Annotated in this window: 55 protein-coding genes and 7 pseudogenes (1 of these 62 running past the window's edge); 38 read left to right on the forward strand and 24 right to left on the reverse strand. The window is 62.2% G+C overall.

Annotation, left to right across the window (positions count from 1 at the left end; all coding sequences use genetic code 11):
* Positions 1 to 81 precede the first annotated feature (81 nt).
* The 5 genes and pseudogenes from ACZ1HK_RS20660 to ACZ1HK_RS20680 all read left to right on the forward strand — a co-directional run bounded on the left by ACZ1HK_RS20660 (position 82) and on the right by ACZ1HK_RS20680 (position 5664).
* Positions 82 to 1536, forward strand: a complete 1455-nt coding sequence (locus ACZ1HK_RS20660) for an FAD-dependent oxidoreductase (RefSeq protein WP_472630276.1) — start codon at positions 82 to 84, stop codon at positions 1534 to 1536.
* A 103-nt stretch (positions 1537 to 1639) separates the two neighbouring features.
* Positions 1640 to 2812: an FtsH protease activity modulator HflK gene (gene hflK, locus ACZ1HK_RS20665; RefSeq protein WP_472630277.1), complete on the forward strand. Its 1173-nt coding sequence runs from the start codon at positions 1640 to 1642 to the stop codon at positions 2810 to 2812.
* 1 nt (position 2813) lies between these two features.
* Positions 2814 to 3713: a protease modulator HflC gene (gene hflC / locus ACZ1HK_RS20670; RefSeq protein WP_472630279.1), complete on the forward strand. Its 900-nt coding sequence runs from the start codon at positions 2814 to 2816 to the stop codon at positions 3711 to 3713.
* Between the two features lie 7 nt (positions 3714 to 3720).
* Positions 3721 to 3915 carry a DUF2065 domain-containing protein gene (locus tag ACZ1HK_RS20675; protein WP_472630280.1) on the forward strand — a complete coding sequence of 65 codons (195 nt, stop codon included), beginning with the start codon at positions 3721 to 3723 and terminating at the stop codon, positions 3913 to 3915.
* Positions 3916 to 4204: 289 nt separating this feature from the next.
* Positions 4205 to 5664 (forward strand): annotated as a pseudogene (locus tag ACZ1HK_RS20680) (Do family serine endopeptidase).
* A 68-nt stretch (positions 5665 to 5732) separates the two neighbouring features.
* On the opposite strand, the gene ACZ1HK_RS20685 reads toward ACZ1HK_RS20680, so the two are convergent.
* Together ACZ1HK_RS20685 and ACZ1HK_RS20690 are read right to left on the reverse strand one after the other, a co-directional pair.
* Complete coding sequence (locus ACZ1HK_RS20685) at positions 5733 to 6308, reverse strand: peptidoglycan-binding domain-containing protein (RefSeq protein WP_472630281.1); 576 nt, start codon at positions 6306 to 6308, stop codon at positions 5733 to 5735.
* Positions 6309 to 6375: 67 nt separating this feature from the next.
* Positions 6376 to 6759 carry an OB-fold nucleic acid binding domain-containing protein gene (locus ACZ1HK_RS20690; RefSeq protein ID WP_472630282.1) on the reverse strand — a complete coding sequence of 128 codons (384 nt, stop codon included), beginning with the start codon at positions 6757 to 6759 and terminating at the stop codon, positions 6376 to 6378.
* A gap of 116 nt (positions 6760 to 6875) precedes the next feature.
* Here ACZ1HK_RS20690 and ACZ1HK_RS20695 point away from each other — a divergent pair, with 116 nt between their 5' ends.
* The 4 genes from ACZ1HK_RS20695 to aspS all read left to right on the forward strand — a co-directional run bounded on the left by ACZ1HK_RS20695 (position 6876) and on the right by aspS (position 11187).
* Complete coding sequence (locus tag ACZ1HK_RS20695; RefSeq protein WP_472630283.1) at positions 6876 to 7199, forward strand: 2Fe-2S iron-sulfur cluster-binding protein; 324 nt, start codon at positions 6876 to 6878, stop codon at positions 7197 to 7199.
* Positions 7196 to 8008 (forward strand): FG-GAP repeat domain-containing protein, encoded by an 813-nt coding sequence (locus tag ACZ1HK_RS20700; protein WP_472630284.1) that lies wholly within the window; start codon positions 7196 to 7198, stop codon positions 8006 to 8008. Before ACZ1HK_RS20695 ends, ACZ1HK_RS20700 begins: the two co-directional genes overlap by 4 nt.
* Before the next feature lie 175 nt (positions 8009 to 8183).
* Positions 8184 to 9350 (forward strand): DMP19 family protein, encoded by a 1167-nt coding sequence (locus ACZ1HK_RS20705; RefSeq protein ID WP_472630285.1) that lies wholly within the window; start codon positions 8184 to 8186, stop codon positions 9348 to 9350.
* 61 nt (positions 9351 to 9411) lie between these two features.
* Complete coding sequence (aspS, locus tag ACZ1HK_RS20710) at positions 9412 to 11187, forward strand: aspartate--tRNA ligase (RefSeq protein ID WP_472630286.1); 1776 nt, start codon at positions 9412 to 9414, stop codon at positions 11185 to 11187.
* Between the two features lie 10 nt (positions 11188 to 11197).
* On the opposite strand, the gene ACZ1HK_RS20715 is transcribed toward aspS, so the two are convergent.
* Entirely contained in the window at positions 11198 to 11905 is a 708-nt protein-coding gene (locus ACZ1HK_RS20715; protein ID WP_472630287.1) for a response regulator, read from the reverse strand.
* A 156-nt stretch (positions 11906 to 12061) separates the two neighbouring features.
* On the opposite strand from ACZ1HK_RS20715, the pseudogene mce reads away from it, so the two are divergent.
* Positions 12062 to 12463, forward strand: a pseudogene (mce, locus tag ACZ1HK_RS20720) (methylmalonyl-CoA epimerase); the annotation flags it as partial.
* Positions 12464 to 12466: 3 nt separating this feature from the next.
* Positions 12467 to 12754: a DUF1467 family protein gene (locus tag ACZ1HK_RS20725; RefSeq protein ID WP_472630901.1), complete on the forward strand. Its 288-nt coding sequence runs from the start codon at positions 12467 to 12469 to the stop codon at positions 12752 to 12754.
* On the opposite strand, the gene ACZ1HK_RS20730 is transcribed toward ACZ1HK_RS20725, so the two are convergent.
* The 7 genes and pseudogenes from ACZ1HK_RS20730 to tldD all read right to left on the reverse strand — a co-directional run bounded on the left by ACZ1HK_RS20730 (position 12717) and on the right by tldD (position 20637).
* A complete protein-coding gene (locus ACZ1HK_RS20730; protein WP_472630288.1) occupies positions 12717 to 13430 on the reverse strand; it encodes an EI24 domain-containing protein in 714 nt (237 codons plus the stop codon). The genes ACZ1HK_RS20725 and ACZ1HK_RS20730 overlap by 38 nt on opposite strands.
* Complete coding sequence (locus ACZ1HK_RS20735) at positions 13427 to 13972, reverse strand: nitroreductase family protein (RefSeq protein WP_472630289.1); 546 nt, start codon at positions 13970 to 13972, stop codon at positions 13427 to 13429. The genes ACZ1HK_RS20730 and ACZ1HK_RS20735 overlap by 4 nt, the downstream gene beginning before the upstream one ends.
* Before the next feature lie 106 nt (positions 13973 to 14078).
* Positions 14079 to 16776 (reverse strand): annotated as a pseudogene (gene topA, locus ACZ1HK_RS20740) (type I DNA topoisomerase).
* Between the two features lie 247 nt (positions 16777 to 17023).
* Positions 17024 to 18205 (reverse strand): DNA-processing protein DprA, encoded by a 1182-nt coding sequence (dprA, locus tag ACZ1HK_RS20745; protein WP_472630290.1) that lies wholly within the window; start codon positions 18203 to 18205, stop codon positions 17024 to 17026.
* A gap of 35 nt (positions 18206 to 18240) precedes the next feature.
* The gene (locus ACZ1HK_RS20750; RefSeq protein ID WP_472630291.1) at positions 18241 to 18459 is read right to left on the reverse strand and encodes a hypothetical protein; all 219 of its coding nucleotides are present in this window, start codon (positions 18457 to 18459) and stop codon (positions 18241 to 18243) included.
* A gap of 262 nt (positions 18460 to 18721) precedes the next feature.
* On the reverse strand, positions 18722 to 19216 hold the full coding sequence (locus ACZ1HK_RS20755; RefSeq protein ID WP_472630292.1) for a GNAT family N-acetyltransferase: 495 nt from the start codon (positions 19214 to 19216) through the stop codon (positions 18722 to 18724).
* Positions 19213 to 20637, reverse strand: coding sequence for a metalloprotease TldD (gene tldD, locus ACZ1HK_RS20760; protein ID WP_472630293.1), 1425 nt, complete (start codon positions 20635 to 20637; stop codon positions 19213 to 19215). Before tldD ends, ACZ1HK_RS20755 begins: the two co-directional genes overlap by 4 nt.
* 330 nt (positions 20638 to 20967) lie before the next feature.
* On the opposite strand from tldD, the gene coxB reads away from it, so the two are divergent.
* The 10 genes and pseudogenes from coxB to ACZ1HK_RS20810 all read left to right on the forward strand — a co-directional run bounded on the left by coxB (position 20968) and on the right by ACZ1HK_RS20810 (position 29907).
* A complete protein-coding gene (gene coxB, locus ACZ1HK_RS20765) occupies positions 20968 to 21858 on the forward strand; it encodes a cytochrome c oxidase subunit II (protein WP_472630294.1) in 891 nt (296 codons plus the stop codon).
* Positions 21859 to 21867: 9 nt separating this feature from the next.
* A complete protein-coding gene (gene cyoE, locus ACZ1HK_RS20770) occupies positions 21868 to 22803 on the forward strand; it encodes a heme o synthase (protein ID WP_472630295.1) in 936 nt (311 codons plus the stop codon).
* Positions 22803 to 23000 (forward strand): hypothetical protein, encoded by a 198-nt coding sequence (locus ACZ1HK_RS20775; RefSeq protein WP_472630296.1) that lies wholly within the window; start codon positions 22803 to 22805, stop codon positions 22998 to 23000. The genes cyoE and ACZ1HK_RS20775 overlap by 1 nt, the downstream gene beginning before the upstream one ends.
* Before the next feature lie 14 nt (positions 23001 to 23014).
* Positions 23015 to 23575, forward strand: a complete 561-nt coding sequence (locus tag ACZ1HK_RS20780; RefSeq protein WP_472630902.1) for a cytochrome c oxidase assembly protein — start codon at positions 23015 to 23017, stop codon at positions 23573 to 23575.
* A 22-nt stretch (positions 23576 to 23597) separates the two neighbouring features.
* On the forward strand, positions 23598 to 24407 hold the full coding sequence (locus tag ACZ1HK_RS20785) for a cytochrome c oxidase subunit 3 (protein ID WP_472630297.1): 810 nt from the start codon (positions 23598 to 23600) through the stop codon (positions 24405 to 24407).
* Between the two features lie 150 nt (positions 24408 to 24557).
* Positions 24558 to 25226, forward strand: a complete 669-nt coding sequence (locus ACZ1HK_RS20790; RefSeq protein WP_472630298.1) for an SURF1 family protein — start codon at positions 24558 to 24560, stop codon at positions 25224 to 25226.
* Positions 25227 to 25244: 18 nt separating this feature from the next.
* Positions 25245 to 26641: pseudogene (gene thrC / locus ACZ1HK_RS20795) on the forward strand (threonine synthase).
* On the forward strand, positions 26638 to 27900 hold the full coding sequence (locus ACZ1HK_RS20800; protein ID WP_472630299.1) for a M16 family metallopeptidase: 1263 nt from the start codon (positions 26638 to 26640) through the stop codon (positions 27898 to 27900). The pseudogene thrC and the gene ACZ1HK_RS20800 overlap by 4 nt, the downstream one beginning before the upstream one ends.
* The gene (locus ACZ1HK_RS20805; RefSeq protein WP_472630300.1) at positions 27900 to 28484 is read left to right on the forward strand and encodes a GNAT family N-acetyltransferase; all 585 of its coding nucleotides are present in this window, start codon (positions 27900 to 27902) and stop codon (positions 28482 to 28484) included. The genes ACZ1HK_RS20800 and ACZ1HK_RS20805 overlap by 1 nt, the downstream gene beginning before the upstream one ends.
* Positions 28485 to 28515: 31 nt before the next feature.
* On the forward strand, positions 28516 to 29907 hold the full coding sequence (locus tag ACZ1HK_RS20810; RefSeq protein ID WP_472630301.1) for an FAD-binding oxidoreductase: 1392 nt from the start codon (positions 28516 to 28518) through the stop codon (positions 29905 to 29907).
* Positions 29908 to 29988: 81 nt separating this feature from the next.
* Here ACZ1HK_RS20810 and metG read toward each other — a convergent pair whose 3' ends face one another.
* The 6 genes and pseudogenes from metG to ACZ1HK_RS20840 form a co-directional block, all read right to left on the reverse strand.
* A complete protein-coding gene (metG, locus tag ACZ1HK_RS20815; protein WP_472630302.1) occupies positions 29989 to 31692 on the reverse strand; it encodes a methionine--tRNA ligase in 1704 nt (567 codons plus the stop codon).
* A 67-nt stretch (positions 31693 to 31759) separates the two neighbouring features.
* Entirely contained in the window at positions 31760 to 32617 is an 858-nt protein-coding gene (locus ACZ1HK_RS20820; protein ID WP_472630903.1) for a serine hydrolase domain-containing protein, read from the reverse strand.
* Positions 32509 to 33033, reverse strand: coding sequence for a hypothetical protein (locus tag ACZ1HK_RS20825; protein ID WP_472630303.1), 525 nt, complete (start codon positions 33031 to 33033; stop codon positions 32509 to 32511). The genes ACZ1HK_RS20820 and ACZ1HK_RS20825 overlap by 109 nt, the downstream gene beginning before the upstream one ends.
* Before the next feature lie 75 nt (positions 33034 to 33108).
* A pseudogene (locus tag ACZ1HK_RS20830) lies at positions 33109 to 34339 on the reverse strand (MFS transporter).
* A 383-nt stretch (positions 34340 to 34722) separates the two neighbouring features.
* Positions 34723 to 34944 (reverse strand): hypothetical protein, encoded by a 222-nt coding sequence (locus tag ACZ1HK_RS20835; RefSeq protein ID WP_472630304.1) that lies wholly within the window; start codon positions 34942 to 34944, stop codon positions 34723 to 34725.
* Positions 34938 to 35366 carry a hypothetical protein gene (locus ACZ1HK_RS20840; protein ID WP_472630305.1) on the reverse strand — a complete coding sequence of 143 codons (429 nt, stop codon included), beginning with the start codon at positions 35364 to 35366 and terminating at the stop codon, positions 34938 to 34940. Before ACZ1HK_RS20840 ends, ACZ1HK_RS20835 begins: the two co-directional genes overlap by 7 nt.
* Before the next feature lie 97 nt (positions 35367 to 35463).
* Here ACZ1HK_RS20840 and ACZ1HK_RS20845 point away from each other — a divergent pair, with 97 nt between their 5' ends.
* From ACZ1HK_RS20845 to ACZ1HK_RS20855, 3 genes are read left to right on the forward strand one after another with little or no spacing between them, the layout of a single operon-like run.
* Entirely contained in the window at positions 35464 to 36507 is a 1044-nt protein-coding gene (locus ACZ1HK_RS20845) for an aldo/keto reductase (protein ID WP_472630306.1), read from the forward strand.
* Between the two features lie 9 nt (positions 36508 to 36516).
* The gene (locus ACZ1HK_RS20850) at positions 36517 to 37209 is read left to right on the forward strand and encodes an SGNH/GDSL hydrolase family protein (RefSeq protein ID WP_472630307.1); all 693 of its coding nucleotides are present in this window, start codon (positions 36517 to 36519) and stop codon (positions 37207 to 37209) included.
* A 41-nt stretch (positions 37210 to 37250) separates the two neighbouring features.
* A complete protein-coding gene (locus ACZ1HK_RS20855) occupies positions 37251 to 38504 on the forward strand; it encodes an SGNH/GDSL hydrolase family protein (RefSeq protein ID WP_472630308.1) in 1254 nt (417 codons plus the stop codon).
* Here ACZ1HK_RS20855 and ACZ1HK_RS20860 read toward each other — a convergent pair.
* Positions 38493 to 38933, reverse strand: a complete 441-nt coding sequence (locus ACZ1HK_RS20860; RefSeq protein WP_472630309.1) for a MaoC family dehydratase — start codon at positions 38931 to 38933, stop codon at positions 38493 to 38495. The two genes, ACZ1HK_RS20855 and ACZ1HK_RS20860, sit on opposite strands and share 12 nt — an antisense overlap.
* A complete protein-coding gene (locus tag ACZ1HK_RS20865) occupies positions 38930 to 39793 on the reverse strand; it encodes a helix-turn-helix domain-containing protein (RefSeq protein ID WP_472630310.1) in 864 nt (287 codons plus the stop codon). The genes ACZ1HK_RS20860 and ACZ1HK_RS20865 overlap by 4 nt, the downstream gene beginning before the upstream one ends.
* 128 nt (positions 39794 to 39921) lie before the next feature.
* Between ACZ1HK_RS20865 and ACZ1HK_RS20870 the strand changes: the two genes are divergently transcribed.
* The gene (locus ACZ1HK_RS20870; protein WP_472630311.1) at positions 39922 to 40791 is read left to right on the forward strand and encodes a fatty acid desaturase; all 870 of its coding nucleotides are present in this window, start codon (positions 39922 to 39924) and stop codon (positions 40789 to 40791) included.
* 37 nt (positions 40792 to 40828) lie between these two features.
* Positions 40829 to 41743, forward strand: coding sequence for an EamA family transporter (locus tag ACZ1HK_RS20875; RefSeq protein WP_472630312.1), 915 nt, complete (start codon positions 40829 to 40831; stop codon positions 41741 to 41743).
* 6 nt (positions 41744 to 41749) lie between these two features.
* On the opposite strand, the pseudogene ACZ1HK_RS20880 reads toward ACZ1HK_RS20875, so the two are convergent.
* Positions 41750 to 42432: pseudogene (locus tag ACZ1HK_RS20880) on the reverse strand (NUDIX hydrolase).
* Positions 42405 to 42797: a DUF983 domain-containing protein gene (locus ACZ1HK_RS20885; protein WP_472630313.1), complete on the reverse strand. Its 393-nt coding sequence runs from the start codon at positions 42795 to 42797 to the stop codon at positions 42405 to 42407. The pseudogene ACZ1HK_RS20880 and the gene ACZ1HK_RS20885 overlap by 28 nt, the downstream one beginning before the upstream one ends.
* Before the next feature lie 151 nt (positions 42798 to 42948).
* Between ACZ1HK_RS20885 and ACZ1HK_RS20890 the strand changes: the two genes are divergently transcribed.
* From ACZ1HK_RS20890 to ACZ1HK_RS20905, 4 genes and pseudogenes are all read left to right on the forward strand, one after another.
* Positions 42949 to 43440, forward strand: coding sequence for an EF-hand domain-containing protein (locus ACZ1HK_RS20890; RefSeq protein ID WP_472630314.1), 492 nt, complete (start codon positions 42949 to 42951; stop codon positions 43438 to 43440).
* 78 nt (positions 43441 to 43518) lie between these two features.
* Positions 43519 to 44106: an RNA polymerase sigma factor gene (locus ACZ1HK_RS20895; protein WP_472630315.1), complete on the forward strand. Its 588-nt coding sequence runs from the start codon at positions 43519 to 43521 to the stop codon at positions 44104 to 44106.
* A complete protein-coding gene (locus tag ACZ1HK_RS20900) occupies positions 44096 to 44464 on the forward strand; it encodes a hypothetical protein (protein WP_472630316.1) in 369 nt (122 codons plus the stop codon). The genes ACZ1HK_RS20895 and ACZ1HK_RS20900 overlap by 11 nt, the downstream gene beginning before the upstream one ends.
* 132 nt (positions 44465 to 44596) lie before the next feature.
* Positions 44597 to 44953: pseudogene (locus tag ACZ1HK_RS20905) on the forward strand (periplasmic heavy metal sensor); the annotation flags it as partial.
* A 9-nt stretch (positions 44954 to 44962) separates the two neighbouring features.
* On the opposite strand, the gene ACZ1HK_RS20910 reads toward ACZ1HK_RS20905, so the two are convergent.
* A complete protein-coding gene (locus ACZ1HK_RS20910) occupies positions 44963 to 46354 on the reverse strand; it encodes a diguanylate cyclase domain-containing protein (RefSeq protein ID WP_472630317.1) in 1392 nt (463 codons plus the stop codon).
* A gap of 116 nt (positions 46355 to 46470) precedes the next feature.
* Here ACZ1HK_RS20910 and ACZ1HK_RS20915 point away from each other — a divergent pair, with 116 nt between their 5' ends.
* The 8 genes from ACZ1HK_RS20915 to pcaG all read left to right on the forward strand — a co-directional run bounded on the left by ACZ1HK_RS20915 (position 46471) and on the right by pcaG (position 53690).
* Complete coding sequence (locus ACZ1HK_RS20915) at positions 46471 to 46749, forward strand: DUF3572 domain-containing protein (protein ID WP_472630318.1); 279 nt, start codon at positions 46471 to 46473, stop codon at positions 46747 to 46749.
* 3 nt (positions 46750 to 46752) lie between these two features.
* Positions 46753 to 47454 carry an HAD family hydrolase gene (locus ACZ1HK_RS20920; protein WP_472630319.1) on the forward strand — a complete coding sequence of 234 codons (702 nt, stop codon included), beginning with the start codon at positions 46753 to 46755 and terminating at the stop codon, positions 47452 to 47454.
* A gap of 90 nt (positions 47455 to 47544) precedes the next feature.
* Positions 47545 to 49107 (forward strand): trimethylamine methyltransferase family protein, encoded by a 1563-nt coding sequence (locus tag ACZ1HK_RS20925; RefSeq protein ID WP_472630904.1) that lies wholly within the window; start codon positions 47545 to 47547, stop codon positions 49105 to 49107.
* An 83-nt stretch (positions 49108 to 49190) separates the two neighbouring features.
* The gene (locus tag ACZ1HK_RS20930) at positions 49191 to 49778 is read left to right on the forward strand and encodes a heme NO-binding domain-containing protein (RefSeq protein ID WP_472630320.1); all 588 of its coding nucleotides are present in this window, start codon (positions 49191 to 49193) and stop codon (positions 49776 to 49778) included.
* Positions 49779 to 49813: 35 nt separating this feature from the next.
* Positions 49814 to 50815: a diguanylate cyclase domain-containing protein gene (locus ACZ1HK_RS20935; protein ID WP_472630321.1), complete on the forward strand. Its 1002-nt coding sequence runs from the start codon at positions 49814 to 49816 to the stop codon at positions 50813 to 50815.
* 119 nt (positions 50816 to 50934) lie between these two features.
* Positions 50935 to 52266, forward strand: a complete 1332-nt coding sequence (locus ACZ1HK_RS20940) for an ABC1 kinase family protein (protein WP_472630322.1) — start codon at positions 50935 to 50937, stop codon at positions 52264 to 52266.
* A gap of 75 nt (positions 52267 to 52341) precedes the next feature.
* Positions 52342 to 53079 (forward strand): protocatechuate 3,4-dioxygenase subunit beta, encoded by a 738-nt coding sequence (gene pcaH / locus ACZ1HK_RS20945; protein ID WP_472630323.1) that lies wholly within the window; start codon positions 52342 to 52344, stop codon positions 53077 to 53079.
* On the forward strand, positions 53079 to 53690 hold the full coding sequence (gene pcaG, locus ACZ1HK_RS20950; protein WP_472630324.1) for a protocatechuate 3,4-dioxygenase subunit alpha: 612 nt from the start codon (positions 53079 to 53081) through the stop codon (positions 53688 to 53690). Before pcaH ends, pcaG begins: the two co-directional genes overlap by 1 nt.
* A gap of 26 nt (positions 53691 to 53716) precedes the next feature.
* Here pcaG and ACZ1HK_RS20955 read toward each other — a convergent pair whose 3' ends face one another.
* The 3 genes in view from ACZ1HK_RS20955 to ACZ1HK_RS20965 are tightly spaced (each overlapping or abutting the next) and all read right to left on the reverse strand, a layout consistent with a single transcriptional unit that may run on beyond the window.
* Entirely contained in the window at positions 53717 to 54721 is a 1005-nt protein-coding gene (locus tag ACZ1HK_RS20955; protein ID WP_472630325.1) for a 5-oxoprolinase subunit C family protein, read from the reverse strand.
* On the reverse strand, positions 54718 to 55401 hold the full coding sequence (locus ACZ1HK_RS20960; protein ID WP_472630326.1) for a 5-oxoprolinase subunit B family protein: 684 nt from the start codon (positions 55399 to 55401) through the stop codon (positions 54718 to 54720). The genes ACZ1HK_RS20955 and ACZ1HK_RS20960 overlap by 4 nt, the downstream gene beginning before the upstream one ends.
* Positions 55398 to 55604, reverse strand: partial view of a LamB/YcsF family protein gene (locus ACZ1HK_RS20965; RefSeq protein WP_472630327.1) — the end only. The gene runs 561 nt beyond the window's last position; the window shows 207 of its 768 coding nt (coding positions 562-768); its start codon lies beyond the right edge, outside the window; it ends in the stop codon at positions 55398 to 55400. Before ACZ1HK_RS20965 ends, ACZ1HK_RS20960 begins: the two co-directional genes overlap by 4 nt.

Consider the following 55604-nt stretch of genomic DNA (forward strand, 5'->3'; position numbering starts at 1 on the left):
TGCGTGCGGTGGCCCCTCTGGCGTTAAGGCATTGTTCATGGAATAGACCGTTACGCCCCGTTACTGCGTAGGAGAAACGCGATGTCCGACTTCGATTATGACCTCTTCGTCATTGGTGGAGGCTCGGGCGGTGTGCGCGCCGCGCGTGTTGCGGCGGCGGGCGGCGCGAAGGTTGCGCTGGCGGAAGACAATCGGATGGGTGGCACGTGCGTGATCCGGGGCTGTGTGCCCAAAAAGCTGATGGTCTTCGCCTCTGGCTATCGTGAAGGCTTTTCCGAGGCGCGCGCCTATGGCTGGGATGTGAAGGATGGGGAATTTCAGTGGCCTGTCTTCCGCGATCATCTAAATAACGAATTGGATCGTCTGGAAGGTGTCTACCGCAAGCTGCTCGACGGCTCGGGCGTTGAAATTTTTGACGCGCGTGCCAAGCTGGCCGATGCGCATACGGTTGAGGTGGGCGGCGAGACCAAGACCGCCAAGCACATTCTTGTGGCCACCGGCGGGCATCCGGTGCGGCCCGACACGGCCAATGCGCATCTGGGTATTGTGTCGGACGATATCTTCAATCTCGACGCGTTGCCGAAGCGGCTGCTGATCGTTGGCGGCGGCTATATTGCCTGCGAGTTCGCGTGCATCATGGCCGGTCTCGGCGTTGAGGTGACGCAGTATTATCGCGGCGCTCAGATCCTGCGTGGCTTTGATGATGAGGCACGTGGGCTGATCGCCGAGATGATGCGCGAGCAGGGGATCAACCTGCATTTGGGCACCAACATCGTGGAGATGGGGGCGGCAGATGCGGATCACACAGCCTCTTGGACCGGCACCGATAGCGACGCGGCCATGGGGGCTTCAGCCCGGTCGGCTGGCGATCTTGTGCCGGAAGGCGGAAAAGGCCGCCCGATCTGGGTGAAGTCCACAAATGGGCAGGAAGGCGTCTTCGATCAGGTTCTGTTTGCCACGGGTCGCAGCCCGAACACGCGCGACATGGGGTTGGAGGAAATCGGCGTCGAAATCGGCCGCCGTGGCGAGATCGTCGTCGACGAATACAGCCAGACCGCCGTGCCGTCGGTCTATGCGATCGGGGATGTGACCAACCGTGTGAACCTGACGCCCGTGGCGATCCGCGAAGGCATGGCTTTCGTTGAAACGGTCTTCAACGGCAACCCGACGCCTGTGGATCACGATCTGATCCCCTCGGCCGTGTTCACCACGCCGGAATATGGAACAGTCGGTCTGACCGAAGAGGCCGCCCGCGAGCAAGAAGAGGTGGAGATCTACTGCACCTCGTTCCGGCCCATGCAAACCGCCTTTGCCGGCAAGCCCTGGCGCGTCTTGATGAAACTTGTCGTCTCAAAAGCCAGTCGCAAGGTGCTTGGCTGCCATATCGTGGCCCCCGGCGCGGGTGAGATGATCCAGCTGGCCGGAATCGCGGTGAAAATGGGTGCAACCAAGGAAGATTTCGACCGAACGGTTGCAGTCCACCCCACGATGTCGGAAGAGATTGTGACAATGCGTGAACCCATGAGGACCGCGTGAGGCCGCTTTTTCGCGGCGAAAGCGCACATCCACGGGTGCAAAGCGGATTTTCAGCCCCATATAGGGCATCAACAGATGACGCATCCAAGAGGTGAGACGACAGATGGCGGGTAACAGTGGCGGACCCTGGGGCGGCGGTGGCGGTGGCAATCGCGGAAACCAAGGCAGCAACGGCAGCGGCAATGATGGACGGCGCCCTTCGGGGCCCGGACGTGAGGGTGGCGGCCAGAACATCCCCGAAATCGACGACATCGTCCGCAAGGGCCAGGAACAGCTGCGCGTCCTGATGGGCGGTCGCGGCGGTGGCACCGGCGGCGGGCAGGGCGGTGGCGAAAGCCCGATCAGCCCGCGCGCCATGTGGATCATTGGCGCTTTTGCAGCAGGGGCGGCCTATCTTTTTGCGTCCGCCTATACGGTTCAGCCAGGCGAGCAAGGCGTTGAGTTGTTTCTAGGGTCTGAGTACGAGATCACTGACCAAGGCCTGAATTTCGCTTGGTGGCCCGTGTTTACTGCTGAGGTTCTCGCTACCGATCAGGAACGGACCGAAACCATCGGCAACAACCGCGCCGGGGCGTCGGACCGTGGCTTGATGCTGACGACGGACGAAAACATCGTCGATATCGATTTCGACGTGGTCTGGAATATCTCCAACCCCGCCGACTTCCTGTTCAACCTGCGCGATCCCGAGGCGACGATCCGTGCGGTGGCGGAATCGGCCATGCGGGAAATCATCGCGCAATCCGAGCTTGCCCCGATTCTGAACCGCGACCGTCAGCTGATTGCCGACCAGGCGGAATTGCTGATCCAACAGACGCTCGACGTCTATGAGAGCGGCATCAATGTGCTGCGTGTGAACCTCGACCGTGCAGATCCGCCGCAGGACGTGATCCAGGCCTTCCTCGACGTTCAGGCCGCCGAACAGGAGCGCGACCGACTGGAACGCACCGCAGACGCCTATTCTAACAGGGTGACTGCCGGGGCACGCGGTGAAGCGGCGCAGATCCTGGAAGAAGCAGAAGCTTACCGGGCTCGCGTGGTTAACGAAGCGCTTGGTGAAGCCAGCCGTTTCCTCGCCGTGCTTGAGGAATATGAGGCCGCACCGGACGTCACGCGTCGCCGCCTCTACCTTGAGACGCTGGAGCGTGTGCTGGGCGAGACCGATCTTGTCATCATCGATGGTGATACCGGCGGCGGTCAGGGCGTCGTGCCCTACTTGCCATTGAACGAACTTCGCCGACCCTCTGGCAACGCAACCACGACCGGGAGCTCGAACTAACATGTCTCGGATTACATATCTCATCCCCGTTGTCGTTCTGGCCATTTTGGTAATTTCGTCCTCGATTTTCGTGGTCGATGAACGCCAGCGCGCTCTTGTGCTGCAATTCGGTCAGATCCGTCAGGTGATCAATTCGCCGGGCCTGAACTTCAAAATCCCGTTCTTCCAGAATGTCGAATATTTCGAAGACCGCATCCTGTCGCTTGATACCGAGCCCACGCAGGTGACGCCGTCGGACGATCGCCGCCTCGTGGTCAGCGCCTTCGCGCGGTATCGGATCGACGATGTGGAAGAGTTCGTGCAGGCCGTGCCCGGTGGTGTCCGTCAGGCCGAAGATCTGCTGGACGGTATTCTGCGCGCACAGATCCGTTCGGTTCTGGGTGCGGATGGTGTGACGTCGAACACGATCCTGTCGGAAGATCGCGCAGGCCTGATGCGGCAGATCACGACCCAAGCGCGAGTCGATGCGGACGGCTTCGGGATCACGGTGCTGGATGTGCGTCTGCAACAGACGGACCTGCCTGAACAAAACCTCGACGCAACGTTCGCCCGGATGAGGGCCGAACGTGAACGCGAAGCCGCAGACGAGATCGCGCGCGGTGAAGAAGCGGCACAGCGGATCCGCGCCCAGGCTGACCGTACCGTGGTGGAGCTTGTGTCGGAAGCCAACCGCGAGGCCGAGATCACCCGAGGTGAGGCCGATGCCGAACGCACGCGCATCTTCGCCGAAGCCTTCGGGCAGGACGCGGAGTTCTACGATTTCACCCGTTCACTGGCGGCCTACGAGACGGCCCTGCGGGAGAATTCGACCTTCGTGATCAGCCCTGACAGCGAGTTCTTCGAGTATTTCGACGGCTCGGCACTGGGCGGCGGTAACTCGCTGGCGGCACCGTCCGAGTAATCCGCCCATGTGGATCGCCATTGTGATGGGCCTTGGTATGGTCCTTGTGATTGAGGGGCTGGTGTTCGCACTGGCCCCTTCGCGTATGGAAGACCTGCTCAAAGCGCTGACTGCGATCCCGCCCGAGACGCGCCGTCTGATCGGGTTTGGCGCCGTGGCCGTCGGCGCTGTGCTGACCTCTTGGGGGATCAGCCTGCTCTAGCGCGCATTCTACACGCCTGATGCGATTTGCAATTGGTTTGAAGCGTTCCCCGTGCCACTCTGAATGCAAGATGGGCGGTGCATTCTCACGCCTATGTGACGGATTGCGCGCAATGGGTTGGGTTTCCCGAACTTGATCTGCGCGGAATTCGCCCAAATATCCTTGCCAGGGACAGGTCTGCCTGTCCGACGGTATTTCAGGAGGCTTAGCAGTCGTGACGATCCCCCAAAGACCCCCTCAGTTCGAAAACAGGCAACCACGTGTGGTTGCACAATCCCAAAGCCGCAGCATGGACATGCGCCTTGTGCTTGGCGCGTTTTTGGCGGCGCTCACGGCCTTGGCGGTTGCGCTTTCGGCCATGCCTGCCCGCGCGCAGTCGGGCGCATTGCCGAACTTTGCCGATCTGGTGGATCAGGTGGGCGACTCGGTGGTCAACATCACGACCTCATCGGTTGTCGCAGGCCGTGCCGGTGGCGCGCAGCCACAGGTGCCCGATGGATCGCCGCTTGAGGATTTCTTCAACGACTTCCTCGATCGCCAGGGTCCAGATGGTGCGCCACGGCGCAGCCAGGCGCTGGGGTCGGGCTTTGTGATCTCCGAGGATGGCTATCTGGTCACGAACAACCACGTGATTGAAGGCGCCGACGAGATCATGATCGAATTCCGCAACGGCACGGAGCTTCCGGCGGAGCTGATCGGCACAGACCCCACCACCGACATTGCGCTACTGAAGGTCGAAAGCGACGTACCGCTGCCATTTGTCGAATTTGGCGTCTCGGCCGACCATCGTGTTGGCGAATGGGTGATGGTTATGGGCAACCCGCTGGGGCAGGGCTTTTCCGTCTCGGTTGGTGTGATCTCAGCATTCGGGCGCTCCTTCAAGGCAGCTACGATGATTTCATTCAGACCGACGCCGCCATCAACCAGGGCAATTCGGGCGGTCCGCTGTTCAACCTTGAAGGCGAAGTGATTGGTGTGAACACCGCGATCCTGTCGCCCACGGGCGGCTCCATCGGGATTGGTTTTGCGATGTCCTCGGATGTTGTCACGAACGTCGTCGCGCAGCTGCGTGAATTCGGCGAAACCCGCCGCGGCTGGCTGGGTGTGCGCATTCAGGATGTGGATGCCAGCATGGCAGAGGCCATGGGCCTGGAAGAGGCGCGCGGCGCCATGGTCACGGACGTTCCCACCGGCCCTGCGCTGGATGGCGGCGTTGAGGTTGGCGACGTGATCCTTTCCTTCGACGGGCAAGAGATCGAGGATACGCGGGAACTGGTCCGCATTGTCGGTGAATCAAACGTTGGCGAAACGGTCCGGGTTCTGGTGTTCCGCGATGGCGCAACAGAAACCCTGCGCGTGACCCTTGGCCGCCGCGAGACGGCCGAAGGCGTGAGCGGCGCGACCGCACCAAATGGCAATGAGCCGACACCTGATGTGGCCCCGACGAGTGAGATCCTCGGCATGACACTGGCCCCACTGACGGATGAGATGCGTCAGGAACTGGGCGCGCAGAACGTCACCGGCGGATTGGTGATCCAGCAGCTTGATCCAGTCTCGGACGCGGCAGAGATGGGCCTGCGTGTGGGTGACATCATCACGGAAGTCACACAGCAGCCGGTCACAACGGTCGAGGATTTCCAGACGCTTCTGCAATCGGCCCGCGATGCGGGGCAGCAGTCGATCCTTTTGCTGATCCGCCGTGATGGCAATCCGCGCTTCATGGCGCTTGCGATTGACGACGGTAACTGACGGCCTGCAATTGCTTGCCTGATCTCAACCCCCGGCGCGTGCGTCGGGGGTTTTTCGTTGTGCGTGCGTTAGCCCGCGTCGCCGCCAGCGGCGAGGCTCGGATCCCAAACCGACAAGCCAAGCTGACGGGCGGCGGCCAGGCTCAGAACCCCGGAATCGAGGCCCTGCGGAGCCTGGTAAGCCCGCACGGCGCGGACCGTCGCGCGATCCAACACGCCGGTGATGGGGCCAGAGTAATGGCCACGGGCCTCCAGCGCACGTTGCAGGGTTGCGATATAGTCGGGATCCGCGATCTGCATGGCGCAGGGCGTTTCAAACCAGGTCTCTGTGCGATCCTCGACAATGCGCTGCTCGGTCGAGGTCACGAAGACGGCGGGGCGGCGGACATTGCCGTTGCGGTCCAACTGCTCAGGCTCGACCATGATCTGCTCGGTCACGGTTTCGATCAACGCAGGTTCGATCTCGCGGCCATAGCAGCTTGACGGGTTTGCATCCGGTGGCCCGATCCCGCGCATCACCTGCACGCCGGCGGCCCCGTAATGGGTCGTGGGTTCGATCACCGACGTAAAGCCGGTGTCGTCGGGCGCGCTTGCAACGCACGCCGACAAGCCGCCAAAGGCGGCCAGTAGGATCAGTTTACGCATGGGCCTGCTCGGGTCCTGCCTTTTGTTATCCCGCCAGTATAGCGTAAATGCCGCGTCCTGGAAAGGATCACGGTTGATCGCCGGCCTTTGCGCCCTGATGCAGGCGCACCAGTTCATCGAGCATGGGCGAGATATCTTCGACATGCTCGGCGATGACATGTGTCACGCCGGACTCGCGCTGGATGCGCCCGGTGACGCGCAAAAGTCGTCCGGCAATCACAGCCCGGCGGTATTTCAGGTACATCTTCTGCCAGACGATCACGTTGCAGACGCCAAACTCATCCTCGAGCGTGATGAAAATCACGCCCTTGGCCGTGCCGGGCCTTTGACGCACCAGCACCAGTCCGGCCACGCAAATCCGTGCATTTTCCGGCGGAAGATGCAGCAAGTGATGGGGCAGGCAATCGGGTGGCCTGGGCCATTCGGGGGCGCGGAGGGCGGGTTCGACCATATGGAACAAAAATAGAACAAATGCGCGCGCGTGCAAGGTGTCGTATTCAGGCTGGAAAGCGGGGCACTGGCGTATTACCTAGCGTTGGACTGAAGATACGCGCTTGGGGGCGGATAATGGCAAAGATCACTTATATCGAACATAACGGCACCGAGCATGTCGTGGACGTGGCCAATGGCCTGACGGTCATGGAAGGCGCGCGCGACAACGGCATTCCGGGGATCGAGGCCGATTGCGGCGGGGCCTGCGCCTGTTCGACCTGCCATGTCTATGTGTCCCCCGACTGGGTGCAAAAGCTGCCCGCCATCGACCCGATGGAAGAGGATATGCTGGAATTCGCCTATGAGCCCGACACGACCCGTTCCCGCCTTACCTGCCAGCTGAAGGTCACGGACGCGCTGGACGGGCTGGTCGTACAGATGCCTGAAAAGCAGATTTGAGGGGGCTTCGCGCGCTCCTCGGGTGTGCGCTGTTTTCAGCGCAGACCCTCCTCGCAGCGGCTCCGGCGCACGCGTGCCTGCTGCCGCCCCACCAGACAACCGAGATGCCGGAAAGCGTCTCGGACGCGTGGTCAGAAAATCCGCCGATCCTGGCGTGGTATGACGGGCCGACGCGTCGCTATGCCCACGGCGTGCTTGGCGATGATATCGAGGGCACGCGGCTGCATGTCTATGCGGACACGTCCGTCAGCTCGTGTCTGGATCAGTCGCTGGCCCTACCGGAGGAGCTGGTGTTTGAGGACACCGCGCCACGTCTGGCCGATTTGGACGGAGACGGCACACCCGAAATCATCGTTGTGCAAAGTCACCAGCGCCTTGGCGCGCAGTTGGCCGTGTATCGCGCGTCTGCTGATGGGGTTGGGCTGGACTTGCTGGCAACAACGCCATTCATCGGGCGTTCCAACCGGTGGCTCGCGCCGATTGGCGCTGCGGATTTTGACGGCGACGGCATGATGGACATCGCCTATATCGACCGCCCGCATCTTGCGCGGACGCTGCGGGTCTGGCGGTTTGAGGGGAACAGCCTGACCGAGATTGCGACGCTTGAGGGGCTGACGAACCACCGCATCGGGGAGCCGTTCATTACGGGCGGCGTGCGTGAATGCGGAGACGGCCCCGAGATGGTAACAGCCAACCGCGAATGGACCCAAGTCATGGTGACGGGCTTTGATGGCGGGCGTTTGACGGCGCGTGGCGTGGCGGTGTTCAGCCCGCAAAATGTCGCGCGGGCACTCGCCTGCCAGCTTTGAAATAACGCGCTCATTCCCCCTTAGGGCCGTGTTCTCGCCCATTTCCTCAACAATGGTTTACGCAACGCGCCACTGTTTCGAGGAGTCTGAGCCATGAGCTTCATCAGCCGCATTCTACCGGACCGTACACCGCGCCCGCCGCTGTTATTGGAGGCGGCCTTGGTGCAATCGACGAGTGGACTATGCCGACCATGATTGCGTGCAGGCGGTCGTGAACTACGTTAACGCGACGCAATCCAAGGCATTGATGACATTCGAGGAATTGCCACCAGCTGCGGTCGAGATCTATGAAGTCGACCGCTATCTGGCGCAAGTGAACAATGGCGGGCACGGGCAGTATTGGCACAATTGCGGGCGCCATCTGGCGCGGATCGCACCAGCGGTCGAACGCGGGCTGCGCGCGATCAAGGCCAAGCGACACCTCAAGGCATTCCGGCATTTCGCAAAGGAAATGCGAGGGCAGGAGCCGGCAGCAGATTTTGAAGCCTCGCGGCAGATGTCGATCCACTTCAATGTGCTCGATGATGAGTTCTTCCGCGCCGAGAAGTCCGAACCGCTGGCGGAAAAGCAGGCAAAGCGGATCCGTGGGATGCGTGATGTGGTTCTGCTGGATCGCGACGCGCTGGCCGAAGCCTTTGACGATTTGGCGCAGGCCAATCCGAAGTTCGAGGCGCGCAATGCCGCCAACGAAATCGCGCAGGTGAAAGTCTGGTTCTCGAACCCGCAGATCTTCACCGCCGGTTGGGCGCTGGCGCAGGCCGAGACACCGGATCTGTTTGGCCGCCTCGCCGGGGGCGGACGGATCATCGATATTGCGGGGCAGGCGGGCTATCTGTTTGCGGCTGAGACACTGAATGGCGAGGCCGTGATCATCTTCAACGACGCGGTCTGTTTCGCCCATGAAAAACTATCGCCCGAGGCCATCGCGGCCGAGCGCGCGCGCCGCGCCGCGGCGGATGAGCCTGAAAAATCACACCCCGACTTTCGCGACCGCCTTTGGGCGCTGGACGGGGCCGGTCGCCGGTTGGCGGCGGTTCCGGTCAATGAGGTTGAGGCGATCATGGCGCGGGCGGCGGAGCTGAACATGGGGCTTGCGGCGTTTGCCATGTTGCAAGCGGCCGAATGCACCGACCCGATCACCCATGCGGGCTGCCTCTCGACTTTTGAGACCATGCAGGAGGATGGCGACGTTGCCATGATGATCCGGGCGGGCGACGCCTTGATGATGGTGGTCGCGAATGCGGACGGCGCCACCTTGTGGACCCATGACGCGACCCGCCAACTCGCCGAAATCAGCGCAGCCGAGCTGTCTGACCGTGCGGAGGCCCTGCGGGAGGCTTGACACTTGCGCGCATGGGCGGTCTATCCGGGCCGACTGGTCAAGACCCATCCCGGAGAGCCCCATGCATGCCTATCGCAGCCATACCTGCGCCGCCCTGACCGCCGCCAATGTCGGCGAGACCATTCGCCTGTCGGGCTGGGTGCATCGCCGGCGGGACCATGGCGGTGTGATCTTCATTGACTTGCGCGACCATTACGGGATCACCCAGGTTCTGTGCGACCCCGACAGCCCGGTATTCGCCGAGGTCGAAAAGCTGCGCTCGGAATATTGTGTGCGCATCGACGGGACCGTGAAGGCCCGTGACCCGGAACTGGTGAACCCCAAGCTGCCAACGGGCGAGATCGAGGTTTTCATCCGTGACATGGAAGTGTTGGGTGGTGTGAACGGTGACCTGCCCCTGCAGGTATTTGGCGATCAGGAATACCCGGAAGAGACGCGCCTCTCGTACCGCTACCTCGACCTGCGGCGCGAGAAGATGCAGGCGAATATGGCCCTGCGTTCGGACGTTGTGGCCTCCATCCGCAAGCGGATGTGGGAGATCAATTTCCGCGAATTCCAGACGCCGATCATTACGGCGTCCTCGCCCGAAGGCGCGCGGGACTTCCTGGTGCCCTCACGTCTGCATCCGGGCAAGTTCTACGCGCTGCCGCAGGCGCCACAGCAGTTCAAGCAATTGCTCATGGTTTCGGGGTTCGACAAGTATTTCCAGATCGCGCCGTGTTTCCGCGATGAAGACCCGCGCGCCGACCGTTCGCCGACGGATTTCTACCAGCTCGACATGGAGATGTCCTTTGTGGAGCAGCAGGATGTGTTCGACACGGTTGAGCCGGTCCTGCGCGGTGTGTTCGAGGAGTTTGGCAAAGGGGCCACAGTTGATCAGGACTGGCCGCAGATTTCCTATGCGGATGCTGCGCTTTGGTATGGCACCGACAAGCCGGACCTGCGCAACCCGATCAAGATGCAAGTGGTGTCTGAGCATTTCGCAGGCTCAGGCTTCGCGATTTTCGCCAAGCTGTTGGAGCAAGAGGGCACGCAGGTGCGCGCGATCCCGGCGCCGTCGGGCGGGTCGCGGAAGTTCTGCGACCGGATGAACAAGTTCGCGCAAGAGCAGGGTCTGCCCGGCATGGGCTACATCTTCTGGCGCGATCAAGGCGAAGGCCTGGAGGCGGCAGGTCCGCTGGCCAAGAATATCGGGCCGGAGCGGACGGAAGCGATCCGCCAGCAACTGGGCCTAGATGTGGGCGATGCGGCCTTCTTCCTCGCTGGCAAACCATCGGAATTTGAAGCCGTTGCAGGGCGCGCGCGCGTTGTGATTGGTGATGAGCTTGGGTTGACCGAGCAGAACCGGTTCGCCTTTGCCTGGATCGTCGACTTCCCGATGTACGAGGCCGATGACGAGGGCAAGATCGACTTCTCGCACAACCCGTTCTCGATGCCGCAGGGCGGGCTTGAGGCGCTGGGTGGCGATCCGCTCGGCGTGCTTGGCTACCAGTATGACCTTGCTTGCAACGGGTATGAGCTTGTCTCGGGCGCGATCCGGAACCACCAGCCTGAGATCATGTTGAAGGCGTTTGAACTAGCCGGCTACGGCGAGGATGAAGTGCGCAAGCGTTTTGGCGGCATGGTCAACGCGTTCCAGTATGGCGCGCCACCCCATGGTGGCTGTGCGGCAGGGATCGACCGGATCGTGATGCTGCTGGCGGATACAGCTAATATTCGCGAAGTGATCCTGTTCCCGATGAACCAGCGGGCCGAAGATTTGATGATGGCGGCCCCGTCTGAGCCGATGCCGGATCAGTTGATGGAACTGGGTCTGCGGGTCATCCCGCAAGACTAAATTCCGGCGCTCAGACGCCGTCTGGCATGGCCTGAATGCGACCGGAGAGCAGTTTGCGCAACGCCGCCCGATCCGGGGGACCCAGCGTGTCGGTCATGCCTTGGGCCATGGCCTCCAATGCGTTGTCTTTGATGCCGCGCGCCAACCCGATCAGGAACCGCCTCAGGTAGCCGACCGGTGGGATGTCCAGGGCCAACAGGTCCATGGCATGGCTGAGATCTTCGCGAAGCGCCAATGGATCGGGGTCAACTCCTGTGATTGCAGCTTCCCGCGGGCCCTTCGGGTGCAGGGTTTGAGGCAGGTGGGTCAGGATGGCGGTCTGGAATGCAGCGATGCTGGCGACGGGTTTTGCGATGAAACCATCTGCGCCAGCCTGCATCACCTGACGTTCAGCTTCCTCACGCTCAGCGCCAGAGGTGCCAAGGATCACTTGGCCAGTCGCCCGGTTGTCGACCATGGCGCGGATGAGATCGAGGCCGGAGCCATCGGGCAGACCCAGATCCACAATTGCAATCGTCGGCGCATAAACATTCAGGTGGCGTTCGGCGGACCCAAGGCAATCTGCGCGCCGCAGACGCGCCCCGGATCGCAAACTCATCAATCGGATGGCCTCGGATGCATAGCGGCTGTCTTCCACCACCAGAATGGTCAGGCCGAGCAGCGGGCGCTCGGCCGTCGGCTGCGGTCGCAGGTCAAAGTCGGATAGCAGGTCGTCCATCGTCTCGCCCCCTATGAGTGGGAATGATTCCCTTCGGTTGCCCCGACACTGGCAGTTCTCGGTTTATGAAACGTAAATGCGACATCGGCTCGGCTTGCCACCCGCGCGGGCGCGCGCCATATCGTGCCTCAACCTCATAAACCTCGGATGACCCAAATGATCGGACGCCTGAACCACGTTGCCATTGCTGTGCCTGACCTTGAAGCAGCTGCCGCACAATACCGCGATGCGCTCGGCGCGCAGGTCGGTGCCCCTCAGGACGAGCCGGATCATGGCGTGACGGTCGTGTTCATCGAACTGCCCAACACAAAGATCGAGCTGTTGTACCCACTTGGGGATAACTCCCCCATTGCTGCGTTTTTGGAAAAGAATCCGTCCGGTGGCATGCATCATGTCTGCTACGAGGTTGAGAATATCCTAGAAGCGCGTAACCGGTTGCAGACGCAGGGGGCCCGTGTTCTTGGCAATGGAGAGCCCAAGATCGGCGCCCATGGCAAACCGGTTCTGTTCCTGCATCCGAAAGACTTCACCGGCACATTGGTTGAGTTGGAGCAGGTCTGGATGGGGATCGTCACCGGTATCGTGCTTTACGCGATCATCTGGTTCATGACGCTGCTCGTGGCGCTTCAGGTGCGGGTGACCAGCCAGGATGAAGCGGGCGAACGGGTTGCGGGCACGCACGGCTCGGCCCCGGCTGACGCGCACCTAAAGACGCGGATCAAATGGACCAGCATCGTGGCGGCTGGAATTTGGGCCGTCATAGCCGCGATCATCCTGCTGGAACTCGTCACGTTGGAGGATATCGACCTCTTTACCCGGTTCGGGATGGGCTCGTCTGGCGACCGCTGAGCATGTGGTAGAGGTGCGTGAACGTCGCGGCGCCCAGGATCGGCACCAGGATGTTCACGACAGGTATGGTCAGCGGGACAGCCATCAAAACGCCAGCAAGGAACAGAGTGGGGCGATTGCGTTTGCGGAATTCGGCAGCACCCCGCGCATCGTGGCGGCGCAGGGCCACCATCTGCCCGTATTCACGACCGATCAGGATGCCGTTCACAACCCAGAAGACGATTGGCGCAAACGGACCTGAAATCAGGTAAAAGATCAGACCGATCAGGTTCACGATCGTCAAAATACCAAGGAATTTCACAACATCGACAAGGGCTTCACCCATGCTCAGGCCACGCGCAGGTGGCAAGCCAGGATAGTGGCGATCTTCAACGGCGTCGGAGACCCGGTCGAGGAAGATGCCCATGAAGGCCGCTGAAACAGGCACCATAAGAAAGATCGACAGGACCAACATCAGCGGGATGCCTGCGATGGTCAGTGCGTTGTCGATCCAGTTGATCTCGCCGATCCAGGGCAGAGAGAATGTGTCAGGCACAAACCAGCCGATGATGCCCGCAAAAACCGCGTAAAATCCGACAAGAAGCCCCACTGTCAGCAACAGGCCAAGGCCAAGCACACCCAGAAAGCGGCTGTCGGTCAATTGACCCAAGGCTTTAAAAAAAGCGTTTAGAATCATTTATCTACCCAAGTTGTAAGCGCCTCGACATCGGGGCGAGGGCGGTCTGGCGGTGTGCGTGTCTCGTTTCCTATGTGGATAAAGCCCGCAATGGTTTCATGGGGGAAAAGATCCAGGCCCTGCGTCAGAAACGGGCGGTCGGTGGCGCGCCATCCGGTCAGCCAGACCGCACCCCAGCCGCTGGCCAGTGTCGCGTTCAGAAGGCTGAGGCAGACCGCGGCGGCGGAGGCATATTGCTCATCCACGGGGACTTTGTCTGAGGGTTTAGGGCTGGAGATCACAGCCACGATTAAATGCGCGGTGTCGAACCCACTGGCGTCTTTCTCAACCCGCTCGGGTGCTATGTGAAGCGCCGCGCCGCGCTTGCGGGTTAGTGCGGCAAGCCGTTCGATGGCAGGCCGGCGCAGAACGATCAAGCGCCAGGGTTCCAACTTGCCATGATCGGGGACCCGCAAGGCAGCTGTCAAAAGCGAGTTCAGAGTGTCGTCCGAGGGCGTGTCCGGCCCCAGCATGCGCGGGGGGCGGGACCGACGGTTCAGCAAAAAATCGAGGGCCTCGGGGAGGGCGAAAAGGGGCGCGGATCCGTCATGGATTGGATTTCGGGGGTGGCGCGCGCAAGATCAAGGCTGCACGCACCGAAATCCCGTATCAGTCTGTCTTTTTTGCCGGTTTCTTCTTGGCGGCTGGCTTTTTCTTAGTCGCCGTCTTGCGCTTGCCCGTGCCTTTTCCGCCCTTGGCGATTTTCTCGTTCAGCACCTCGAGGGCTTTTTCCATCGTCACGGCTTCCGGGTCGACATCCTTTGGAAGCGTCGCATTGATCTTGGCCCATTTGACGTAAGGTCCATAGCGGCCCTTCATCACTTGCACCGGACCGCCTTCTTCGGGGTGTTCGCCCAATTCCTTCAACGGCGCGGCCGCCTGGCCTCGCCCGGCGCGCCCGGCGGCTTTTTCGGCGATCAGCTCAACCGCTCGGTTCATGCCAACAGTGAAGACTTCTTCCACATCCGGCAGGTTGGCGTAGATCCGGCCATGTTTGACGTAGGGCCCATAGCGCCCGATCCCGGCCTCAACCGGTTCGCCATCCTCAGGGTGGTCGCCGATCTTGCGCGGCAAGCTGAGCAGCGTCAGCGCCTTTTCAAGGTCGATATCGTCAACCTCCCACCCTTTGGGCAGGGAGGCGCGCGGAGGTTTCTTGTTCTCCTCAGTCACATCGCCAAGTTGGACGTAAGGTCCGAACCGGCCGGTGCGCAGGGTCACGCGCTCGGACGTATCGGGGTCCACACCCAACATTTTGCCGTCCGGCCCGAGGATATCGCCAGTCTGATCGGCGCCTTCCTGAGGCGGGCCAAAGGCGCGTGTGTAGCGGCATTCTGGATAGTTGGAGCAGCCGATGAACGCCCCGCCCGCCCGCGCGGTGCGCATCGAAAGGCGGCCCGCGCCGCAATTCGGGCACAGGCGGGGGTCCGAGCCGTCTTCCTTGGCGGGGAACAGGTGCGGCTCCAGCACCTCGTTGATTTTCTCCAGCACATCCGTGATGCGGAGCTCGGATGTTTCTTCAACCGCGGCGTGGAAATCCTTCCAGAACCGGTCGAGCACGTCCTTGTAGTGGCGATCGCCCGCGCTGACTTCATCCAACTGGTTTTCCAGGTCGGCGGTGAAGTCGTAGCCCACATATTTGCGGAAGTAATTCGACAGGAACACCGTCACGAGGCGGCCCTTATCCTCGGGGATCAGGCGGCCTTTGTCCTTGATGACATAGCCGCGGTTCTGGATCGTATCCATGATCGAGGCATAGGTGGAGGGACGGCCAATCCCGAGTTCTTCCATCCGTTTGACCAGCGTGGCCTCGGTATAGCGGGGCGGGGGCTGGGTGTGGTGCTGTTGGCCGAGAACGGCGCCATTGGCCGACAGGAGGGCGGATTTGGAGCGGCGGAGATCGCCGCCATCTTCTTCTACAACATCCTCGCCTGCGAGCTTGGCGTATTCTCCGGCCAAGCCTTCGGAAGCCAGCGCCATCGCGTCGCCTTGGGTGACTTGGGGCAGGCGGCGGCTGTCTTCGTCATCGCCCTGCACATCGTCACGGCCTTCCTCGTAGACCTTGAGGAAGCCGTCGAAGAGGACAACCTGACCCGTGGCGCGCAACTCGACATCTCCCGCCGTGTCGCCGATGGTCACGGTCGTCCGCTCCATCCGGGCGGCTTCCATCTGGGAGGCGATCGTGCGCTTCCAGATCAGGTCGTAAAGCTTGCGCTGATCGTCCTCCGACAGCTTCAGGTCAGCGGCGGCCTTGGACATATCCGTGGGGCGGATACATTCATGGGCTTCCTGCGCGTTCTTGGCCTTGTTCTTGTAGATCCGCGGTTTGCCGGGGACGTAGGCGTCGCCATAGCGGTCCTTGATTGCTGACCGCGCGTCTTCGACGGCCTCGGGCGCCATGTCGATGCCGTCGGTCCGCATGTAGGTGATGTGCCCGGCCTCGTAGAGACGCTGCGCGGTGGACATGCAGGCCCGCGCGCCCATGCCGAACTTGCGGGACGCCTCCTGCTGGAGGGTGGATGTCATGAAGGGCGGGGAGGGGTTGCGCGAGGTCGGCTTGGCCTCAACCTCGCGCACTTCGAGCGCACGGGAGGCCACGGCCTGAACGGCGAGACCGGCTTCGGCTGATGTGGGCAGATCGTAGCGATCAAGCTTCTTGCCGCCCAGAACGGTCAGGCGCGCTTCAAGCTGTTGGCCACGCGGCGTTTCCAGTGTGGCGCGGACGGACCAATATTCGCGGGGGTTAAACGCCTCAATCTCCATCTCGCGTTCCACGACGAGACGGAGGCAGAACGGATTGCACGCGGCCCGCCGACTTCGCGCCGGGCAGCTTGCGCCAGAGGACGGGCGAGAGAGTGAAGCCCACAAGATAGTCGAGCGCGCGTCGGGCGAGGTAAGCCTCGACCAGCTCCATATCGACTTCGCGCGGCTCGGCCATGGCCTTGGTCACGGCGTCCTTGGTGATGGCGTTGAAGGTCACGCGTTTGACCGGTGTGTCCTTCTTGATGGCCTTGCGCGAAGTCAGCGCCTCTTGCAGGTGCCACGAGATCGCCTCCCCCTCACGATCGGGGTCGGTGGCGAGGATCAGGGAGGGGTCTTCTTTGAGCGCATCGACGATGGCTTTGACGTGTTTTTTGGAATCAGAGGCCACCTCCCACTTCATCGCGAAGGCCTCTTCCGGGTCGACGGAGCCGTCCTTGGAAGGCAGGTCGCGGACGTGGCCGTAGGAGGCGAGAACCGTGTAATCCTTGCCCAAATACTTGTTGATTGTCTTGGCCTTGGCCGGGGATTCGACAACAACAACGGGCATGGATGAGGCACCTTTCAACGTGGGGCTGCCACAGACGTGGCGTGGCGGCGGAACATGTGGGGCCTTGGGGGCGGATGTCAATGCGGGGTATTTTGCGGGGCAGCCGGCCCGGGTCGGCGGACGGCCCACCCGCCCACCCCCGTCCCCCGACCCGGGCCTGATGGCGACGGTCTGGTTTCACAAGCGGACAGTGCACCGGGGGCTGTTGTCGTTTTTGCATTTTCGGGGAACAAAGAAGGGCAGGGCTTCAATCACCCGTGAGATGGACCATGCCGCCTGGTGCACGGCGCAGGCGACCGGACAGTTCGAGCACTGCAAGGGATTGCGCAAGGTCGCGGGGCGTTGTCTGGAGATCGCGGACCAATTGGTCTTCGGCGATGGGTACGGGACCAAGGGCTGCGAGGATGCGCGCCTCCAGCGGATCAGTTGGCGGGTTTGGTTTCGCCACTTCGATCGGTGCCGTGTCGGGTGCGGCTTCGCGCAGCGGCGTTGCAGGGGTACCGAGTGCCTCGATCACGTCGTCGGCGCTTCGGATCAGAGTGGCCCCGTCACGCAGCAGGATATTGCCGCCTGAGGCGCGGCTGTCCATCGGGTGGCCGGGCACTGCCATAACCTCGCGCCCCTGATCAGCGGCCAAGCGAGCTGTAATGAGCGAGCCGGAACGCGCCGCGGCTTCAATCACGATAACGCCCTGTGCGAGACCAGAGACGATGCGATTGCGGCGCGGAAAGTGGCGGGCTTGCGGTTGCAGGCCGAGGGGTTGCTCGGACAGACGCAGGCCGTTTTGTGTGATTTGCGCGGCAAGATCGGCATTTTCGACCGGGTAGACCACGTCGACCCCGCCCGCCATGACGGCGATGGTGCCGGTGGGCAGACTGGCTGCATGGGCCAGGGCATCAATGCCGCGGGCGAGGCCGGAGACCACGGTGAAGCCCGCTTCGCCAAGCTCTGCCGTCAATTTTCGCACCATGCGCGCGCCGAGGCTGGAGGCGTTGCGGGTACCGACGATGGCCACGCAGGGCCGCGCCATCAGGCTGGCCTGGCCCATGCCCCAAAGGATCGGGGGCGCGTCGGGGATCTCGGCCAGATGATCGGGGTAATCGGAATCACCAAGGCAGATCATGCGGGCGCCTGCGCGGGCGGCGGCCCGCAACTCAGCCTTCACCACGGGCTCAGGGCAGGGTTCATAGCCTTTCACGCCAGCGGCGGCGGCGACGTCTGGCAAGGCATCCAGGGCCGCCTTGGCGGATCCATGTTCGGCCAGCAGGCGCAGATAGGTCGCGGGGCCAACGCGGCGCGACCGGATCAGGCGCAGGCGCGTGGCGCGGTCATCATCGCTGGAGGAGGGCGGCGGCACAAATCCCGCCGGGGCTTCATAAAAGCCGGGGTCGGGAGCGTAGTGCAGTTGAGAATCGGGTGCGGTCCACATGGAGACAGGCTTGCGGCCGATTGGTTAACAGAACGTTACTGATCCGCCTCAAGCAACGTGTCCGGTGCAATCCAGCGTGTGGCGCACCATAGGACGAGGGCGTGCAGCGCTACGATGGGCGACAGGATCAGCATCGCACCTATCGCCGCCGCCGTCGGGTCGAGCAGCTGATAAACCAACCCGATCGCAAGGGGAGAAAGACTGACGCAAGCAGTGCCACGGCCCACCCCGCAAAGCCCAACCGCATGGCCCATGCGCCGAGGAGCAGAGCTGCGGGAACGGCGTATATGCCGACAAATGGGGCCAGAACAGCCAGGCCGGAAAAGGAGCCAATGACCTGGAAGGCCGGTATCTCGGTCTGCGTCCCGAGCAACAGGAAGGGAAGCCCGACAGCAAGCATGATCGCAGCCGGCCCGAGCAAGGCGGCAAGGCCAATCTTGACCAAAGCCCAGGCGGTCAGATGACGATGCCCAAAACGGCGTGACCGGAAGGCAGGCGTGAAAAATCGGGCTTTGCTCATGTCGCGGAGTTCAGAGACTTGGTCATGATCTGGACGTGCAGGATGAATGCGCCCGGTCCGTTTGCCGAGTCTAGGGGCACGTCGGCGCGTCGGTCCAATCGCCACCCCTCACGCTCATAGAAACGAATGGCGCGAGCATTTTCGATGACGACATCCAGCCAAGCCTCAACCACGCCTGCAGCGGCCAGGCGGCGCTCCGCATCCTTGAGAAGGTCGGTGGCGAGACCGGATCCACGCGCGGCGGGCGCCACGAACAATTGCTGCATCTCGTCCTCGCGAATAACGCAAAGCCCCAACGGCGCGCCGATTGGTCCGGCTGTGCGCAATGTGTCCAGCATCAGGGGAAGGCGCGAGCGAAAGTCGGCCAGTGTGCGAAGGTTTACCAGCGCCGCCGGGACATGCGCGGCATGGGCTTCGTGCCACGCGTCATGCCAGAGTTGTGCCAGTGGGGCGAGGTCTTCCTCGACCGCTTGTCTGATCGTGTCTCTCACGCAGCCGAGCCGCCCACCGTGAGCCCCCCGATCAGAAGCGTCGGTTGCCCTACGCCCACCGGGACCCATTGGCCGTTCTTGCCGCAATTGCCCATGCCGGGATCAAGCGCCATGTCGTTGCCTATGGCGCGGACCTGCGTCATGGCCGTGGCACCATCGCCGATCAGCGTGGCACCCTTAACAGGCGCGCCCACGATGCCGTTTTTGACGCGGTAGGCCTCGGTGCAGGAGAACACGAACTTCCCGTTCGTGATGTCGACCTGTCCGCCGCCGAAGCCGACGGCGTAGATGCCGTCCTTCACGTCGCCAACAATGTCGCCGGGGTCCAAATCGCCGCCCAACATGTAGGTGTTGGTCATCCGTGTCATGGGCGCATGGTCAAAGCCCTGTCGGCGACCATTGCCCGTGGGCTCTACGCCCATAAGGCGCGCCGATTGCCGGTCCTGCATGTATCCAACGAGGATGCCATCCTCGATGAGGGTCGTCGCGTGGCTTGGCGTGCCTTCATCGTCGACGGAGATTGAACCGCGCCGATCCGGGATCGTGCCATCATCCAACACTGTCACGCCCTTCGCAGCCACGCGCTGCCCCATCAGGCCGGCGAAGGCGCTTTGCTTTTTGCGGTTGAAATCGCCTTCCAGCCCGTGGCCCACGGCCTCGTGCAGCAGGATACCGGGCCAACCGGGGCCAAGTGCCACGTCCATGACACCAGCAGGCGCGGGTTCGGCAGAGAGGTTGACGACGGCGATGCGGAGCGCTTCCTTTGCAACGGATTCCCAGTGCGCACGTTCCATCAAGCCGACAAGACCCACGCGCCCACCGCCGCCCGCGGAGCCAGATTCGCGGCGGCCATTTTCTTCCACAATGATCGAGACATTCAGGCGGACCATAGGCCGAACGTCTGAGACGCGGGTGCCTTCGGGGCGCAGGATTTCAACTTCCTGGTGGGACGCGGCCATCGATGCGCTGACCTGCACAACGCGTGGATCGAGCGCGCGTGCGAACGCGTCAATTTCGGCCAGTGTTTCCAGCTTTACGCCAAACTCGGCCCCCGCCATCGGGTCTTCGTCGGTGTAGAGCTTTTCGTTCGTGCCGCGTGGAGCATCCGCCAAGGTGCCGCCGCCATCCCCCACGGCAAGTCGGGCGGTTTCAGACGCCCGAAGAAGCGCGGCTTCCGACATCTCGGTCGAATGGGCATAGCCCGCGACTTCACCTTTGACCGCCCGCAGGCCAAATCCCTGCGCAGCATCGTAGGAGGCGTTCTTGACGCGGCCATCATCGAAGACCAGCACTTCCGAGCGGCGCCGTTCGAGGAACAGCTCCCCATCTTCGGCCCCGTCGGTTGCCGCGCGCAGGATGCGCAGGGCCGCGCCCTCATCAAGATGAGTCTCAAATGGGCGGAAGGGGCTGGTGTCGGCCATATTCTGATCTCCTTGTTCCTGTCTCTTACATATGTCGTTTTGGGTCAGGTGCGACACCCCGTCTCGCCTGGATGGTGGAATTCTGCGGGGACGGGTATTCGGCTGCTGAAAAGCGAATGTTTTCAAAGGATAGAACCCCTGTGCGGATAGCTTTGCGATGCGCATTCGAGTCTTCAGGCGCGCCTGCGTCGCACCCTTGCCTGAGACAATTTACGCCACTGCCTTGCGCGTTCGCACGCGATATGGTCTGGCCAAATCGGAACAGGACCGGCTGCGACCGGTGGGCATTCCCCCGCCGCGAACGACCGAACGGACAACAGGACAGACCACATGGCACTTCGCACGAAGCTCAGCGGCCTTTGGGCCGCGCTTGGCGCAACCCTTACGGCGACCGCCGTTTCCGCGCAGACCACCGGGATGCGTGAAGGACTGGAAATCATCGGTGCGCCGATCCCCGGCGGCACGGATTTTCAACCGGGCGTAACCGAAGGCGCAATCGACATCCGCGCGCTTGACGGCTTTCTGCACATCATCGCAATCATCATCACAGTGTTCGTGCTTGGCCTGATGCTTTGGGTGGCTGTGAAGCACAACGCCAAGGCCAATCCCAAGCCCGCGACCTTCTCGCACAACACGCCGATCGAGGTGACGTGGACGCTGGTGCCGCTGTTGATCCTTGTGGTGATCGGGGCCTTCTCGCTGCCCGTTCTGTTCAAGCAGCAAACGATCCCAGAGGCGGATGTCGTTGTGCGTGCCACGGGCTATCAATGGTACTGGGGCTATGAGTATCCGGAAGAGGGCATCTCCTACGACAGCTTCATGCTGAACGAGGATGAGTTGCTGGATTACGGTTATAGCCGCGATGAATATCTGCTGGCCACGGACACGGCGGTTGTTGTTCCGACGGGTCAGACAGTTGTGGTTCAGGTCACTGCCGCAGACGTGATCCATTCCTGGACGATCCCCGCCTTTGGCGTGAAACAGGACGGAGTTCCGGGTCGCCTCGCAGAACTGCACTTCAACGTCGAGCCGGGGCAGGAAGGCATTTACTTCGGCCAGTGTTCTGAGCTGTGCGGTGCGGCGCATGCCTACATGCCGATCACGGTGTTCGCTGTAACGCCTGAGGAATATGAGGCGTGGCTGGCGGGTGAGGCGGCTGAATTTGCGTCGCTCGAAGGAGCGCGCGCGCCGCGTTACATCGAACTGGCCTCCGCCGAGTAAGCCTGAGCCATGAGCGATTACACCGCACAAACGGCGACCGAGACCCGCACCGCTGAAAGCGAGGCGGGCTTCGGCGATTATCTGGCGCTGCTCAAGCCGCGGGTGATGTCGCTTGTCGTGTTCACCGCGCTGGTCGGCCTGCTGGTCGCGCCCGGCGGTGTGTCGCCAATGATCGGCTTCACGGCGATCCTGTTCATTGCGTTGGGGGCAGGGGCCTCTGGCGCTCTGAACATGTGGTATGACGCAGATATTGATGCGGTGATGAAGCGCACGGCCAAGCGGCCCGTGCCAGCGGGCAAAGTGCCTGCCGGTGAGGCGCTGACGCTGGGTCTTTGGTTGTCTGTAATATCCGTGATCATGCTGGGGCTTGCGACCAATTGGGTCGCTGCGGGCCTTCTGGCGTTCACCATCTTCTTCTACGCCGTCGTCTACACGATGTGGCTGAAGCGGGCGACGCCGCAGAACATTGTCATTGGTGGTGCGGCTGGTGCCTTCCCGCCGGTGATCGGATGGGCGGCTGTCACGGGTGATGTATCCATCGCCTCAATCCTGATGTTCGGCTTGATCTTCATGTGGACACCGCCGCATTTCTGGGCGCTCGCGCTGTTCATGAAGTCGGACTATCACAAGGCCGATGTGCCGATGCTGACGGTGACCCATGGCCGCGCGGAGACGCGCAAGCAAATCCTGATCTACACGGTTTTGCTGGTTCCCGTTGCCCTGGGTCTTGCGTTCACCGCAGTGGCCGGTCCGGTCTATCTGGCCACTGCCGTTGTGCTGAACGCGATCTTCCTGAAAGGCGCATGGGATATCTGGCGCCGGGATGAAGAAACGGCTGAAGCAGACGGATACCTGGTTGAGAAGAAAGTCTTCAAATTCTCACTCCTCTACCTGTTCCTGCATTTTGGCGCCCTGCTTGTTGATGCGATCTGGAGGCTGATCTGATGCCCTTGGCGGAAACGCACGAGATTCACAAACGCCGCTTTGGCCGCAACTTTGGCACTGCACTTTGCCTTGTCGGGTTCTGCGCCGTGGTGTTCGGTCTGACCATCGCAAAGGTCCGGGAAGGCTCCCTGCTGGAGGCCAATGACCATCAGCCTCGTGCTTCGGTCCTTCCGATTTCTGAGGAGTTGAGCCAGTGAGCGAACGGCGCGCCATGGATCCCAAGGCCAAGACCGTCCTGCAACTTCTGGGCGTGATCTGCTTTATGGGCGTGCTCACGGCTGCGGCCGTTCCGTTCTACGATTGGTTCTGCCGTGTCACTGGCTTTGGTGGCGCGACGGTGCAGGCCGATGCAGGCAGCGATGTGATCCTGGATCAGGAGATCCGCATCCGCTTTGCTGCCAACACCGCCCGCGACATGCCGTGGGAGTTCCGCCCAATGGAGCCACATGTGGATATCCGCATTGGTGAGACCGGGCTGGCCTTCTACGAGGCCTACAATCCCACCGATGAACCCATTGCGGGCACGGCCAGCTTCAACGTGGCGCCCTTCGATGTGGGTGGCTATTTCGTGAAGATCGCCTGCTTCTGCTTTGAGCTTCAGGTGCTTCAGCCCGGTGAACGGGTCGAGATGCCAGTGACCTTCTTTGTCGACCCCGAAATCCTGGATGATCCGACGGTGCGCGACACGCCCGCCATAACCCTGTCCTATACGTTCCACGTAACGGACATGCCCGAAAACGACGACTACGCCGCGCTTGACGCAGGCAACTGAACGACAGACCGGAGAGACCACAATGGCCCACGTCAAAAAGCACGACTATCACATCCTGCAGCCCTCGATCTGGCCGCTCGTGGCCGCAATTGGCGCGTTTGCGATGCTGTTCGGTGCGGTCAACTGGATGCATTCCGGCAGCCCCTGGCTGTTCCTCGCCGGGTTCGCTGCGGTGCTTTACGTGATGTTCGCATGGTGGTCGGATGTGGTCAGTGAAAGCCACGATGGCGATCACACGCCGGTTGTGCGCCTCGGCCTGCGCTACGGCTTCATAATGTTCATCATGTCCGAGGTGATGTTCTTCGTCGCCTGGTTCTGGGCGTTCTTCAAACATGCCATCTTCCCGATGAGCGAGTATGAAGCCTCCACCTACGTCACGCCTGATATCCACATTGTGGACCCGTTCCACCTGCCGTTGATCAACACGTTGATCCTGCTTCTGTCGGGCTGCCTTGTGACCTGGGCGCACCACGCGCTGGTCCATGGTGGATCACGCAAGGACGTTGCCACCGGCTTGATCGGCGCTGTGGTTCTTGGCGTGGTCTTCACTGCATTGCAGGCTTACGAGTACTATGAGTTGGTGGCGCATGAGGGGTGGCAATTCATTGACGGCGACCGCTTCTATTCCACGTTCTTCATGGCCACCGGCTTCCACGGCTTTCACGTTGTGATCGGCACGATCTTCCTGTTCATTTGCTGGCTGCGGGTCCGCTCGGGTCACTTCACGGCTGAAAAGCATGTCGGGTTTGAGGCGGCTGCCTGGTACTGGCACTTTGTGGACGTTGTCTGGCTGTTCCTTTTCCTGGCCGTGTATATCTGGGGCCAAGGCTAAGTCGTCCGGGTTCGGGCGGGAATGGCAGAGCGCCCACCCGCCCACCCCGCTCTGCCCTTCCCGCCCTTCGCGGAACGGATAGGTCGCAGTTTTAGATCCAATGAAAGAGGCCTGCCATGCGGTGGGCCTTTCGATTTCAAGGAGGGGCCGGTGCGCGCACGGTTGATTACTGTGACTTTGTTCGGGCTGATCGGGGCGGCCATTCTGGTCAGTCTCGGCGTCTGGCAGCTCCAACGCCTCGCCTGGAAAGAGGGCGTGCTGGCCGAAATTGAAAGCCGCATTTCGGCGGCCCCGATCCCGGTGCCGGACACACCGGACCCGGAGGCAGACCGGTTCCTGCCCGTGCAGGCGCAAGGCGTCCTGGATGGCGACCCCTTGCGGGTTCTCGTATCACTCCAGGGATCTGGCCCCGGCTACCGCCTGATCTCCGCATTTGAAACCGACGGGCGCCGCATATTGGTGGATCGCGGTTTTCTGGCGGAAGGTGTCGCCCTTCCGGAGCCCATCGAGGATCAGGTCACAATCACCGGCAATCTCCATTGGCCGGACGAAGTGGATGGTTTCACGCCTGACCCCGACATCGCCCGCAATCAATGGTTCGCCCGCGATGTGGACGCCATCGCCGCCCATCTTGGGACGGAACCGGTTTTCATCGTGCTGCGCGAAATGTCGGTGTCAGACGCGCCCGTGACGCCTTTGCCCGTGACGTCCGAGGGTATTCCGAACAACCATCTGGGCTATGCAATCCAGTGGTTCGGGCTTGCGCTTGTCTGGTTGGGGATGACAGCGTTCCTGGCTTGGCGTATCACGCGGACCTAACGGCTTAGAGGAATTCCGATGCGATATGTTTCGACCAGGGGAAGGCCCCTGATCTGAGCTTTGAAGAGGCGATGCTGACCGGCCTTGCCCGGGACGGCGGCCTCTATGTGCCTGCCGAAATTCCCACCTTGTCGCAGGGTGACATCGCCGCGATGGCGGGCCTGTCGTATGAAGAGATCGCCTACCGTGTAATGCGGCCCTTCATCGGCGATACGTTCACGGACGCTGAGTTCGAGGACCTGATTGAAAGGGCCTATGCAGGCTTTGGCCATGACGCCCGCGCGCCCCTTACGCAGCTTCAGCCGAACCACTTCCTGCTGGAGCTGTTCCACGGACCGACGCTTGCGTTCAAAGATTTCGCAATGCAGTTGATCGGCCAGATGTTCCAGAAAGCGCTTGGCCGCCGTGGGGAGCGTGTGACGATTGTGGGTGCGACCTCCGGCGATACCGGCTCGGCCGCGATGGAGGCGTTCCGCGGCCTCGACAATGTTGACGTGTTCATCATGTACCCCCATGGCCGCGTGTCCGAGGTGCAGCGCCGCCAAATGACAACCGTGACTGAGGGAAATGCGCACGCGCTTGCCGTCACGGGCGATTTCGACACCTGCCAGGCACGCCTGAAGGACATGTTCAACCATTTTGAATTTCGCGACCGCGTGAAGCTGGCTGGCGTGAACTCGATCAACTGGGGCCGTGTTCTGGCGCAGGTTGTCTACTTCTTCTCGGCTGCTGTTTCGCTTGGCGCGCCGCATCGGCCTGTGTCCTTCTGTGTGCCCACCGGCAATTTCGGTGACATCTTCGCGGGCTATGTGGCGAAGCGGATGGGCCTGCCCATCGAGAAGCTGGTAATTGCGACGAACCAGAACGACATCCTGCACCGCGCGATGGTGTCCGGCGGCTACGTGACCGAAGGCGTGACGCCGTCGATCAGCCCGTCGATGGATATCCAGGTGAGCTCGAATTTTGAGCGCGCTTTGTTCGACGCTTACGGCCGGGATGGCGCGGCCGTCGCGCAGTTGATGGACGAATTGAAGCGAGGCGGGTTCAAGATCAGCCAAGGTGCAATTGATGCCTTGCGGGATGATTTTGCCAGTGGACGGGCCAGCGAGGCTGAAACCAGCGCAATGATTGCGCGCGCATTGCCCGAGATGGGCGAGCTTTTGTGCCCCCATTCCGCCGTCGGCGTGCATGTGGCGCAGAGCCATTTGGGTGCCACACCGATGGTCACGCTCGCGACCGCACATCCTGCAAAATTCCCCGATGCGGTTGAGGCGGCATCGGGTATTCACCCACCGTTGCCCGCACGCATGGCCGACCTGTTCGACCGGCCGGAACGGATTACGCGGGTCGAGGATGATCTGGCCGCCATCGAGGCGATCATCGAAGCCCGTATCAAAGGAGACGTTTTCGCGTGACGGTCGAAATTCACACGCTGCCCAACGGAATGCGCATCGTGACCGAACATATGCCCGGGCTGGAATCTGCCGCACTTGGCGTGTGGGTGTCTGCTGGCGGTCGTCATGAGACGGTCGAGCAAAACGGCATCGCGCATTTCCTTGAGCATATGGCGTTCAAGGGCACGCAGCGGCGTACCTCGCTGCAAATTGCCGAGGAAATTGAAGATGTTGGTGGTTATATCAACGCCTATACCAGCCGCGAGGTTACGGCTTACTACGCACGCGTATTGCGCAATGACGTGCCGCTTGCGCTAGATCTGATCGCCGACATCGTCCTCAACCCCATTTTCGACCCGCGCGAGATCGAAGTTGAGCGCGGCGTGATCCTGCAAGAAATCGGGCAGGCTGCGGATACGCCCGATGATATCATCTTCGACTGGCTGCAAGAGCAGGCTTTCCCCGAACAGCCCCTTGGGCGCACGATCCTTGGCCCGGCGGAGCGTGTGCGCGCCTTTGACCGCGCCGATTTCGATCAGTTCATCGGCCAGCATTACGGGCCGGAACAGTTGATCCTTTCGGCGGCTGGCGCCGTTGATCACGACGAGGTTGTGCGGCTGGCAGAGGCGGCCTTTGGCCATCTAAAGCCTGTTGCGGGCGGCATTCCCTTGCCTGGCCAATTTGCGGGTGGTGAGGCGCGCGTGGTGAAGGGCCTCGAACAGGCCCATTTCACCTTGGCGCTTGAGGCACCGGGTTATCGTTCAGATGAGATTTACGCGGCTCAGATCTTTGCGACAGCCTTGGGCGGCGGCATGTCTTCGCGCCTGTTCCAGGAGATCCGCGAAAAGCGCGGGCTGTGCTACACGATCTATTCCCAGGTTGGTAGCTACGACGACACCGGCCTTTTGACGATCTACGCGGGCACCTCTGGCGAGGATGTGGCGGAGTTGGTGGGTCTGACCATCGACGAATTGAAGCGGTCGGCAGATACCATGACGGAAGCCGAACTTGCGCGCGCGCGCGCGCAGATGAAAGCCGGGCTTTTGATGGGGCTGGAATCGCCTTCCTCTCGCGCCGAACGATTGGCACGGCTTGTGGCGATCTGGAACCGGGTGCCGGGGCTTGAAGAAACCGTGGCCAAAATCGATGCCGTCACGCTCGACGCCCTGAAGGCGCAAGCGAGCGTCTTGGGGGCGACGGGCCGCGCAGCCATGGCGCTTTACGGGCCGGTGGACAAAGCCCCAACCCTTGATCAAGTCACGGAGCGTCTGGCCGCCTGATGATCGCGCGCAAACGCAATCTGCGCCTTGAAACAGAACGCCTGACGTTGCGCCTGCCGCGTCACGCGGATTTCAGGCTGTGGTCTGCATTGCGCCAACAAAGCCGCGATTTTCTGACCCCGTGGGAGCCGACCTGGGCCGATGATCATCTGACTCGGAAAAGCTTCACCGCCCGCGTTTATTGGGCGCAACGGTCCGTCAACCAGGGCTCGGCGGTGCCGCTCTTTATCCTGCGCCGGTCTGATGATGCGCTGCTTGGGGCCATCACACTCGACAATATGCGGCGGGGGCCCGCGCAATCCGCGACGTTGGGGTATTGGATTGGTCTGCCATTTGTCCGGCAAGGCTATATGCGCGAGGCAATCGGGGCGGTATCGCACTATGCGTTTCGCGCGCTGGACCTGTCGCGGCTTGAGGCGGCCTGCCTGCCTGAAAATGCAGCATCCCGGGGCGTTCTGGAGAAGTCCGGCTTCAAATATGAAGGCGTTGCGCAAAGCTATCTGCAGATCAACGGCCGATGGCGGAACCACGTGCTTTACGCCAATCTGCGCCATGATCGGCGCGGAAAGACGGATGTTGGGTGACGGGCCAACGGTGTTGGACTAAGTCTGGACCATGGATTTTCTGGATCAATTGAAGCAAGCGCTGCCTGCTGAGTCATTCCGCGACGTGGGCGCGCAATACCTTGAGGAACCGCGCGGGCGCTGGCAGGGGCAAGCCTTGGCCGTCTGCGCGCCGCGCTCGACGAAAGAGGTCTCCAACCTACTGAAATTATGCAACGAATCGCAGGTGCCTGTGGTGCCCTTTTCCGGTGGGACGGGTCTGGTCGGCGGCCAGATCAAGGAAGAAGGGCCAGCGCCGGTCTTGTTGTCGTTTGAGCGCATGAACGCGATCCGCGCGTTTGATGCGGAGGCGGGGACGCTGACGATCGAGGCGGGCGCCATTTTGCAGGACGTGCACGGGATCGTCGAGGATGAGGGCTGGGTCTTTCCGCTGACATTGGCGAGCCAAGGCACCGCGCGGATCGGTGGATTGCTGGCCACGAATGCAGGCGGTGTGAATGTGATCCGTTACGGCAACGCGCGCGATCTGGTTTTGGGGATTGAGGCCGTTCTGGCGGACGGGACAGGAGTTAACACGCTGTCTCCACTGAGAAAAAACAACACGGGCTACGATCTGCGGCACCTTCTGATTGGCTCGGAAGGGACGCTTGGCGTCATCACGGCGGCGTCTCTGCGGCTGTTCCCGAAACCATCTCAGACTGGCGCGGCGTTGATGGCGGTTGCGTCGCCAGAGGCCGCGTTGGGGCTTTTGCGACTGGCGCAGAAGGAGGTTGGGGAGGGGATTTCGGCCTTTGAGCTGATCGGAAAGATGGGCTTCGATTTCCTTTCTGAAGTTGGGCCCGAGGTTCGGCAACCGTTTGAAAACATTCCACAATGGTGCTGCCTGATCGATCTGGGCCTGGCCCATGGAAGCTGCAAGGAGGCGCTTTTTCGGGTGTTTGAAAAAGCCGCCGAAGAGGGGCTGGTTAACGATGGGGTCATCGCGCAGTCCGAACAGCAGCGCGCGGACTTCTGGGCGATACGGGAGAATATTCCAGAGGCGAATCGACGGATCGGTTCGGTCTCATCCCATGATATTTCCGTTCCGGTGGGGCGCATTCCCGAATTCATTGAAAAAGCGCCCGGCCGCTTGGCGGACATAAATGCGTTCAGAATCAACTGCTTCGGCCATATGGGCGACGGGAATTTGCATTACAACGTCTTTCCGATGCCCGGAAAATCCCGCGCGGATCATGAGCATGAACGCGGCGCTGTGAAGGAATGCGTGCACGATTTGGCGCACGAATTGGGCGGGTCCGTCAGCGCAGAACACGGGATCGGGCGGCTGAAAGTGGGGGATCTTGAGCGCTATGGCGATCCCGGCAAATTGGCCGCGATGCGGGCCATCAAAACGGCGCTGGATCCGAACGGGATCCTGAATCCGGGTGCGGTGCTGCGCGCCTGAATTGCGTTCACCTGAACGGAACTACGTTCTCCTGAACGCATTTTTTCAGAAAAGTGCGTTCAGTTGAGCAGAGTTTGCTATCTAGCTGCGCACACCTGAGAATTTTTCGGCCCATTCCTCGCGCTGCTCATCGGCGATTTTTGCAAACAACACCTCCGGCACCGTGAAGGCGTGCCCGGCGGGCAGCGCCGTCATCGCGGCATTCGTTGGCCACGCAACCTCCGCTCCCATGGCGTCGGCCATCGCTTTCGCCGCATCGGGGATGAACGGCGCGGAGAGGCCCGCATAGAACGGGATCAGGTTGAGCGCGAAGCGCGTGATTGCGGCGGCGCGGTCGGGGTCTTCCTTGAAGGCTGTCCAGGGGGCGGCGGATTGCAGATATTCGTTGCCCGCAACCCAGATCGCCCGCAGCTCAGCCGCGGCCTTGCGAATGTCGATTGCATCCATATGCGTCTGATAGGAGATCAGACGCTTTTCCAGGTCGGCGATCAGCGCTGTTTCCTGTTCGCCGTAATCCCCGCCTTCTGGCACCGCTTCGCCGAATTTGGAGCGGCAGAATTTGGTGATGCGGCTGACGAAGTTGCCCAACACATCGGCGAGGTCTTTGTTGACGTCTTGCTGGAACGCTTCCCACGTGAATTCGCTATCGGATGTTTCGGGCGCGTGGGACAGAAGCCACCAACGCCAGTAGTCGCTTGGCAGGATCTCCAATGCCTGATCCATGAAGACGCCACGCCCTTGGGAGGTCGAGAATTGGCCGCCGTCGTAGTTCAGGTAGTTGAACGACTTGATGTAGTCCACGAGCTTCCACGGCTCGCCACTCCCGAGGATCGTGGCGGGGAAAGACAGGGTATGGAACGGCACATTGTCCTTGCCCATGAATTGCACATATCGAACGTCATCGGCGCCTTTATCCACACGCCACCAGCGTTCCCAATCAGAAATCGTGCCTTCCTCCACAGCCTCAGCGGCGCAGGCGATGTATTCGATGGGGGCGTCGAACCAGACGTAGAACACCTTGCCTTCCATGCCCGGCCAATCGTCTTCGCCGCGTTTGACCGGGATGCCCCAGTCCAGATCGCGGGTAATGCCACGGTCTTGCAGGCCGTCGCCGTCGTTGAGCCATTTCTTGGCAATGGATGTGGTTAGGATCGGCCAATCCGTCTTGGAGTCGATCCAGTCGTTCAGCTTGTCGCGCATGGTGGATTGGCGCAGGTAAAGGTGCTTGGTTTCGCGCACCTCCAGATCGGTGGAACCGGAAATGGCCGAGCGCGGTTCGATCAAATCGGTGGGATCAAGCTGCTTGGTGCAATTCTCACACTGGTCGCCGCGGGCCTTGTCGTAACCGCAATTGGGGCAGGTGCCCTCGATATAGCGGTCGGGCAGGAAGCGGCCATCGGCGTTGGAATAGACCTGTTTCTCGGAGACTTCCGAGATCAGCCCGGCTTCGGCCAGTCGTCCGGCGAAATGCTGGGTCAGTTTGTGGTTCTGTGGCGAAGAGGAGCGCCCGAAATGGTCAAACGATAGGCGAAAGCCCTTTGCCAGCTCGGCCTGCACGGCCCACATCTCAGCACAATATTCGGCGACGGGCTTGCCAGCCTTGGCGGCGGCAAGCTCAGCCGGGGTGCCATGTTCGTCGGTGGCGCAGAGAAACAGCACCTCTTGCCCGCGCGCGCGCAGGTAGCGGGCGTAGAGATCGGCGGGCAATTGGGAGCCCACCAGATTGCCGAGATGCTTGATCCCGTTGATGTAGGGGATGGCGCTGGTGATGAGCGTGCGCGTCATGGCGTCGGGCCTCTGCCAATTGGATTGGCGTTAGCCTTTAACGCGCAGCGGTGGGGGTTGCCAGACCCTAGAGATGCTCCAGCAGGCCGTCGATCAGCACGCGGCGGATGGCGGGTTGCGTGCAGGCATCCCAGTTGATCGAGACGGTTGTGCCGTCGTGGTCGTGGATGAAGAGGGAACTGACGCCGCCCGTGGGGTGCGACGCGCGACAGAAACGGCCCGTATGGCGGACGCCGTCACCGTAATCGTAGTAGCCGATGGAATAGCCATCCGCTTCTGGGCGTGGCGAGGTCCTGTGGGGTTGATCGGGCGTAAACCAATGCTGCGCGAGGCGGGCGTAGTCCATCGCGGACATTTCCCAGCCGGCATAGGAGGAGAGGGAGCCAAAGCGCCCTTCGATCACGGCGTCGGTGATGCCTGCCGGGGTCACGATGCGGTCCATGCAGGCCTGTGCGTAGCTTTGGCCGGACAGCGCCTCAACCACCACGCCGAGGACGGCGTAGTTGGTGTTGTTGTAGAAATAGGTGCCGGGGGTGCCGGTGATCGCATCTTCCTGAAGTGCTGCGGCGGCCCAACGGCGGTGCAGGCCAAGCGCGCCGTGCGTGTCGCGCGCCATGTTCGACTGCGTCAGGTCCGGGGCGAGGCCGGAGGTGTGCGTGGCCAGCGAGGCCAGAGTGATGTGTTCGTTCCAGGGGCGCGGTGTCAGCCCGGCGGCGGACATTTGCGGGGCAATGTCACCGAGCGTTGTGTCCCAGCCCAAGCCAGCCTCGATCAGAAGCTGGTCGACGCAAAGGCCGGTGATTGTTTTTGACATGCTCATGACCGGGCGGACCTCTTCCGCGGTGCGGCCCATGCCGGTTCCGTATTCGGTGCCGTCGGGCAGGATGATGGCCATGGCGCCCGTCTCGATCCCGTTGGCCTGCATCCAGCCGCGCCAGACCTCGGCCATGGCGTCGTAATCGGCGCTTGGAACAACCGTGCGCGCCATATCGGTGCGGGGCTCGCCCGCCGAAAGCGGCGGCGTGGTGGGGGCGTGCCGATGCCGGTATAGGCGGCAGCGGGCTGGGCGATTGGGGTGGCGGTTGCGGTTTGTTCGGGTGCCACGGCGGTGACGAGCATCTGCATCAGCATGGCGCCGACGCCCGGCGCCTCAGCCGAGGTGGCGGGATCGGGGAATGAGAAGGTCTCATGCGTGGCGTTTGGCAGAGGCTCCGGCCCCGCTGCCGCGAATTCCACGCTGTTCATCTGGGTGTCCGGCACGCCGGAGACGAACAGATTGGCCACGGCAAACAGGAAGGCCGCGCCGACAAGGGCCAGAAGAATGCGAGAGAGAAAGGTCATGGGCTGCTGCGATCTGGTTGATTTGCAGCCAGAAAAGCGCCGGATCGCGTCAGAAATTGGGCTGGAGCAGGGAAATTAGGGGGAGGGGCCGTCTTTGTCGGACCGGCGAAACAGGCGACCGACGTTGAAGGAGGTGCGCGGGATCCAGATATAGGGTTGGCGCGTGTCCGAGGGCGCACGACGGCGCATGCGCACGACACCGAAGACGATCAGGCCGACATGGGCGGCTGAGACGAAGTAGAACAGGGCCGCCGGACCATAGGCGGTGATCAGGGCAGATGTGGTCAACGGGGCGACGATGGCCCCGATGGCAAAACAGAACATCAAGGCGGCCGAAAGCTCGATCCGTTGATCATCGCGCGCCCAGTCATGGGCGTGGGCCGCCGAGATCGAATAGATCGGGAAGGTGGTGGCGCCGAACAGGGCCGCGGCGGAGAAGATGCCGACGGGCCCAAGGGTTGGCACGGCGATGGTTACAGCGCAGGCGAGGATCGAGGCCGCAGAAAACCAGATCAGCACCCAGCGCCTGTCATAGCGGTCGGCAAGCCAGCCGGCGGGCCATTGGGCCAGCGCCCCACCGAGGACGACGGAGGCCAGAAAGAGGCCGATGGCGTCAGGTTGCAGGCCCACTTGCGCGCCGTAAAGCGGGCCGGTCATGCGGAAACTGGCGCTCGACAGGCCTGCAACCACCACCCCGAGCGCGGCCAGGGGCGACAAGCGCCAGGCCAGGCCCGGGCGCAGGCGGGGGCGCCCTGGGCCTCGGGCTGTTTCAGCCGCGTGAGGGTCAGGGGAGGAGGGCCGCGCAGCATAGCAGTGCGAGCAGGTTGTACGAGACATAGGAGGCGGGCGCGAGCAGGCCGATCATCAGCTGTGCGACCACCTGGCTGCCGGTGTCTACCATGCGGTAGATGCCCAAGGTCCGGCCCCGGTTCTCATTGCTGGCCTTGGCCTGCAACCAGGCCTCGATCACTGTGTAGGCGCCTGCGATGCAAAGCCCCGTAAGCACCCGCATCGCGGCCCAGGCATAGGGATTGATGATCAGCATATGCGCCAGAAGGCCAATGGCGCCAAGCGCTGTGCACACCGCAAAGCCGCGCGAATGGCCCACGGCGCCGATCAGGCGCGGGGCCCACCAGCAACCGATAAAGAAACCGAAGAAATGGGCCGAGCCCAGAAGGCCGATCTGCCCGTTGCTGAAACCGAGGACTGTGCCGGAGAGCACATCGAGCGGCCCCACGCCCGAGGACGAAAGCTGCAGCAGGATCACAGACAGGAAAAGGGCAGCGAAGGAGATGAGCAGGCGCATGGGAGCGGTCCGACTGGCTATGGGACCGGCTTAGGAGGGCGTGTGGACCGACGCAAGGGAAATAGGCTCGCGGGGGGGCGGATGGGGGGATGAGAGCGGGACGGGGTACCGGCATTTTGGGCGGCGCGCGCGGGCGTCGCCCACCCACCCGCCCCGACGCCCGCGCGCGCGGCTGCATGGGAAAAGCGGAGTAGGGTTTTGTGTAGCAGGTAATGCTCCTTTGCGTCGAGGCGGTTCAGGGCCAAGTCTGCCCTGAACGCGCCCTTTCGAGTGTTTTGCCTATGGATCACGCGTCGGCGACAAGCGGCCCGATAGGCCGTCGGCTGGCGCCGATCCTTGACCCGCGATCCATGGGGTTGGCGGGTGCGTTTGCGTGTTTCGTGTCAGGCCGGGTGGAGGTCGCGGGCTTGGGTCGATTCTGGCGTGGGCTCGGCGGCCATTGCTGCTTTGCCCTGGGGGTCGCGTTCCACCATCCATTGCCCCGGCGCGGCGTCGCGGGCGCGCAGGCGCGCAAGGGTCCAGCGTTCGCCGTGGAGGCTGTGGGCTGGGGTGAGGCTCCACCTTGTTTCGACACCGGCAGCGCCCCCTTCGCCGGGGGTCAGCAAAAGCCCCAGGGGGCGCGGCCCGTCTGCTCGGCCCCGGCCTCGGCGGCCAGGTGCAAGCGCCGCACGGGCGTCAGGCCCGGTGGGTCGGGCAGGTCGCAGATCACCAGATCCGAGAGGCCTGCGCGCAACGCCTCTTCCATACACCACAGAAGATCGGCGGGGCGGCAGCATTCCACGAAGATCAGGCGTGCGGGGTCAATCTCACCCCGGACACCGGCCATATGCAGCCGGTCGGGGTGCCAATCGGGGCGGATCCAAAGCACCTCACGCTGGCTGCCTTGCGCCAGCCACAGGGCCAGTCTGCGCCGGGCCGGGCCACAGGCTTCGTGCGCGCGGGCGCCTGCCAGATCGAAGCGATCCAGCAGCCACAGGCCGGGGCGGGCCTTGCGGTGGGATTGGCGGGTGATGCGGGTCAGATCCATGGGGTGTGAGTATAGATGTTCCCGATATGTTCTCAACCCTTGTGTCCGGCCAAAAGCCCGCTACTTTGCCCTTTCACGCGACGTAAAGGACACACCCATGCGCCCCATCCCCCTTGGCAATACAGACGAGACGATCACGGATTACTGCCTGGGCACCATGACCTGGGGCACGCAAACGCCTGAGGCAGATGCCCACCGGCAGATGGATATGGCGCTGGATGCGGGGATCGATGTGGTCGACACCGCCGAGATGTATCCGGTCAACCCGGTCCGCGCCGAGACCATCGGCGGGACGGAGACCATTTTGGGCAACTGGAACGCAGCCAACGCGGCGCGCCGTGGCACCTACAAGCTGGCCACGAAGCATTCCGGATACAACGAAAGCTTCGTGCGCAAGGGAGAGCCGATCAGCAGCAAGACATTTGGTGAAGCGCTCGACGGCTCGCTGCGGCGGCTCCAGACTGACTATATCGACATCTATCAGCTGCACTGGCCCAACCGGGGCAGCTACATGTTCCGCCAGAACTGGACCTATGCGCCGCAGGGCAATCGCGACGAGATCCTGGCCAATATGCACGATGTGTTGGAGGCGGCGGACGCGGCTGTGAAGGCCGGCAAGATACGCCATTTCGCGCTGTCGAACGAAAGCGCGTGGGGGACCGCCAACTGGTTGCGGCTGTCCGAGGCGCATGACCTGCCTAGGGTGCAGACGGTGCAGAACGAATATTCGCTCATGTGCCGGATGTACGACACGGATATGGCCGAGTTGAGCGTGCATGAGAAGGTGACGCTTTTGGCCTTTTCGCCCTTGGCGACGGGCTTTCTGACCGGGAAATATGCAGGCGGCGCGCTGCCGAAGGGGAGCCGGATGACGTTGAGCCCCGAGATGGGTGGGCGCAAGACCGACCGGGCTTTTGAGGCGGCGGATGCCTATGTGGGCGTGGCGCGAAAGCATGGCATTGATCCGGTGCATATGGCCTTGGCATTCACGGTGCAGCGGCCCTTTGCCGTGTCGACCATTTTTGGGGCCACGACCTGTGACCAGTTGCAACACATCCTCGACGGCAAGGACGTTGTGCTGAGTGACGAGGTTCTGGCGGAGTTGGACGACGTGCATCGCGCCCATCCGATGCCGTATTGAGGGGATGCCATGGCGCTTTGGCGGGCTGCACTTCTGTCGCCGGTGATTGTGCCGCAACTGATATGGGTGCGGTTGCGGGCCTCCCGCCTGCCCGAAGCGCGCGGCCCGCGTGAGGGTCAGACCGGGGCCGGGCCTGCGCTGCGCCTTCTGGTGATCGGCGACAGTACGGCGGCGGGTGTGGGCGTTGAGACGCAGGCAGAAGCTTTGCTGGGCCAGTTGGCGACCAATCTGGCCCGCGATCATGCCGTGACATGGACACTGGTGGCGCGGTCGGGCGCGATTGTGCCCGACCTGCATGAAATGCTGGCAGAGGTTGAGGGGAGCTTTGACTGCGCGCTGGTCTGCCAGGGTGTGAATGACGCCAAGAACGGTCGTTTACAGCCGAATTTCGAACGCGAATACGCGGCCTTGTTGCGGACATTGACGGGGCGGTTCGGGGTGCGGTGCGTGGTCTGCTCGGGCCTGCCGCCGATGCAGTTCTTTACCTTGCTGCCGCGCCCGTTGCGGGACGTGTTGGGCGCACGGGCGGCGCGGTTTGATCGCGCGATTGCGCGGTTGGCGGACGCCCATCCCGGCGCACAGTTCCTGCCGATGAATTTCACGCAGGATGTGTCTTTGATGGCATCGGACGGCTTCCACCCCGGTCCGCGCATCTATGCGATGTGGGCGGAGCGCGCGGCCGAGATCATGCGGGTTGCGTGACGGAGGGGGCAACGTCAGGGTGTGCGTTGGGGGAGATCTGCATGGCCAATATCCTGATCTATGGGGACAGTAATTCGCACGGGACGAAGCCGTTGCGGATTTTGGGCGGGTTTGATCGCTATGGGGAGGCGGACCGCTGGCCGGATGTGATGGCGGCCGCTCTTGGCCCGGGGCACCGGGTGATCTGCGAGGGGCTGCCGGGCCGCACAACGGTGCATCATGATCCGGTCGATGGCGGCAACCGCAACGGGGCGGAGGTGTTGCCTGCGGTTCTGCTGAGCCATGTGCCGCTGGATCTGGTCATCGTGATGCTGGGTACAAACGACCTGAAGCCGCGCTTTGCGACCTCGGCCTTTGATATCGGCAAATCCGTGGAGCGGCTTTTGCGGGAGGTGCGCGCGCTGTTGCCGGACGTGTCGCTCATGGCTTTGGCGCCGCCACCGGTGCGGGAGGCGGGTGTTCTGGTGGAGGCGTTCGCGGGGGCCGAAGCGCGGCAGATCGGGCTGAAAGAGCATATTCGGGACGCCGCAGATCGGATGGGCGCGGGGTTTGTGGATGTGGGCGCCCATGTGACCGCGTCGGAGGTGGACGGCGTGCATTGGGAGGCCGACGCGCATCGGCGTTTCGGCGCGGTGATGGCAGAGGCCGTGGCGGAACTGGTTGCGGTTGCGGTCCCCAAAGCCACCGGTGGCTTGGCCGCCCCGGACCCACATGCGCCGGAGCCCGCGCTGACACTGGCCATGGAGGTCCCGCGCGACTGGGTCGATTACAACGGACATATGAACGAGGCGCACTATCTGCGCGCCTTCTCGGACGCGACGGATCAGATGCTGGACTGGGCCGGAATGGATGCCGCTTGCGTCGCGGCGGGGCATTCCGTCTTCACCGTGGAGACCCATATCCGCCATCTTGGGGAGGTTGATATCGGCGCGCGGATCGAGGTGCGCACACGCATCTTGGATGGCGGTGGAAAGAAGCTCCACGTCTGGCACGAGATGTTTGTGGGCGACCAGCTTTGCGCGACGGGGAGCAGTTGTTGCTGCACATGGACATGGCGACGCGCCGGTCGGCTTTGCCGCGCGCGGATGTGGCCGCGTGGCTGGGGGCGGCCTGTGCGGCGCATGCCGGGCGACCGGCGCCGGTGGGGTTGGGCCGATTTGTCGGGCAGCGATAGCCTGCGCCTGGAGCACTTTGCGTTTGATTTGAGTCGCAACCTGCTGCCTCGCGCCGATAGCGTGAACGCGGAACGCGGCAGAAATGCCTCAGACAAAGCGCTAAGTGCTTTAAAGGTGTAGCAGAACCAGCCAATCAGCGAGCAGGGCGGGTGTGTCTTGGCCTTCAACTTCCATCCGCACGGCAAGGGCCACGAGCACGCGGTCCGGGCCTTTCTCCGTCACCTTGCAGACCGAGAAATGCGCCCGCAGGCGCGCGTCGGACGGGACGGCGGCCAGAAATCGCACGCGATCAAAGCCGTAGTTGATGGAACTGTCATAGGGGCCAAGCGCGGGCATGACGTCGTAGGCCAGGGTGGACAGCAATGACAGCGTGAGGAACCCGTGCGCGACGGTGGTGCCAAAGGGGCCTTCGGCTGCGGCTTTAGGGTCGATGTGGATGAATTGCCGATCCTCGGTCACATCCGCGAACCTGTCGATGCGGGTCTGATCCACGGTGACCCACCGCGATGTGCCAAGCGGTTTGCCGATCAGATGGTCAAAGCGCGTCATGTGATGCCATCCCGCAGGCGTTTGAGCGTATCCGGTATGTCGCGCGCCGAAATCGTGGCCTCGCGCACCAGATAGTCGAAATGGCGCGTGATCGCGCGCACCCGGTCCCTATCCCGAAAGGCGAGGTAATGCTGGCCCATGTAGATAACTGCCATTTTGGGGCCGAAGACGGTGACGGGGGCAGAAAAGACGGCGCGGGCATCGAACAGGAACAGGCGCAGGCCGGGGTAGAGCCGGTCATAGATTTCAGCCATCCAATCCAGTTGTTCGGTGCGGATGGCGGGGTCAAGGCCGGCATAATACCCCTCGGCGCGGGCGAAGCTTTCAAGCTCGTGAATGGGCAGAGCCATTTCATAATCGCTTTCGGTCAGGCGCAGCCAATCCAGCCGTTCGGCGGCGGCATCAATCGCGGCATCGGGGCGTTTGTGACTTATGGGGGCGTATTCCCATTGCAGCATGGCATTGGTTTTCAGCACGTCCGGCAGCGTCGCGGGAACGTGACGGATTTTGTAGCCTTCCGCCTCGCGCTGCCATTCGAAGATCTGGTCATCGAGTGTGGTGGCCCGCCCGGTTTCCGAAATCGACAATGAGCTTTCCAGCAGCTTACCCGCCTGTTCCGGTCGGTCGGTCAACCCCAATAACCAATCAGCCGAGACATCAAGCGCTTGCGCGCAGGCGGCCACGACATGGCCGCCGGGCACACGAGCCGTGTCACCTGACAGGATCTGCGTGATGGTGGACCGGTCCACGCGCACCGCCCGGGCCAGGGCCGCGCGGCTGAGGCCGGAGGCCGTCAGCGCAGCTGTCAGGCGATCCGAGAACAGGCGCGCGCGGTCGCGTTTGTCGATTTCATGCAGCATTGTTGAATTTAAAGAACGATGTTGGTTTCATGTGGAGGAAACACTGACTGCTCCTGACACACAAGTGCCTTTAGGGTTTTCACAGGGCGCAGGGGACGCGCCTTCCTTGAAAACTGTCAGGACCTGTTATGCGGATCGAGTGGCCAACACTCGGGCTTATCGCCTTGTGTTATTGTGTCTGGACGGGCGCGTTGTTTGCCCCGGTCTGGGTGGCGTTGCCGCTTTTGACGCTGGCGATTGCGCTGCAATCGTCGCTTCAGCACGAAGTGCTGCACGGGCATCCTTTTGGCGATAGACGGTTGGGGGAGCCTTTGGTTTTTGCCAGTTTGAACCTTGCTATTCCCTATTTGCGGTTCCGCGACACGCATCTGGCGCATCACATGGATGCGAACCTGACTGACCCCTATGATGACCCGGAAAGCAACTATCTGGATCCTGCCCATTGGGCGCGTCTTGGTGCGCCTGCGCGCCGGCTGCTGTCCTGGAACAACACGCTTTTGGGGCGGATCATGGTGGGTCCGCTGATTGGGCAGATCGCGTTCATGGCGGCAGATGCACGGCTGATCCGTGCGGGGGATCGTGCGGTCCTTTGGGCTTGGCTGGCGCATGGTGCGGCAAGTGCCGCCGTGCTGTGGCTTGTCGTGCTTTCCCCGCTTTCGGTGTGGGTCTATCTGAGCGCGTGTTATCTGGGCCTTGGCACTCTGAAAATCCGCACCTTTCTGGAGCATCAGGCCCATGAGCGCGCGCGCGGACGGACCGTGATCATCGAGGATCGGGGGCCATTGGCGTTCCTGTTTCTCAACAACAACCTGCACGTGGTGCATCATATGCACCCCAAGCTGCCCTGGTATCGCCTGCCGCAGATCTACTTCAACAACCGCGAACGGTATTTGCGGCGCAATGACGGCTATCGCTACGCGAGCTATGGGCAGATTTTCCGGCGGCACCTGCTGCGCGCCAAGGATCCGGTGCCCCATCCGCTTTACCCGCAGAAATAGCTTGGCAATCTGAGGCCAGGCTTCCATGGCTTAGGCCATGCCGTTTTGGATCATCGCCTCTGTCTTTGCAGCGTTCATGCAGAATCTGCGCTTTTTGCTGCAACGGCAGCTGAAGGTCACAACGCTGTCGACGGGAGGGGCGACCTGGGCGCGGTTTGCGTTCGCGGTGCCTTTCGTTGCGATGGCCCTGGTCGTTTACAAAGCGGCCAGCGGTCAGGACTGGCCTGGGATCGGCGCGGGCTATTGGCGGTTTGCGGTGACGGGTGCGCTGGCGCAGATGCTGGCGACGGCGTGTGTCGTGGCCCTGTTCGCGCGGCGCAATTTCTATGTTGGCATAACGTTGAAGAAATCCGAGGTCATTTTGACCGCGTTGGTGGGTCTTGTGGTGCTGGGGGAGGCCGTGTCCGCGCCAGTATTGCTGGCCATTGCAGTGGGGTTTGCGGGTGTGCTGGCCTTGTCCGACCCGCCGCAGGAAACTGGCCTGCCGTGGACGGCGCGCTTGTTTAATGCGGCGTCAGGGTATGGCTTGGCGTCGGGGCTGCTTTTCGGGGTGTCGGCGGTTTGCTACCGCGGGGCGACCCTGGCGCTGGAGGGCGGCGATGCGCCGTTGAGGGCGGCCTTGGCCTTGCTGACAGCGACCATCGTGCAGACTGTCATTCTTGGTCTCTATCTGGCCTTGCGCGAACGGGGTGAGATTGGGCGCGTTCTGGCCTCGTGGCGGATATCGGGGCTGACCGGGCTTACGTCGATGTTGGGCTCGCTTGGGTGGTTCACGGCCTTTGCCTTGCAGACGGCGGCTTATGTCAAAGCGGTTGGCCAGATTGAGCTGGTGTTCACTTTCCTGTTCTCGGCGTTCTGGTTGCGCGAAAAGGTGTCGCGAAATGAAGTCATCGGGATCGCGCTGATCCTTGTGTCTCTGGGCCTGGTGTTCTGGGCGGCTTGGCCGGGCTGAGTGCCCTTACAACCGCCGGAACCGGCTCTCGGATGTGGAATTGTCGAAAAACGGCACGCCAGGCGCGGCCCGGCCTTCAACGCGGGCGGTCAGCTCGGACAGGACGACTTCGGTGATGAACGGCATATCAAAGCCGCGCACCTCATCAAGGGCGACCCATTGCAGATGGCTCAACTCATCCTCGGCGCCTGAAAAGTCGTCGGGGTCTGAGGCCAAAGCCTCAGCCTCTACAAGAAAGAAACGCGCGTCGAACCGCCGGGGGCGGCCCGGAGGCGTGATGGCGCGGAACACATATTCCAGCGCCGCGCCGTCGGGCAAATGTCCGGTCGCCAGATAGCCGCGCCACCCACGGGGGCCTCAAGTGCTGCGGCGCGCGTGTCTTTTGTGCCCAGAAGCAGGCCGGTTTCTTCCCACAGCTCACGCACGGCGGCGTTGATCAGCGCTGTTGCCTGATCCTCAAGCCGCTTGACGCAATCCGGGGCAGGTGCCCGTGCCAGGGGAATGGTGGCATCCACGGCATCGACCGCGCCGCCGGGAAAGACGAATTTCGAGGGCATAAAGACCGCGGATTTTCCGCGCTGGCCCATCAGGACGCGTGGCCGCGTGCCTGCGTCGCGCAGCACGATCACCGTTGCGGCGTCGCGAATGGGAACTGGTTCGGTCAAAAGCCGTGCATCCGTTTGGCCCATTGGATGCCGACAATCATGCCCTTGAACCGTGGCAAAAGCGCCAGCGCCATGACTGTCACGCCGATGCAGAAAGTCAGCGCCAGCAGCCAAGGCTCTGGCTGCCAGGTCTCGTAGACCAGCAATTGCAGCGTGCCCATGACCTTTGCCGTCAGCAGGATCGACAAATAGGCAGGGCCATCATCGGCGCGCGCATGCGACAGATCCTCGCCACAGCTTGGGCATTCGGTCCGCAGCTTGAGGTAGCCCTTGTACAAATGGCCCTCGCCACATTTTGGGCAGCGATGGCGCAGCCCTTTGCGCACGGCAGGCCATGCGGGTCGTTCGGGCAGCGCGGGGCGGAAGGTGTCGGCGTTTTCGAGTTCCATGTTCTCTAATTGCGCCTCTTGCCCGCTTGGGTAAAGGCCTGACCCCCGCGACCTGCGCGCGCGGGGCGAAACTTTTTCTCTTTTTTGCGACGGAACCCGGGATGTGGCCCGTGAGACCTATCAGACAGGCACGAAACAAAGGAGAATTCGCATGTCGATGATGAAAGCAGGCCTCTTGGCTCTGATGATCCCCGCTGCCCTGACAGCGCCCGCCTTCGCACAAGAAGCGGGTGGTGAGCCGCCGCGCATGATCTTTGAAGAGCTTGATGCCGATGGCAACGGGGCCGTGACGCTGGAAGAGCTCCAAGCCGCAGGCGAAGCACGGTTTGCCCGCGCCGACACCGATGGCGATGGGGCGTTGAGCCGGGATGAGCTGATCGCGCGCGGTGAGGCACGGGTTGAGGCCCGGGTCGACCGCATGCTGGAGCGTTTGGACGCCGATGGCGACGGCCAGCTGAGCGAGGCCGAGATGGAAGAGGCACGTGAAGGCCGTGGCCATCGCCATGGTCGCGGTGGACCCAGCCCCGAGCGCATCTTTGAGCGTCTGGATGCGGACGGCGATGGCTCCGTGACCGAAGCGGAGTTCGACGAAGGTGTTGCGCGGTTCCTGGAGCGTATGGGCCGCCGTTTCGGCAACAACTGAGGCAGGACCAATCGGGCGGGGGCGGTCGTTCAGGTCCGCCCCCTCCCCAAGTCACGCGGGGCAGGGTAGACAGGGTGTATGACGGGGCAAGACGGCTCAGATCTGGACGCAATGGACGATGGTGCATTGATGGTGCTGTTCGCCAATGGCGATCCGGGTGCGGCGCGGCTGTTGACCGAGCGCCTCTTGCCGCGCGCGTTTCGCCATGCGGCGCGTGTTCTGGGGGACCGGGCCGAGGCCGAGGATCTGGCGCAGGAAGCGATGTTGCGCCTGTGGAAGGCGGCGGCGGATTGGCGCGCGGACGGCAGTGCAAAGCCTGGCACCTGGCTGCACAAAGTGGTTGCGAACCTCGCGATTGACCGGCTGAGACGGTCGGGCCGCTCGGTCGAGTTGGGGGACGATGATTTCGCCGATGCCACGCCAGGCGTGGAGGCGCAGATGCAGGAGGGTGATCGCATGAGTGCGCTGGACAGCGCCCTGCGCACCTTGCCAGAGCGCCAGCGGCAGGCGGTTGTTTTGCGGCACATTGATGGGTTGTCGAACCCTGAGATTGCCGAGGTTTTGGAGATTGGCGTCGAAGCAGTGGAAAGCTTGACGGCACGGGGAAAACGGGCGTTGAAGACAGCGCTGGAAGGTCAGAAGGAGGCCTTGGGTTATGGCACGTGAACCAGATACCGATGCGGCGCTGGAGGCGCTTTTTTCCGACGCTCAGGCAGATGCGCCGGGTGACGCGCTGATGGCGCGGGTGCTGGCCGATGCGCAAGCGGTGCAGGAAGATCAGGCGCGACCGGTGGCGGCCCCCGTCCCGCGCGCCGGTTGGCTGGCGCGGTTTGCCGATGCCTTGGGCGGATGGGGGGCGGTTGGTGGCGTGACAGCCGCAGGCCTTATGGGCCTTTCCATCGGGCTTTATTCCCCAACGGCAGTGACGGATCTGGTCGGGGCAGAGACGCTGGGGCTTGAGGCCGTGTCCTACGACATTACCCCGGATATGGGTGCGCTGTGGCTGGAGGCGGATGATGTCTGAACAAACACCCACACCTGCACGGACCGGACGTGGGCTGAAGATTGCCCTGGCGCTGTCACTGGCGTTGAACCTTGCTGTGGCCGGGTTGGTGGGCGGTGCCGTTTTGGGTGTGCGCAATCAGGGCGGGAGTCGGGATCGGGTGGTCCGGCGCTCAGGACGTTGGGATTGGGGCCGTTTGCGCTGGCGCTTCCTCGGGAAGACCGCGAGGAATTGCGGGCGCGGATTGGCGAGCAAGGCACACCCGTGCGCGACGAACGACGTGCGATTGGGCAGGCGTTGCGCGAGGTTCAGGCGGCTTTGCTGGCCGACCCGTTCGACCGCGCCGCCGCCGAGGCGGCCTTTGAGCGGTCCCGCGCGCGTGTCATCGGGTTGCAGGAGCTTGGGCACGGGGCCCTGCTGGATCAGATTGAGACAATGAGCGTTGATGAACGGGCTGATCTGGCCGAAAGCCTGAACCGCGTGATGCGGCGCTTTGGAGGGCGGCGCTAGGCCAACAAATCAGGCGGCCGTGTCGGAGATCACGCGGACCTGATTGCGGCCTTGAGATTTGGCGCGGTAGAGCGCCGTATCTGCATCATGGATGAGCATCTCAGGCGTTGAAAACCCACTGTGTTCAGCGGGGTAAGTCAGCCCGACACTCGCGGTGACGTGCACTGGCGGCCCGTTGGCGTCGATGTCGAAGGCAGCTTCACCGATCGATCGGCAAAGCCGTTCGGCACATTCGACCGCGTTGGGTTGATTGATGGGTGACAGGCCGATCAGGAACTCTTCCCCGCCGATGCGGGCCAGCAGATCGTCATTGCGCAGTTGCGCGCGCAGGCGCGACGCAACCTGTTTCAGGATCGCGTCACCGGCCGCGTGTCCGTACGTGTCGTTCACCTGTTTGAAATGATCGAGGTCCAGCATCATCACGGCCGGGCCCGGACCCGGCCGCGACATCATCAATTCCAGTTGCGGAAGGGCGAAACGCCGGTTGTGCAGCCCCGTCAGCGGATCATAGACCGCGGCCTGAAGGCCCGCCCGGACGCCTGCGCGCATGCGATCGGATTGCCGTTTGCGATCCAGCTGCGCGGAAATCCGGATTGCCAGTTCCTTTGCGTCGAACGGATCATGCAGGACGTCATTGGCCCCAAGGTCAAGCGCGATGGCCGCGCGCTCCGTATCGCCTTCGGGCAGGATCATTATGGTTGCCGCATGGCGCGTGCCGGCGCGCGACCGCAGGTCGGACAGCAGACGCAACCCTTCGTTGCGCTGACCAAGATCAACGGAGACAACAAAGACGTCGGTGGACCGCCCCGTCTCGGAACTGGCCTCGGTCAACGCGGCTTCGCGCGGGATGATGGAGACTGTGCCGCCGAGGCGGTCTTCGATGGCGGCTTTCCACAAAACCGCGCCGCGCGGGCCGGGAGCGACAAGCGCAACTTTTCCGGGTGCAGCCTTGGCGCTGAAACCGGCGGCAGATTCCGCAAAGCCGAACGCCGCGACCGTATCGTTGCCCCCCTGCATCTCACGCACCGCATCGCTGGCCCGCAAAAGGGAGCGGACGCGCGCAAGAAGAGTGACTTCTTCTACAGGTTTGGTCAGGAAGTCGTCGGCGCCAGCCTCCAACCCCTCCATCTTGGCATCATGGTCGCTGAGGGCCGTGATCAGTACGACCGGAATGCCCGAGGTCGCGGGGTCGGCCTTGAGGGCACGGCACACATCAACGCCGCTCATATCCGGCATCATAATATCAAGCAAAATCAGGTCTGGTTTGGTCTCCCGGGCAACGCGCAACGCCTCCAACCCATTTTCAGCCTGTTCAACCGAATAGCAGGCAGCCGCCAGCTTGACCTTCATGACGATGCGATTGGTCGCAACATCATCAACGATCAGAATTCGCCCGGCCATGGCTACCTCTCACTCTACCGTTCTTACTGGGCAGGCGCATGCCGTCCCTGTATCACTGCCGCAAACCTGACCTGCAAAGGTTAACAAACCCTTTAAAGTGAAATGAGTCGAAAAGAATGCAGCAAGAAATTGCCGAGACGCAGGCCCTGACCGTTTTGGCGTGGTTAACCGGGGACGAAGACCTGTTGCCGCTGTTCATGGGCGCGACAGGAACCGGTGAGGATGACATCCGTGCCAGGGCCGGGGAGCCTGAGTTCCTCGCCTCTGTCCTCGACTTTCTTCTGATGGATGATCAGTGGATCCTGAAAGCCGCAGAAGGCACTGACATTCCAGCAGAAAACTTTCAGATGATCCGAGCTGGACTACCCGGTGGCGCTGTGCCGGACTGGACCTGACCCATGTCCAAAATCGCGGGAATCCTGTTCGACAAAGACGGTGTGCTGTTCGATTTCCAGAAAACCTGGGGCACTTGGGCGGCAGGCATGATCACGGATATTGCAGATGGCGATGGGCGTCTGGCAGGGCGTTTGGCCGATGCTTTGGATTTCGATTTGCAGACGCAGGCGTTCCGCCCTGACAGCTTTGTGATTGCTGGAACGGCGCAGCAGGTTGCTGATGCGCTGGCCGCTGAACTGCCGGAATGGGAGCCGTCGGCCCTGTTCACCCATCTCAAGGATGAAACGGCCCGCGCCCGGCAGGTTGAGGCGGTCCCGCTCAAGCCAACACTTGCAGGGTTGAAAGGCCGTGGCTTGCGCCTTGGGGTGGCCACCAACGACACCGAAGATGCCGCGAAGGCCAATATCGCCAGTGTCGGCGCTTTGGATGTGTTCGATTTCGTGGCAGGATCCGACAGCGGATTTGGCGCAAAGCCAGAGCCAGGGATGCTACTGGGCTTTGCCGAGGCCATGGATCTGCACCCCGGCACCTTGGTCATGGTGGGCGACAGCACGCACGACATGCACGCGGCGAAAGCGGCGGGCTTTACGCGGGTGGCCGTTCTGACAGGCGTCGCGACTGCGGCTGATCTGGCCCCACATTCCGATGTGGTGTTGCCGAACATTGGCGCCTTGGCGGACTGGCTGGACAGCAGGCCGGGCTAAATACGACGCGCAGCCGTCGCATTCCGTCCATACAGGGCCTCGTTGGTTGGGGATGATACGGTTGAACAGACCGAAAGTCAGCGTGTCCCCATGAACGAAGCCTCACCTTCCCCCCGACGTCGCAGAGCCGGAGGCCGCGCCGCAGGGGTTGCCCGTGCGGCGGCCCATGTCATTGATCAGACGCCGTGGCGCGTGCCGGTCAACAATGACCGCCCCACGGAGCCGCTGGATGAAGACGGCGTCCGTGCGATCCACAATGGCGCCATGCGCATCCTGTCGGAGCTTGGGATCGAATTCCTGAACGATGAGGCGATTGGCCATCTGAAAGAGGCCGGCTGCAAGGTTGAAGGGCAGACGGTTTTCTTTGAGCGCGATTTTGTAGAAGAAATGGTCGCCAAGGCACCTGAGACTTTCACGATCACCCCGCGAAATCCGGACCGGACCCTGACCATGGGCGGCAAGCATATGGTGTTCGGCAATGTCTCCAGCCCGCCCAATGCATGGGATATGGAACGCGGCAAACGCCCGGGCGACATGGAAAGCTATGTCGAGTTCATCAAGCTGACGCAGTATTTCAACTGCATCCATTTCGCGGGGGGTTATCCGGTTGAACCGATTGATGTGCATGCCTCGGTCCGCCACCTCGATTGCCTTTTTGAGAAGCTGACGCTGACTGACAAGGTGGCCCATGCCTATTCGCTGGGGGCCGAGCGCGTCGACGATGTGATGGAGATGGTGCGCATTGCCGGTGGCCTGACGCATGAGGAGTTCGACGCCACGCCGCGCATGTACACCAATATCAACTCCGTCAGCCCGCTGAAGCACGATTTCCCGATGCTGGACGGCGCGATGCGGTTGGCGCGGCGCGGGCAGCCGGTGGTTGTGACGCCCTTCACGCTGGCGGGTGCGATGGCGCCGGTGACACTGTCCGGGGCTGTGGCGCTGAGTATTGCCGAGGGGTTGGCCGCGATTGCGCTGTTGCAGTGGATTGCACCCGGTTGCCCGGTGGCGATTGGAACGTTCACCTCGAACGTCGACATGAAATCGGGCGCGCCTGCGTTCGGGACACCGGAATATATGCGCGCGACGCAGATGACGGGCCAGATGGCGCGGTTCTACAAGCTGCCGATGCGCGCAAGCGGGGTTTGCGCGGCCAATGTGCCAGACGGGCAGGCGATGTGGGAGACCGCGAATTCGCTTTGGTCCGCGGTGCAATCGGGGGCCAACATGGTCTACCACGCCGCCGGATGGCTGGAGGGTGGGTTGATCGCCAGCCCCGAAAAGTTCGTGATGGATTGCGAGTTGCTGCAACAAATTCAGCGCTATTTCGAGCCGATGCTTCTGGGCACTGAGGAAGAGGACATCGCCTTTGATGCCATCCGCGAGGTTGGCCCAGGCGGGCATTACTTTGGCTGTCAGCACACGCAGGACCGCTATCAGGAGGCGTTTTACGGCCCGTTCCTGTCGGATTGGCGGAATTTTGAGGCGTGGCGGTTGGATGGCGCGGTCTGGACGGCGGAGCGGGCGCACAAGACCTACAAGGACATCCTCGGAGAGTTCGAGGCACCGCCGATGGATATCGCGATCCGCGAGGAGCTGGCGGATTTTGTGGCCCGCCGCAAGTCCGAGGGCGGGGCACCAACAGATTTCTGATTGTTGCCGCTGCAAAGGGTTTCTTTACCTCTGGCCACTAGCATCCCGTGGAGCAGTGGTACCAACAAGAGGCAACCCGCCCGATGCATGGCATGATCAACCGCGCGTTCCAGGGGTTTTTGGTGGATACCTATGGGCGCGATACATGGGATGAAGTGCGCAGTGTCGCGCAGCTCAGATTCCCCGATTTCGAAGCAATGCTGCGCTATGAAGACAAGGTGACCCTGGATTGCTTCAAGGCGGCGACCGATGTGCTGCACAAACATCCCAATGCGTTGCTCGAAGACCTTGGCACCTTCCTGATCACACATGAACCCTATGCGCCGTTAAAGCGCCTGTTGCGGTTTGGTGGATCAACCCTGTCGGAATTCATCCTGTCGCTGGATGAATTGGCCGATCGTGGGCGCATGGCGATGCCGGACATCGAGATGCCGGAAATCGAAGTCACACAAGGCGCCGAAGCCTCGTTTCGCATCAAGGCGGAATGGGCGCTGCCCGGGGTCGGGCCGATCCTGTTGGGCGCGCTTCGGGCGATGGCGGACGATTATGGTGCATTGGCCACGCTAAGCCTGGATGGCTTCGACGGTGCAAGGGAATGCATCCGGATCGACGTGTTCGACATGGCTCATTCCGAAGGCAATGCCTTCGTTTTGGGGGAGATGCCTGCATGAACATTCAAGTGCCAAAGCCTCAACCGGGCATTTTGATGCCGAAGCCTGTCATGGACGCATTGCTGCCGATGCACGTTGTGGTCGACACAGGCGGTGCAATCACGCAAACCGGGCCGACATTTGCGAAGATGGCGGGCCAGCAAGAGGTCGTTGGCCGCCCCATGATGGAAGTATTCTCCATCCGCCGCCCCAGCGGGATAAAGACCTTTGATGCGTTGATGCAAAATGCCGACCAACGGTTGAGCTTGTGTTTGCAACAGGCCGAGCATTTGCCGTTTCGGGGCGTGATCCTTCCGCTGCCCGATGAAGGCGGCGCGGTTTTGAACCTGTCTTTCGGATTGTCCTTTGCCCGCGCGGTCGCGGACTTTTCGCTGACGCTCTCAGATTTCGCTGCGACCGATCAGACCATCGAATTGCTGTATCTGAACGAGGCCAAGGCCTCGACCACACGGTTGTCCGAGCATCTGACCAAACGGCTGCAAGATGCCAATGCGGTCGCGCACGAACAGGCGCGGACTGATGTTTTGACGGGCCTGTCGAACCGCCGCGCAATGGACGACGAACTTGAGCATTTGATGTCGTGTCGGGGCCAGAGCTTCACTTTGATGCATCTCGATCTGGACCTGTTCAAACAGGTCAACGACACGCACGGGCACGCGGCAGGCGACGCCGTCCTGGTGGAGATCGGCCGCATTCTGGACTACGAGCTGCGGCGCAATGACTTTCCCGCGCGGATCGGGGGCGACGAATTCTTGATCGCGCTGCGTCCGGCGCAAAGCGACGCGATCGTGTCCCGCATCGCCAAACGCCTGATCGCGCGTATCGAAGAACCGATCAATCTCGGTGAGTTCACGGTCCAGATTTCGGCCAGCATCGGAATTGCATCGACCTCTGCCTACGCAAAGCGGCCCTCGGTCGAGCAATTGATGAACGATGTCGATGAGGCCCTTTATGAGGCTAAACGCAATGGACGCGGGCGGCACAGCATCTTCAAGCCCAATGCAGAGAACGCCGTCGCGCCTTTGGACGACAGGTGAGATAATACGTGGCGATTGGCCCGCACCGCGTTCAGACATCGCTTATCGCAGACCTGTTCGTCCCCCGGTGACGCGCTAGGTGCACTTCCAACGGAGTTGATCCAAAGAACGGCAAGCGCATGTCTGACACCGCAAACAGCCAGGGGCTGCGCCCGCGGGCCGTCCCCACCGGACGCGTTGCGCGGTTTGCACGGATGGGTGGCCTCGCCACAGGGCTTGCAGGACAAGCCGCTGTGGCGCGCGCCCGCGCCGCAGTGACCGGGACGCGCCCGGACATGGCGTCGGCGCTGATGACGCCCAGAAACCTCACCCGCATCACGGATCGCCTATCGGAAATGCGCGGCGCGGCCATGAAGCTTGGCCAGCTTCTTTCGATGGAGACCGGAGACGTTCTTCCCCCGGAGCTGGCGGGCATTCTCGCGCGCCTGCGCGCCGAAGGCGACGCGATGACGCCCAAGCAATTGAAAACTGTTCTGGAGGCCGCCTATGGCACGCATTTCAGGCAATATTTCAAAAGCTTCTCCGCCGCTCCGCTCGCCGCCGCCTCCATCGGGCAGGTGCACCGCGCCGTTGCGCAAGACGGCATGCGGCTGGCGCTCAAGCTGCAATATCCGGGTGTGAAAGATGCCATCGATAGCGACCTCGACAATGCGGCGAGCCTGATCCGATGGTCCGGGATGTGGCCCAAGGAACTCGACCTTGCCCCACTGATCACAGAGGCGCGAAAACAACTGCACGAGGAGGCCGACTATGCACGTGAGGGCCGCTACCTCGCGCAATTTGGCGCGCTCTTGGCCGACGATGCGCGCTTCGCCGTGCCGACCTTCCGCGAAGATCTGTCCACCGATGTCGCGCTGGCCATGTCCTTTGAGGACGCCGCCCCCATCGAAACCCTGGCGGAGGCAAACCCTGCGGATCGTGACACTGCCATGGCCGCGTTGATCGAGTTGTGCTTGCGGGAGTTGTTTGACCTGCGCGTCATGCAAACCGACCCAAATTTCGCCAATTACCGCTGGCGCGCATCGACGGGGCAGATTGTCTTGCTGGATTTTGGGGCGACCCGCGACATTCCTGATGACCTGGCCGAGGTGCATCTGACCTTGCTGAAAGCGGGGTGGGGCGGACAGCGGAGCGATGTTCTTGCCGCGCTTGAAGGCATTGGCTTTGTGAAGCCAGGGCTGAGCGTGCCTCAACGCGATGCCATCCTCGATATGGCAGAGCTTGGGTTTTCGGCAATGCGCCGCGCCGAGCCCTTTGATTTCGGTGTAACGGATCTGGCCAACGAGTTGCGCCAAAAAGGCCAGGCCATCGGTCAAGATCGTGAGCTTTGGCACATTCCACCCGCCGACACCCTGTTTTTACAGAGAAAAATTGGTGGCCTTTACCTTCTGGCAACGCGCCTTGGGGCGCGGGTTGATTTGCACCACATGCTCAAACGATGGGCTGAGTGAGCCCGCCACCCTTGCGCGACACCGTGATCTGGGTTCGATTGTCTCGGTGTATGGGAGACATGAGGGAGACCCCGAATGGCCAGCGACCTACCCGAGGGCGGTTACCTTCCGCGCGACCGCGCGTGGCAGCCCGATGCGCTGACACCGCCCTACAAGACCAGCGTCGCGCGTAGCCCGCAGGCCCCACTGATCTCCTTTCCGTCGAGCCTTGGCGAAGAAACCTCGCCGGTCTTTCCAGACGGCATTCTGGGGCCGCTGGACAATGACCTGATCCTGAATTTCGCACAGCCCGGCGAAAGTGCGATTGGCCCGCGTATCATCGTGCATGGGCGCGTTCTGGATGAAACCGGCCGACCGGTGCCGAATGCATTGGTGGAGTGCTGGCAGGCCAATGCGGGCGGTCGGTACCGTCACAAGAACGAGGGGTATATCGCGCCGCTTGATCCGAACTTTGGCGGGTGCGGGCGCACGATTACCGCTGAAGATGGGTCTTACGAATTTCGCACCGTCATGCCTGGGCCTTATCCCTGGCCCAACGGCCCGAACACGTGGCGGCCCGCCCATATCCATTTTTCGCTGTTTGGCCATGGGTTTGCGCAACGGTTGATCACACAGATGTATTTTGAGGGGGATCCTTTGATCCCGCTTTGCGCGATTGTCGGCGCGCTGAAAAGCCAAGCCGCAGTGGACGCTTTGACCGCCCCGCTCGACATGGACCGCACAGTTCCCATGGACGCACGGGCGTACCGCTTCGACATGGTCCTGCGCGGGCGCAGGCAAACCTATTTTGAGAACCGTTCGGAGGGGTTGTGATGAATCGTTCCGGTACGCTCAAGGAAAGCCCCAGCCAGACGGCGGGACCGTATGTGCACATCGGCTGCACCCCCAATTTTGCGGGGCTGGCGATGTACGGCAGCGATCTGGGGGCGGTAATGAAAACCGGCCCGGTTCAGGGGCAGGAGATTACCCTCAAAGGCACCGTTTACGATGGCGACGCTGCGGCGCTGAAGGATGCAATGGTTGAGATTTGGCAGGCCGATGCGGCAGGCCTGTTCAATTCCGCAAACGAGACACGGGGGCAGGCAGATCCGAATTTCACCGGTTGGGGACGATCGGCATGCAATATGGAAACGGGTGAATTCGTGTTCGACACGATCAAGCCGGGTTGCGTTCCGTTCCCCGACGGGCGGCTGCAGGCCCCCCATATCAGCGTTTGGATCGTTGCGCGCGGGATCAACGTTGGATTGCAGACGCGCCTTTACTTCGATGATGAGGCCGATGCGAATGCGACCGACCCGCTATTGACCCAAATCGCAGATAAAGGCCGGGTTCCAACCTTGGTTGCAAAAACCGAGGGGGACGGCGCGTATCGCTTCGACATCCATCTGCAAGGGCCGCAAGAGACCATCTTTCTGGACATCTGAGCGTTCAAACCGATTGCGCGCGATCTCTAATCCTCGGCAACGGCCCCGCTGATCAGATTGGCCTGCTGCAAGCGTTGTTCCAGTGAAAGACGCGGCGCGGCGAGGGCTTCCAGTGCATGGGCGCGCGCATGGGAAGCGTCGCTGGCGATGGTGATTGCCTCTTCGACTTCAACAGCCTTGAAATTCAGCTGGTCGCCTGATCTGGCCTGCGCGATCCGATCCGTGTCGGCGCCGATTAACGTGGCGATCTTGGGATAGCCGCCGGTGGTCTGATGGTCCGCCAGCAAAAGGGTTGGAACACCGTCACCGGCCACCTGTATGGACCCGCGCACAATGGGTTCAGACGGAATCGACAGCGCGTTGCCAAGCCGCAGCGCAGGTCCGTCCAGGCGCATGCCCATCCGGTTATAGGCATCCGTGACCCGATAGGGGCTGCAAAGGGTGTCGGTGGCGCCGTGCGCAAACAGATGGTCTTGCGGGCCGATGACGAGGCGCCCGATAGGCAGCGGCCGTGCGACCTCCGGCACATCGTAGGTCCCCACCCGGCCCGGGCGCGTGGTGGCATCAGTGATCGTGATGATGTCGCCGGTGCGTATTGTGCCGCCGCCCAATCCCGACAGGGTATGGGTCGCCTTGGAGGATAACCATGTCGGGGCCGCTATTTCGCCAGCAAATGCGAGGTAACACCAACTGCCCCACGCCCCGCCACTGACGCTGAGCCGTGTGCCCGGCGCGAGGGTGTGGACCGCCCATCCTTCGCTGATCACTCCGTCCAACCCGGTACGAAACGACCCGCCCGCGATGGCGACCGAAACCTCGCCTTCGACGCATTCCAGTACCAGACCGCCCAGGGAAATTTCGATGCAGGCCGGGTCGGGCAGATTGCCAAGCATGGTATTCGCCGCCGCGTGGGCGAAGCGATCCATCGGGCCGGAGGCCGGTACACCGTAGCGCATCAGACCCGGACGGCCCGCGTCCTGGTACGACACAAGCGGGCCCGCGCTGATCACTTTGAGGCGCGCGGTCGTCATGGGGTCTGCAAATGCGATGGCAAGGCCGTCCGCCCGACCGGCGTGTAACGGACCGTATCGCCGACATTGAAGCGGAAGCTCGTCTCACCCGTCGTTTGCATCACCTCGAACGGGGAGCGGCCGATGATCGACCAACCGGTTGGCATGGTCAGCGATGTGACAATGCTTTGTGGCCCTGCCATCAAGATGCTGCCTTTGGGAACATCCGGTTTCGGGGTCTTCTTGCGGGGAACGTGAAGGGCTTTCGGCACGCCGGTCAGATAGGCATAGCCGGGCGCGAAGCCATACATCGCGACCTTCAGGTTCACGGCAACAAGCTCCGCGACCACGTCATCGACCGATCTTTTGCAGGCCGTTGCGACGTGACGCAGGTCGGGTGTCAACTCTGTGTCGAAACAGACCGGAACGTCATGGTGTGTGGTTTGACTACCTGTGGCTTCGGGCAGCGGAAGCAGCGCCTGAACGGCGGCTTTGATCGCGCCGTGGTCCACCACAACCGGATCAAACACGACAAGCAGGTTCACAAGGGCCGGGACCGTCTCGCGCACACCTTGGATCTCCGCTCGGGCGATGGCGTGGTCGAGCGTGATGACCAATTGATTCAGGACATCATCTTCCCGCGGGCCGAATTCGACAAGAAGGGCGCTGTCCCCCACAGGTTTGAAGACAGGAGCGATCATGACGCGGACAGGAACCCTGCGATTGTGATCCCCGCATCCTCCAGCTTTGACCGGATCGCCTGTGCCATGCCCACGGCATGGGGGCTGTCGCCGTGCACACAGATCGAGTGTGCGTCCAACGGGATCGGGTCGCCGTCGATCACGGGCATCAGGCCGGTGTCCAGCATTTTCAGCAGGCGGTTTGCGGCCTCCTCGGCATCTTC

Source organism: Gymnodinialimonas sp. JB5-7 (assembly GCF_055693405.1).

Coding starts and splice junctions, on each gene's coding strand:
- ACZ1HK_RS20660 (WP_472630276.1), top strand. CDS start 82: ATGTCCGACTTCGATTATGACCTCTTCGTCATTGGTGGAGGCTCGGGC.
- hflK (WP_472630277.1), top strand. CDS start 1,640: ATGGCGGGTAACAGTGGCGGACCCTGGGGCGGCGGTGGCGGTGGCAAT.
- hflC (WP_472630279.1), top strand. CDS start 2,814: ATGTCTCGGATTACATATCTCATCCCCGTTGTCGTTCTGGCCATTTTG.
- ACZ1HK_RS20675 (WP_472630280.1), top strand. CDS start 3,721: ATGTGGATCGCCATTGTGATGGGCCTTGGTATGGTCCTTGTGATTGAG.
- ACZ1HK_RS20685 (WP_472630281.1), bottom strand. CDS start 6,308: ATGCGTAAACTGATCCTACTGGCCGCCTTTGGCGGCTTGTCGGCGTGC.
- ACZ1HK_RS20690 (WP_472630282.1), bottom strand. CDS start 6,759: ATGGTCGAACCCGCCCTCCGCGCCCCCGAATGGCCCAGGCCACCCGAT.
- ACZ1HK_RS20695 (WP_472630283.1), top strand. CDS start 6,876: ATGGCAAAGATCACTTATATCGAACATAACGGCACCGAGCATGTCGTG.
- aspS (WP_472630286.1), top strand. CDS start 9,412: ATGCATGCCTATCGCAGCCATACCTGCGCCGCCCTGACCGCCGCCAAT.
- ACZ1HK_RS20715 (WP_472630287.1), bottom strand. CDS start 11,905: ATGGACGACCTGCTATCCGACTTTGACCTGCGACCGCAGCCGACGGCC.
- ACZ1HK_RS20725 (WP_472630901.1), top strand. CDS start 12,467: ATGGGGATCGTCACCGGTATCGTGCTTTACGCGATCATCTGGTTCATG.
- ACZ1HK_RS20730 (WP_472630288.1), bottom strand. CDS start 13,430: ATGATTCTAAACGCTTTTTTTAAAGCCTTGGGTCAATTGACCGACAGC.
- dprA (WP_472630290.1), bottom strand. CDS start 18,205: ATGTGGACCGCACCCGATTCTCAACTGCACTACGCTCCCGACCCCGGC.
- ACZ1HK_RS20750 (WP_472630291.1), bottom strand. CDS start 18,459: ATGGGCCATGCGGTTGGGCTTTGCGGGGTGGGCCGTGGCACTGCTTGC.
- tldD (WP_472630293.1), bottom strand. CDS start 20,637: ATGGCCGACACCAGCCCCTTCCGCCCATTTGAGACTCATCTTGATGAG.
- coxB (WP_472630294.1), top strand. CDS start 20,968: ATGGCACTTCGCACGAAGCTCAGCGGCCTTTGGGCCGCGCTTGGCGCA.
- cyoE (WP_472630295.1), top strand. CDS start 21,868: ATGAGCGATTACACCGCACAAACGGCGACCGAGACCCGCACCGCTGAA.
- ACZ1HK_RS20775 (WP_472630296.1), top strand. CDS start 22,803: ATGCCCTTGGCGGAAACGCACGAGATTCACAAACGCCGCTTTGGCCGC.
- ACZ1HK_RS20780 (WP_472630902.1), top strand. CDS start 23,015: ATGGATCCCAAGGCCAAGACCGTCCTGCAACTTCTGGGCGTGATCTGC.
- ACZ1HK_RS20785 (WP_472630297.1), top strand. CDS start 23,598: ATGGCCCACGTCAAAAAGCACGACTATCACATCCTGCAGCCCTCGATC.
- ACZ1HK_RS20805 (WP_472630300.1), top strand. CDS start 27,900: ATGATCGCGCGCAAACGCAATCTGCGCCTTGAAACAGAACGCCTGACG.
- ACZ1HK_RS20810 (WP_472630301.1), top strand. CDS start 28,516: ATGGATTTTCTGGATCAATTGAAGCAAGCGCTGCCTGCTGAGTCATTC.
- metG (WP_472630302.1), bottom strand. CDS start 31,692: ATGACGCGCACGCTCATCACCAGCGCCATCCCCTACATCAACGGGATC.
- ACZ1HK_RS20820 (WP_472630903.1), bottom strand. CDS start 32,617: ATGCAGGCCAACGGGATCGAGACGGGCGCCATGGCCATCATCCTGCCC.
- ACZ1HK_RS20825 (WP_472630303.1), bottom strand. CDS start 33,033: ATGACCTTTCTCTCTCGCATTCTTCTGGCCCTTGTCGGCGCGGCCTTC.
- ACZ1HK_RS20840 (WP_472630305.1), bottom strand. CDS start 35,366: ATGGATCTGACCCGCATCACCCGCCAATCCCACCGCAAGGCCCGCCCC.
- ACZ1HK_RS20845 (WP_472630306.1), top strand. CDS start 35,464: ATGCGCCCCATCCCCCTTGGCAATACAGACGAGACGATCACGGATTAC.
- ACZ1HK_RS20850 (WP_472630307.1), top strand. CDS start 36,517: ATGGCGCTTTGGCGGGCTGCACTTCTGTCGCCGGTGATTGTGCCGCAA.
- ACZ1HK_RS20855 (WP_472630308.1), top strand. CDS start 37,251: ATGGCCAATATCCTGATCTATGGGGACAGTAATTCGCACGGGACGAAG.
- ACZ1HK_RS20860 (WP_472630309.1), bottom strand. CDS start 38,933: ATGACGCGCTTTGACCATCTGATCGGCAAACCGCTTGGCACATCGCGG.
- ACZ1HK_RS20865 (WP_472630310.1), bottom strand. CDS start 39,793: ATGCTGCATGAAATCGACAAACGCGACCGCGCGCGCCTGTTCTCGGAT.
- ACZ1HK_RS20870 (WP_472630311.1), top strand. CDS start 39,922: ATGCGGATCGAGTGGCCAACACTCGGGCTTATCGCCTTGTGTTATTGT.
- ACZ1HK_RS20875 (WP_472630312.1), top strand. CDS start 40,829: ATGCCGTTTTGGATCATCGCCTCTGTCTTTGCAGCGTTCATGCAGAAT.
- ACZ1HK_RS20885 (WP_472630313.1), bottom strand. CDS start 42,797: ATGGAACTCGAAAACGCCGACACCTTCCGCCCCGCGCTGCCCGAACGA.
- ACZ1HK_RS20890 (WP_472630314.1), top strand. CDS start 42,949: ATGTCGATGATGAAAGCAGGCCTCTTGGCTCTGATGATCCCCGCTGCC.
- ACZ1HK_RS20895 (WP_472630315.1), top strand. CDS start 43,519: ATGACGGGGCAAGACGGCTCAGATCTGGACGCAATGGACGATGGTGCA.
- ACZ1HK_RS20900 (WP_472630316.1), top strand. CDS start 44,096: ATGGCACGTGAACCAGATACCGATGCGGCGCTGGAGGCGCTTTTTTCC.
- ACZ1HK_RS20910 (WP_472630317.1), bottom strand. CDS start 46,354: ATGGCCGGGCGAATTCTGATCGTTGATGATGTTGCGACCAATCGCATC.
- ACZ1HK_RS20915 (WP_472630318.1), top strand. CDS start 46,471: ATGCAGCAAGAAATTGCCGAGACGCAGGCCCTGACCGTTTTGGCGTGG.
- ACZ1HK_RS20920 (WP_472630319.1), top strand. CDS start 46,753: ATGTCCAAAATCGCGGGAATCCTGTTCGACAAAGACGGTGTGCTGTTC.
- ACZ1HK_RS20925 (WP_472630904.1), top strand. CDS start 47,545: ATGAACGAAGCCTCACCTTCCCCCCGACGTCGCAGAGCCGGAGGCCGC.
- ACZ1HK_RS20930 (WP_472630320.1), top strand. CDS start 49,191: ATGCATGGCATGATCAACCGCGCGTTCCAGGGGTTTTTGGTGGATACC.
- ACZ1HK_RS20935 (WP_472630321.1), top strand. CDS start 49,814: ATGCCGAAGCCTGTCATGGACGCATTGCTGCCGATGCACGTTGTGGTC.
- ACZ1HK_RS20940 (WP_472630322.1), top strand. CDS start 50,935: ATGTCTGACACCGCAAACAGCCAGGGGCTGCGCCCGCGGGCCGTCCCC.
- pcaH (WP_472630323.1), top strand. CDS start 52,342: ATGGCCAGCGACCTACCCGAGGGCGGTTACCTTCCGCGCGACCGCGCG.
- pcaG (WP_472630324.1), top strand. CDS start 53,079: ATGAATCGTTCCGGTACGCTCAAGGAAAGCCCCAGCCAGACGGCGGGA.
- ACZ1HK_RS20955 (WP_472630325.1), bottom strand. CDS start 54,721: ATGACGACCGCGCGCCTCAAAGTGATCAGCGCGGGCCCGCTTGTGTCG.
- ACZ1HK_RS20960 (WP_472630326.1), bottom strand. CDS start 55,401: ATGATCGCTCCTGTCTTCAAACCTGTGGGGGACAGCGCCCTTCTTGTC.